A 57,671-nucleotide genomic window follows, 5' to 3' on the forward strand; every position below is an offset into this window, starting at 1 on the left:
TTGTTTGATCAATTTTTGGTTTTTATTTTGCATTACTTGTTGCAGCAGTTATTTTATTACTTAAATTAAATTTAATTAATGTTCAAACATATCACTTTTATCGTCAACGTATTGAAGCAGCAATTGATTTTGAACCAGAATTAAAACAACCATTACCAAGTTCTAATGAATTTGATCCAAATGATACACAGACTATTACAATTTTTCTTGATGAAGAAGTAAATGAAAAATTACAATCTAAAACTAATCGTAAAAAAATAATGAAATCCTCTAAAAATAATAATAAAAAATTAAATTCTAAAAAAAGACTAATAAAGTAGAAAAAAAGTTAATAAGATTAAAAAATCTTAAATTAAATAAAGATGGTGAAAATATGAAAATTCGTGTACGATATGCACCTAGTCCTACTGGGTATTTACATATTGGTGGTGCTAGAACAGCATTATTTAATTATTTATTTGCAAAAAATAACAAAGGAGATTTTATAGTTAGAATTGAAGATACTGATTTAGAACGTAATATTGAAGATGGAATTAGTTCACAATTAGATAATTTACGTTGAATGGGAATAATTCCTGATGAAACTATTGATTTACCAGGTAAATATGGTCCTTATAAACAAACTGAACGTTTAAATATATATATTCAACATGCATTAATACTAATAAAAGAAAAAAAAGCATATTATTGTTTTTGTACACCTCAATATCTAGAAGAAATGCGTAAGAAACAAGCAGATAAAAATATTTTAGCTTTCCAGTATGATGGAACATGTTCAAAATTAGAGCAGTCTGTAATTGAAGAAAATTTACAAAATAAAATTTCATATGCTATTAGAGTTAAAATTCCCACTAATAAAAGTTATAAAATTAAAGATTTAGTTCGTGGTAATGTTGAATTTAATTCAGTAGACTTAGGAGATTATATTATTATTAAATCAAATGGAGTGGCTACTTATAATTTTGCTGTTGTTATTGATGATCATTTAATGGAAATAAGTCATGTTTTTCGTGGTGAAGAACATTTGTCAAATACACCAAAACAATTAGTTATTTATGAATATTTTAATTGGAAAATGCCAATTTTTGCCCACTTAACATTAATTGTTAATAATAAACGTAAAAAATTATCAAAACGTGATGGTAACATTATCCAATTTATTCATCAATATCGTAAAGAAGGATATTTGCCAGAAGCAATTTTTAATTTTATTGCTTTATTAGGATGAAGTTCGCATGAAGAAAAAGAAATTTATACTAAAGAACAATTAATTAAATTATTTACCCCAAAATATTTAAGTAAAGCACCAAGTATGTTTGATCCAGAAAAATTAGTGTGAATGAATAATTATTATATTAAAAGATTAAATGTTGAACAATACTTAGCTTTAGTTACACCTTTTATTAAAGAAAAATATAATTGAAATAGCAAAACTATTGAATGATGAAAAGAAGTATTATTAATTTATCAATCACAGTTAGAATATGGTAGTCAAATTAATGAATTGGCAAGTTTATTTTTTAAAAATAATTTTAAGGTAGATATAGAAGCAAAGACTTTTTTGAATGATAATGAATGTAACTTAGTTTGTACAGCATTTATTAAAAAGATTATTGATTGTAAAAATTGAACTAGTGATAATATTAAAAACATTATTAATGAAGTTAAAAAAGAAACTAATGTTAACGGTAAATTATTATTTATGCCAATTAGAATTATTACAACAGGACAAATGCATGGACCTGATTTAGTTAGCACCATTAAACTATTAGGTTATGATACCATTATTAATAATGTTAAATTAAATTTTAAATATTAAAGAAAAATAAATATTATTACTTATATAGAAAATATAATATTTGCTTTTGTTATAAATAAAAATTATAAAATTGTTCTTTTTACTCAAAATAATTACTAAAATAGAAGAAAAATTTTATATTATGTTACTATTAAAATAAAAAATTAATAATACCTAAAATTTATAAGATATTAATGAGAGGTTAAAATTTATGTCAAGCAATAATTATAAAGTAACTTTTATTCGTGACGCTATACACAAAAATATTAATATCAGCGAACCCGTTATTCAGGCGTTAATATCTTGTAAATTCAACGGGCGTATTTCAAGTCTAGTTATAATTTAATTTTCTTTAAATAAAAGATAAAATAAATTATTAATTGTTATAAATATTATAACCCTATTTAGGGTTAATGTCAAGTCTTAATATAGATTTTATTAACTTTTATAAAATAAAAATTCCTAACTATTTAGGTTTAGATTTATTAAATTTTATAAATTTAAACAAATACTTTTAATTTATTAATTCTTGCTTGTTTTAATTTTAATAAATTAAAAAATGCTTCTTTTGAATAAATTTTTGCATTATTATTAGAAATAGATTTTATTAAATGATAAACATCACTTTCTGCACTACAACCAATATTTCAAATAGCATTTTGATTTTCAATACCTTTTTTATTATTTTTAAAATATTCATATATTTTTTCATCAGCATTATTTTCTTTTAAATAATCTAATAATTTATAATAACAACCATTTAAAAATAATTCATAATAAGCATAATTTAATTTTTTATTATTTTCTTTTGTTCTTTTACCTTTTCCTACAATAAATACTTGTTTTATTTTTTGTAATGGATGTCATTTATCTACAGCATAATCAATTTTTAAATAATTAGCAGTAGATTTAAGATAAGTTGCACCATCACCCGTTAATTTTAAATTTTCATTAGTATAACCAATAAAAATATTATCTACATTAGTTATTATAGATTTACCAAATTCTTTTTTATTAATTCTTTGACCTTTTCTAGTTGATATAACAAAAATATATTTATTTTCTAAAACATGTCTATTATCAGTAGATTTATTTAAATCAAAACCAGTACTTATACTTACTGTTCTATGTCTAAATTTTCTTTTCTTTTTATTATCAATTAAATTATTATATGATTCATCTGATTGAATATAAATAAAATCAGTTGGTAATATTTGTCTTTTTTCTTGTGGTAAATCTTGTACAAATATATTTGTTGTTTTTACTCTTCTACAAATTGTTGATAAAGATATATCTATTTTTAAATTATGTTTAATTATAGGATATGTAATATTATTAAAATCAGCTTCATAAATTATTGATTTTGTTACTTGATTAGTAAATTTTTTATTTTTATCAATATTAATATATGTATCTAAGAACCTGTTTAGAATCTTTTTAATAAAACTGAAATAAATGAAAGAACAACCATTTGTAAACTAGTATTTAGTTTTCTTTCACAATTTTTTCATAATCTTCTGTATTTTTCTAATCAAGCAAAGCTTCGTTCTACAATTCATCTTTTTGGTAATACTACAAAAGTATGTAATTCATTGCGTTTTATCACTTCAACATTTGCATTTATGATTGTTTTGATTTCAGAAGCAAATTTTTCACCAGTATAACCAGCATCTACTATTATTTTTTGAACTGCAGAAAGATTTTCTTTTTCATTTTCAATCATTATTATAGCGCTATTACGATCTGTTTTTTCTGCCGTGGTTATGTAAATTGCATGTGGTAAACCTTGAGAATCAACAACAATATGACGTTTTATGCCTGAAATCTTTTTACCAGCATCATAACCTTTATTTTCAGTAGTATCTGTATTTTTAACACTTTGCGAATCAATTATACAAAAACTAGTTTGTTCTTTGCGATTATTGTTGATACGAACTTTTTTAACTAATTTTTTTTAAAATTAATTGCAATACACTAGGTTCTTTACCATTATTTTTACTTCAAATTTGAAAATAATAATATACAGTTTGTCATTTTGGAAAATTTTTTGGTAACATTCTTCATTGACAACCACTTTTTAATACATATAAAATTGCACAAAATATTTCATATAAATCTAAACTTCTTGGTTTTGTTTTCTTTTTACTATTTTCTAAAATTGATTTTATGTTTTCAAATTGTTCTTTGCTAACATTACTAGGATAATTTTTATGCATATATACCTCTTATTTTAAAATATATAATCATTTTACATTATTTTCGAAAAGATTTTAAACAGGTTCTAATGGATATAAATATTCACCAGTAATTTTATGTTGATATACTTTTCTATAAAAATCTTTTACTATTCCATACATTGATGTAAAAGTTCTTTTAGCAGTTTTAACATATTTATATTTATTTTTATCATAGTAATTTTCATACCAATATTTATCATATTTAATTAAATCATTTTTATAATCTAATAACATTTGTTTTTCATGACTAATTTTAAAATGATTATGAGGAAATTGTTCAGGAAGTAAAATCATAATATTATTCCTTTCTAAATACATGACTTTGAGTATAACAATAATTAACTGGTGAGTGTTGTAATATACTTTAGTTAAAATGTTATAATTAGTATATAAATATTGAATATAGGTGATAAATATGCCAGCAAAAAGAAAAGAATTAGGAAATTATAAAGAAAAAATAAATGAATATTTTAGAGATAATAAAAATGTACCAACTAGAATGACAAAAACTGGTTTAAATTTAGCATTAGGAATTGATAGAAAATATATATTTGATTGCCGACGCTACCAGACAAAATGACAACAAAATTTTTTAAAGGAATATGATAAAGCATGTCAAAAAATTGCTAATTATTTATTACGTAATACTATGAAAGACCCAAAATATCAATGAGAATATTTAAGAAAATGTCATCCAGAAGAATTTGATGATTTACAAAATAATTTTGAAGAAAATAACTCAAAAAGTAATATAATTATTAATCTTTGTGAACCAAGAAAAATAGAAAATAATGATTAGAAGTCTATATTATATATAGATTTTTTCTTTATTTTAAAGGGAAAAAATGATATAATTAAATAAAGTGAATATGTTAAATAACATATATAAAAGTGACCTATTAACCAAGTGAATTATTAAAATTTAATAAAAGGGAGATTAAAAGTATGAGTGATTTTACTTTTGATGAAAAAGAGAATTATAGTTTAGATGATGTTAAAAATTTACTAAAACAACATAGAAATGTAGTATATGCTGAAAGTAAAAAAAATATTGAACCTAAATTAAGTGAATATGAAACAAAAATAAAAGAATATGAAAATAAAGTTAATGAATATCAAGAAAAAGAATTATTTAATGGTTTTAATGATAAACAATTAAAAATAGTTAAATCATTAATTAATACTGAATATAAAGAACTTGATAAACATTCTGCTTTAAATAAAATAAAAGAAGATTATGCAGAAATATTTAATAATAATTTACATAATAAAGAAATAAAAAAACAAGAAATTATTAAAAATGAAGAATCTAAACAAGAGTTTTTTAATCCAAAAACACTTTTTGAATTAGATAATAATATTACATCTAAAAATGAAGAATTATTAAAAAATACAGAAGTTGTAGGAGCAAAAACTAAACAAGAAATGATTAAATTTTTAGAATTTTTATTTAGTAAATAATTAAATATTTCTCAAAAGGAGAGATATTATGGCTATTCCACAAGTTCCAACTGGTTTAATTACTGGTGGTAATAATGGAAATAAAGCAATGTTAACTGCTATGGAAGCTCAAGTAAAAGGTATACTTTATAATGATGAAAGTATGATGTTTTTAAAAGCAAGTGCAGTTGCAGAACAAATAAGTGAAATACCTGGAGCAGTAGAAGCATATTATCGTATTGCTGAACGTTTACGTTGAGGTTCAAAATATGATGTTATGACTGGTACAAATAAACAATGAACAACATTAAGAACAACTAGTGTTATTTTAGACCAAATATTAGTTATTGATTGAAGAACTGAAGATTTTGATATGAATAGATTTATGTCAAGTCCAATTCCATTAAAAGCAAATATGTTATCAATATGAGCAGAAAGTGCATTAAGAAATTATTTATTTATACAAGAAAGTATTTTTTTACAAGGTTATTAAAGATTATTGTATTGCTAAATCACAAGTAATTCCTATTAATATGTTAGAAATGACAGAAGATACAGCAAAATCAGCATTTTATCAAATTGGTGATAAAATGGATGGGTTACACTTTATTGGACACTAATTACGTAGACAAGTGAACAAATTAGTTAAAAGAAAGGAAATATAATTATGGCCAATATTAACTCATATAATGATGAATTTAAAAAACAAATAGTATCTTTATATCAAAATGGCAAATCAGTATCTTGCCTTGCTAAAGAATACAACGTTACAAGAGCAGCTACTTATAAATGAATTAAGCAATTTACAAATTCAAGCAGTTTTAAAACTAAAGATAATCTTTCGGATTTAGAAAAACAATTAATTCAAGCAAATAAAGAATTAAAACAATTAAGAATGGAGAATGATATTTTAAAGCAAGCAGCACTAATAATAGGCAGAAAGTAGAGATTATTACAAATAATAAATCTAAATATAAAATTCGTCCAATTTGTCGTTTTTTAAAACTTTCTAAATCAACATATTATTTTAATTTAAAGAAAAAAGAAGATAAAATCAAAAATAATATGTATGATGAAGCTGTTATTAGTGCTTTTAAACAAAATAAAGAAGTTTATGGAACAAGAAGATTAAAAGTCAGTCTAGAAAATAAAGAAATTTATTTATCACGCAAAAAAATTAAAGAAATTATGAATCAGCATAATTTAATATCAAAATACACTAAATTATCATTTAAAAATCATCATAACAAAGTCAATGATAGCCAAATAAGCAATCTTGTGAATAGAAACTTTAATAATAGGCTTAAAAATGAAGTTATTGTTAGTGATTTAACTTATGTTCAAGTTAATGGTAAGTGAAACTATATTTGCTTATTAATCGACCTATTTAACCGCGAAATTATTGGACATAGTGTGTAGGTACTAAAAAAGATGCATCATTAGTATATCAAGCATTTATGCAATCAAATCGCTGTTTAAAAGATATTCAAATATTTCATAGTGATCGCGGTAATGAATTCAATAATAAAACTATTGATAAACTTTTATTAGCATTCAATATTACCCGTTCTTTAAGCAAAAAAGGTTGTCCTTATGATAATGCTGTTGCTGAAGCAACTTTCAAAACTTTCAAAACTGAATTTATTAATGATAAAAATTTTACATCATTAATCCAATTAAAATTAGAATTATTTGATTATATCAATTGATACAACAACATACGAATCCACAGCACTTTAAACTACCTAACTCCAGTTAAATATCATGAAAAAATGTCTACCAAAAAATAGTCCTAAAAAGGGTTGCCATTCCATTTTAATTCTTTACATAATAATTTAAATTTATTAAAAATATCACTTAATAATCAATATTTATAATTTCCAAATTTATTAAAACCATTTTTAGGTGTACTACCAATTTCTAATTGTAATTTAAGTATTTTTTTATATAAATTATTCATTATTTATCACTCTTTCTATTTATTGCATTTTTAATTAAATCTCTTAGAACCTGTTTAAAATCTTTTAGAGAAATAGGGTAAAATGATTATATATTTTAAGATAAGAGGTATATATGCGTAAAAATTATCCTAGTAATGTTAGCAAAGAGCAATTTGAAAATATAAAATCAATTTTAGAAAATACTAAAAAGAGAACTAAACCAAGAAGCTTAGATTTATATGAAGTATTTTGTGCAGTTTTATATGTATTAAAAAGTGGTTGTCAATGAAGAATGTTACCAAAAGATTTTCCAAAATGACAAATTGTATATTATTATTTTCAAGTTTGAAGTAAAAATAATGGTAAAGAACCTAGTGTATTACAATTAGTTTTAAAAAAAATTAGTCATGGCATTTCGTATCAATAATGGTAGAAAAGAACAAACTAGTTTTTGTATAATTGATTCACAAAGTGTTAAAAATACAGATACTACTAAAAACAAAGGTTATGATGCTGGTAAAAAGATTTCAGGAATAAAGCGTCATATTGCTGTTGATTCTCAAGGTTTACCACATGCAATTTACATAACCACAGCAGAAAAAACAGATCGTAACAGTGCTATAATAATGATTGAAAATGAAAAAGAGAATCTTTCTGCAGTTCAAAAAATACTAGTAGATGCTGGTTATACTGGTGAAAAATTTGCTTCTAAAATTAAAACAATTATAAATGCAAATGTTGAAGTTATAAAACGTAATGAATTACATTCTTTTGTAGTATTACCAAAAAGATGAGTTGTAGAACGAAGTTTTGCATGATTAGAAAAATGCAGAAGATTATGAAAAAATTGTGAAAAAAAATTAAATACTAGCTTACAAATGGTTGTTCTTGCCTTTATTTCAATTTTATTGAAAAGATTTTAAACAGGTTCTTACAAAATCATTCATAGTTATATTTCTTTCATAACAATATGTTTTTAATTCATAATGGTCATTTTTAGTAAGACGAATTTTTAAATTTTTAATTAATAATTTATTTTCATGTTTTTTAAGTGCTGCTGCTACCATTTCTATTCATCTCCTTTAACCTTTAATAATTCTTTTATAATCAATAATTGCTTGTTCTAATTTATTTACATGTTCAAAGTTAAAATAATCATTACTAATATTTAACTCTCCGTCATCATCAATTCTAACGTCTAAACTACTTTCATATTTATCATTAAATTCTTCTTGTAATTCTTCAAATTTTTCTATTAATTTTCTTGCATTTTCTAATTCTAATCTATTCATTATTTACACTCCTTTAAAATTTTCTAATTGTAATTCATTAATATAATATTCATATAAGTAATCTCAATTATTTGATGTTAAATACATATCTTCTTCAATCATTTCATTTATACATTTATTACAATAATATGTATTATCTATTTCACTAATTCAAATATATTTTTCATTATGTATATTACATTTCATCATTATCACTCATTAATTTATAAAAGCATTTATTACAAGTTCTATTTGCAAATGATGAATTTTTATGACAAATATCACAAGAACCATTCATTCTATATTCTCTACATTCCATATTTATTAATCCCTTTCTATAATTTTTAATATTTCTTGTATTTCAATATATTTTTGATTTTTAAGTAATTTTTCATTACATAAATTTTTAATTAATTCTATTTTTTCAACATTTAATAACATATTAATTTCCTTTAATACTTTAAATAAAATATTTTTTCATTATGAGTATTTATATCTTTCATTGGTGTAACAATATAATTTATTGCTAAATCATTATCATTATATGGGTTATTTATTTTAAAACTTTTCATATCTTGTTCTCATATAATGTTATATTTAAAACATTCTTGATTTTTATCATTTGTAAAAATATAATAACCATTATATTGTTCATAAAATTCACAAGATATTAATTCATTTTCATTTGTAGTAATATCTGAAATATTTTTAATATATTTTAAAATTTCACTACCTTTAATACTTTCAATATCTTTTGTAATTGATTTTTTACCTAATTTATAATTAAAATCTTCAATTATTTTTAATGTTATTTTTTTATTATTTTGATTAATAATAGTATCTTTAATTGGAAATCATGTTTCATATTCACCAATTTCTAATAACATACCTTTAGTTGTTTCTCTAACTTTATTTTTAATATCTAAATTAACATTAATCATTACGAATCCTTTCTACGTATAAGCCTTATCACCTACAGTGATAAAAGGCTTATATACTACTAACTAAATACTTCTACTTACTATACGTATAGGCTTATTGCTACTATAGGTAGCAATAAGCCTTGGGGGTAGGAGGTCTGGAGGGAGGGGGAAAAAAAACTTAAATTTTTAAAGACCAGCAGAAAAATTACTATTTGCAAATTCCTATACAATAGCTTTTATAATTTTTATTAAATTTGGAATAATTAATTACTTTAATAAAGTATAGGTTTAATAAAATAATTAATTATAATTGTTCAACAATTAAAAATGAGAGTTTTATCTCTCATTTAATTTCTTATTAAATCTAACTAAGGCTGCAATACGTCCAATTAAAGAGGAAAAAACAAACATTAAAATTGCTGGTTTATTACATGATTTAGGACACGGTCCTTTTTCACACACTTTTGAAAAAATCATAAACCTTAATGTTAATAAAAAAGAAAATTTTACTCATGAAGATTATACTTGTGCTATTATTAATGATAATAGTACTGAAATTAACATGATTTTAAAACAATTTAATATTAATATTAATGCTATTATTGGTATCCTTAAGAAGGATTATAAAAATTATCCTAAATATCAAATTCAATTGGTATCATCGCAATTAGATTGTGATCGTATTGATTATTTAATGCGTGATGGATATTTTACAGGAGTTGGTTATGGAAGTATTGATATTGATTGAATTATTACGAATATGATAATTGATATTAAAGAGGGTTTAGTTTTTTCATACAAGGCAATTTCTGCTATTGAAAATTATTTAATCACAAGGTTCCATATGTATTCTCAAGTTTATTATCATAAAAGCGGAATTCTTTTTGATCTTAATTTACAAAAATTATTTTCAAGAATAACTGAATTATATTTTGATAAAACTTATTCATTTAAAGTCAATATTCATGATTTTATTGCTATTTTTGAGGGAAAAAGTGTTGAAATACAAACATATTTAAATTGAACAGATGCTACTTTAATTAAGTTAATGCAAGATATTATTAATTTTGAAAAAGATAATGAGTTAGTAAAAATATCAAAAGTAATTTTATTTTGTTTTAACTGAGAAAATGAATTGTTGTTATTAACAAGTCAAAATAACACTAATGTTATTGGCGTTAAACAAGATTTAAAAAATGTACTTTATTATTTTAAAAAAGATCCAATTATTATTAAAACAAAAAACGAAGAATATATTACTTTAGAAAAAATCTCACAAATTTTGCAAGATCCAATTAAAGCACCAAATACAATTTATTTTTTAAAAAAGAAATAGAAATTTAAAAGTATTATAAAATGAGGTAATTATGAAAATTTTAAAATCAATTAATAAAATTTTTGAGTATCCAAATATTTTAGATTTAACGCCAGGAGATTTTTACTTAAATTCACATGAGTATCATTTAGCAACGCAAGAAGTAATAGTGATATTGGGTGTATTAATTAATAAAGAAAAAATTGAAAATGCTATTAAAACTTTAAATTTTACTTGAATAAATTTTAAAGAAAAAGTAATTGTTTATTTTTCTATTTTTGCCTACCTTATAATAGGTAATGAATATAATGATTTAAAATCAGTTAAAATAAATCAAATTAAATTTAAAGATAATACGTTAAAAATTAAATTTAAAGAAACATTACTTACAATGATTAATAAGTTTCCAAGAACTTTGCATTTAACTAATGTTTTGGGTAATGATAATGATCGCGCTAATATGTATGCAGTTAACGCTATTTTAAATATTAAAAAAGGGATTGGATATGATAATTTTCATATTACTCTTTTTTCAGTATATCAATCGTTAGAATTAAAATTAAAGCATTGTTTAAGAAAATATATTCAAGTTGAACCTTCAGCTAGTAAGAAAAAATTTAATTTTCATAATTTAATACGATTGATTAAATTAATTAGTACTACAAGAGTTGAAAGTGAGGAAATGAGTAAAATATTATTAAACTTAAGAGAACGTTTGCGTTATTTTTGAACAAATTAATCCTGGCGGTCAAGCAGCAAGATATGAAGCTGAGATAAATCATAATTATTTTCATAATTTAAATTCGTATATAATTAATGAACAAGAATTACTAAGTAATTTTGTCAAGGCTTTAAGTTTATTACAAGAATTATATTTAAAATTAATAGAATTATATAAAGATGATAATACTAAAGTTAAAATGCAAAAAAAAATTGATTTAGAATTAGTTAAAGTTTCAGGAATTAAAATCGAAGATGATCCAAAAAAAAATAATGATAAATTAAGAAATGTGCTTGATAATCAAATTTTTGGTAACTATCAAGAATTAATTGATTTAAATTACAATGATGTTGCTATTTTGGAATTTTTAATCAGAATTGGATTTATACAGTATGTTAATGATACAATTGAACAACTTTTATAAAAAAGTATTTATTTTTACTTTTTTATATGATATAAATTAAATTTATGAGTATAATATTTTAGATATTGAAAGGGGTCTGAACTGTGGACAGTTATGTTATTAATGAACTCACTACTATTATTCTTGATGCAGTAGCATTTGCAAATTATGAAATAGAATTGAATCAGGTTGTTATTGAAATTAATAAAAATAATGACTTAGGTGATTATTCTACATCAATAGCAATGATATTAGCAAAAAAATATAAACAAAAACCATTAGGCATTGCTGAAATTATAGTTAAAAATATTCATCAGAAACACCCATTAATTAAAAAAATTGATTATATTACTCCTGGTTTTATTAATATTAATATTAATGTTGAAGTATTTAGTTTGTTATTAATGAAAATTATTAATGAGAAATCATTATATGGTCAATCTAATAAAAAAAATATTACTTATAATATTGAATTTATTAGTGCTAATCCAACCGGACTTTTACATTTAGGACATGCAAGAAATGCGGCTATTGGTGATAGTTTAGCTAATATATTAGAACATAGAGGATATAATATAGTTAGAGAATACTATATTAATGATGCTGGTAATCAAATTAATGTTTTGGCCAATTCAATTTTCATAAATTATCAAAATCTTTGTGACAATGCTGTTGAATTACCAAAAGAAAGTTATCGTGGTTCTGAAATTTTAGCTGCTGCACAATCATTTTTGAAATTAAATGGTAATAAATTTGCAAATAAACCTTTTGATGAAACTTCTTCTTTAATTTTTAAAGAATTTGGTATTAATTATATGCTTTCAGAAATTAAAAAAGATTTAAAAAAATTTAAAGTTAAAATTAATATTTGATTTTCTGAATCATTTTTATATAAAGAAAATATTATTTCTAATTTAATCAAACAATTTGAAATGCAAGGCAATACTTATCAACTTGATGGTGCTATTTTTTTAAAAACTACTTTATTTGAAGATGATAAAGATCGTGTAATTGTTAAGAAAGACAAAACTTATACATATATGCTTCCTGACTTAGCTTATCATCATATTAAATTTCAACGTAGTGATATGTTAATTAATATTTGAGGAGCAGATCATTATGGCTATATTCCACGAATTAAAGCGGGATTATATATGCTTAATAATGATGCCACTAAACTTGATATTTTATGTATGCAAATGGTAAAGGTTATTGATAATGGTAAAGAACAAAAAATGTCAAAAAGAGCAGGAACATCAATAACTTTAAGACATATGATAGATTTAATTGGAAAGGATGCTTTACGTTATTTTTTAGTATCAAGATCAGTTGAATCACATCTTGATATTGATTTAGCACTTGCTAAACAACAATCTAACGAAAATCCTGTTTATTATGCTCAATATGTTCATGCGCGTATAAATCAAATTATAGAGAATTATCCAAAATTTGAAATTGCAAATAGTATTAATTTATTAACAGAACAAAAGGAAAAAGAATTATTGATTACATTAGATGAATATATAATTATTTTGCAAAAAATTGAAAAACAGCTTCAACCACATTTGCTTACAAATTATATTCAAAAATTAGCTAAGTTATTTCATTCTTATTATAATAAACATAAAGTTATTAGTGAAGATCAACAATTAACAATTCAACGATTAACATTAGTTTTAGCAATAAAACAAATAATGGCAAATGCTTTAAATTTAATTGGTGTGGATGCGCCTAAAAAGATGTAAAAAATATATTTTTTATTATTTATAATATACAATTTAGAAGGTGATTAAGAAATGCAAAACAAACAAACATTTGTAGAAGTAGCATATAGTTTTTTATGCAAAAAGAAAAAAAGCAGTTTTAATGAAATTTGAACACATGTTAAAAAACAATGTAATATTTCTAAAGAAGATGAAGAAAAAATTGCTGGTGAACTTTATACTGGAATTATTTTAAATACCAATTTTTTCTTAAAAAATGATAAACTTTGATATCCACGTAATGAAGTCTCATTAGAGGAAATTAAAGAACATATGACAAGAGTAGAAATTCCAAGTAATACAAAAGAAGAAATTGATAGTACTGAAACAGTTACAGATAATGATGAAACTATAGATTTAAGTGAAGACGTAGAAGATGAAGATGATGATTTAAATACCATTAGTATTCAACCATTAGAAGATAGTTATGATGATGAATAATAATGATATTATTAATTAATATTTAGGAGAAAACTAATGAATTCAAAGTATATATTTATTACTGGTGGTGTTGTATCATCTTTAGGTAAAGGAATTACAGCAGCATCGCTTGGGCGTATATTAAAGCAAAAAAATATTAAGATTTTTATGCAAAAATTTGACCCTTATATTAATGTTGACCCAGGTACTATGAGTCCTTATCAACATGGTGAAGTATATGTAACTAGTGATGGTGCTGAAACTGATTTAGATTTAGGTCATTATGAACGTTTTATTGATGAAAATCTGACTAGAGACTCCAATATTACTGCCGGAAAAGTATACCAAACTGTTTTAAAAAAGGAACGCGATGGTTTTTATGAAGGGAAAACTGTACAAGTTGTACCACATGTTACTGATGAAATTAAAAAACATATTTTTAATTCCGCAATTAATAGTAAGGCTGATGTTATTATTACCGAAATTGGTGGAACAGTTGGTGATATTGAATCATTAGCTTTTATTGAAGCCATTAGACAAGTTAAAAACGAAAAAGGTCATGAAAATGTTATTGTTATTCATACTACATTAATTCCTTATTTACATTCGGTTGGTGAATTTAAAACGAAACCTAGTCAACATTCAGTAAAAGAAATATTATCATTAGGTATTCAACCTGATATTTTGGTTTGTCGTAGTGAAACTATGCCACCCGATCATATTTTTGATAAATTATCTTTATTTTGTAATATTAAACGCAGGCATGTTTTAGCAATTCCTGATTGTGATAATATTTATAAAGTGCCATTATCTTTAGAACAACAAAAAATTGATGAAGTAGTTTCAGAATTATTAAAATTAAATAAAACTAAACCAGATATGTCAGAATGACATACAATTGTTAAAAAGTTAGATAATATTAATCAAGAAGTTACTGTTGGTATTGTGGCAAAATATTCGAATTTAAGTGATGCTTACTTATCAGTAATTGAATCATTGAAAATTGCAGGTTATAGTCTTAATACTAAAGTTAATTATAAAATTATTAACGCTGAAAGTTTAGATAGTAAAAACATTAATTCTATGCTTTCTCCTTTCCAAGCAATAATTGTTCCTGGTGGCTTTGGTAATCGTGGTGTTGAAGGCAAAATCAATGCAATTAATTATACTCGAGTTAATAAAGTTCCTTTCTTGGGATTATGTTTAGGTATGCAGTTAGCTTGTATTGAATATGCTCGTAATGTATGTAATTTACAAGATGCTAATTCTACTGAATTTAATGAAAAAACTAAAAATCCTATTTTTGATTTATTACGTGGCAAAAATAAAAATGATCAAATCGGGGGAACTTTAAGATTGGGTAATTATCCAACCACTTTAATTAATGATTCATTAGCAAAATCTCTTTATAAACAAACTATTATTATTGAACGTCATCGTCATCGTTATGAATTTAATAATAGTTATAAAACATTACTTGCAAAAAATGGATTAATTTTTAGTGGTATATATAATAAAGAAGATTTGGTAGAAGTGATTGAGTTGCCAAAAGAAGTACATCCATTCTTTATTGCAAGTCAGTTTCATCCTGAGTTCACATCAAGAATTAATAAACCAAATCCTTTATTTTTAGGATTAATTAAAAGTATTATTAAAAAATAATGATAAAGTAAGAAAATTTAATTTTAAAATTGTTATAATTTTTATGAATTGTATATTCTCAAAATATATATGCAACTAGATTTTTTATGAAAATATATAATATAAGGTTATAATATTTTAAGAAAGAAGGAAAAGAAATGAATAAATTTGTTAGTGCAAAAAATATGATTGATAAAGCAAAAGCAGGTAAATATGCCGTTGCTCACTTTAATATTAATAATTTAGAATGAACAAGATCTATTCTTGAAGTTGCACAAGAAACTAAATCATCTGTTATTTTAGGTGTTTCAGAAGGTGCTATTAAATACATGGGTGGATTTAACACAGTTGCTAGTATGACTTTAGCGCTATTGAATGATTTAAATATTACTATTCCAGTGGCATTACATTTAGATCATGGTCAATCAGTAGATTCTTGTAAGAAAGCATTAGATGCTGGTTTTAGTTCTGTTATGTTTGATGGTTCTCATTTAGATTTTAATGAAAATATAAAAGGTACCAAAGAAGTAGTTGCTTATGCTAAGAAAAAAAATGCATCTGTTGAAGCAGAAGCAGGTACTATTGGTGGTGAAGAAGATGGAGTTATTGGTAGTGGTGAGATTGCTAGTGAGGAAGATTGTAAATCATTAGCAGCTTTAGGAATTGACTTTTTAGCAGCCGGAATAAATAATATTCATGGAAAGTATCCTAAAAATTGAGATGGTTTAAATTTTGATGTGTTAAAAAATTTATCAGTAGCTTCAAATAAGCCAATGGTATTACATGGTGGTTCTGGAATTCCAAAAGATCAGGTTAAAAAAGCTATTAATTTAGGAATTAGTAAAATTAATGTTAATACTGAATTACAAGAAGTGTTCGCCGCAGTTATTGAAAAATATGTTACGGAAGGAAAACTTAATGAAGATAAAGGGTTTGATCCTAGAAAAATTTTTAAGCCAGGAATGGAAGCAATTAAACTTAAAGCTAAAGAATTATTAACAGAATTTGGTTCATTAGGAAAATCTTAAAAAAATGGTCATATTATTATTAATATGACCATTTTTAAATAATTTTCCTTAAATTAAGATAAATTTCAAATATGAAAATTACTTTTATTATCAATAACTTGTGATATTTTTTCATTACTTAAAATATCAATTATTACTTCAGCCTTAATAGCAACTTTCGCGTCTAACATATGACCACCAATTACGTTAAAATTATCATCACCAAAAGTAGTATAGTATGGCAATGAATAATTGGTTTATTTCTATCTTTTTCATCTCAAATGATTGTTCCAATTGTTGATAACAATTCATATTGTTCAAGAAAAGTTTTTTTACATAATCAGTACTTTTTTTAGGAATATAGCCTAAAGTGACATTAGTAATAGCACCAATCATTTGGAATTGTGCCATTCCTATATTTTCTTTAATAGCAAATTGCTCTAAAGTTTTAATAATCATTTCATCTTTTTCAATAATTAATGCATACTTATTTCCGATCATTTTTTTAATTTTCATAATAAGAATCTCACCTTTCTTTTAGCAGTATTTTAACATATTTATTAATAGCAATAATGATTAAATTTGATTATTATAGGAAAAAATATTTTTCTTTTTGTAATAAAAATTATTTTAAAAAGAAAATATATTAATTTTAAAATTAATAGGTATAATAAAACTAATATTTAAACTAAGGAAGTGATAAAGTTGAAAACTAATGGTTTAGTAATTGCTATTGGTAATGATCATACCGCTTATGAATTTAAACAACCAATTATTAAATTTTTACATACAGAAGGCTATCAAATTTTAGATTTAGGAACAAATAGCAGTGAGCCTGTTGATTATCCTAATTTTGGTTTTAATGTTGCTAATGCTATTGTTAGTAAAAAAGCAGATTTTGGTATTGTAATTTGTGGTACTGGTATTGGTATTAGCATTGCTACCAATCGTATTAATGGTGTTCGTTGTGCCCTTTGCTATGAAGAAGAAACAGTAAGATTGGCAAGGCTTCATAATGACGCTAATGTTTTAGCACTAGGTGCTAGAATTATTTCTGATTATAAAGCAGTAGAACTTGTGAAATTATTTTTAAATACTAAAACAAGTGATGAAAAAAGACATCAATTAAGAGTTGCAAAACTAAAATAATTTTACTATTAAATTATTAAAGAGAGGATGTTTAAAAATGGATAAATCTTTTAATAAGGGTCTTGACCCAGAATTAAAAAAAATTGTGAAAGATGAATGACAACGTCAACAAAATCATATTGAATTAATAGCTTCAGAAAACTATGTATCACCAGCTGTACTTACACTTGCTGGAACAATATTAACTAATAAGTATGCAGAAGGTTATCCGGGCAGAAGATATTATAATGGTTGCGAAAATGTTGATAAAATTGAAAATTTGGCAATAGAGCGTTTTAAACAATTATTTAATTGTAATCATAAACCAGGTCAATGTAAAAAAGGTAATTTTCATGCTAATGTACAACCTCATTCTGGTAGTCAAGCTAATGCTGAAGCATATGCTGCTATATTACGTCCAGGTGATACTATTCTTGGTATGGAACTTGATGCCGGTGGTCATTTAACTCATGGTTATAAAATTAATTTTTCTGGTAAAATTTATCACGGTGTTAATTATGGTGTAAGTAAAAAGGATGAATATTTAGATTATGATGAAATTTTAAAAATTGCTAAAGAATGTAAACCAAAAATTATTGTAGCAGGAGCTAGTGCTTATTCAAGACTTATTGATTGATCAAAGTTTCGTAAAATTGCCGATACTGTTGGAGCATATTTAATGGTTGATATGGCGCATATTGCTGGATTAATTGCTGCTGGATTACATCAAAATCCTATTTGTTATGCTGATATTACAACAACAACAACTCATAAAACATTAAGAGGACCACGTGGTGGTGCTATTCTTTGCACCGAAGAATTAAAAAAGAAAATTGATAGTGCGGTATTTCCCGGTAATCAAGGTGGGCCATTGGAACATATTATTGCAGCAAAAGCACAAGCTTTTTATGAAGCATTAACGCCAGAATTTAAAACTTATCAAATGCAAGTAATTAAAAATGCTCAAGCATTAGCGAAAACTTTTCTTGATGCAAAATTTCATGTAGTGGCGGGTGGAACTGATAATCATTTATTAACTGTTAATGTTACTAATATTAACGGTTTAAATGGTAAAGAAGCTGTTGATATTTTAGAAAAGATTAATATTGTTGCTAATAAGAATGGTGTTCCCTTTGATCCTTTACCAGCTGTTATTACTAGTGGTGTTCGTTTTGGTAGTCCAGCAATGACAACGAGAGGTTTTAAAGAAGAGCAGTTTATTGAATTAGGAAAGATTATTATTAGTGCTTGAAAATTACCTAAGGGTATTAATGATGATGGTTTAAATGAATTAAGAAAAAAAGTTGATATGCTTTTAAATAAATTTCCCATTTATGAAAATATAAAATTACCTCAATAATAAAATAATTATTTTATGTTTGGAATATGAAAATAAGTTTTCTGTTAATTAACAGAAAACTTATTTTATTTTTTTGAATCTTTAATTTCTTTCATTTTTTCAATAAAATTATTATCATATTTAACCGAAGATTGTTCTTTAATAAACTTTATTAATTTTGAAACATCTTCATCACTAATTCATGGTGCTTGTAAACGATTGATATTATTTTGTCCTGGAGCTAAAAATAACATATCGCCTTTACCTAATAATTTTTCTGCTCCAGCAGTATCAAGGATTGTTTTTGAATCAATTCAAGATGCAACTTTAAAAGCAATCCTTGCTGGAATATTATTTTTAATTACGCCAGTAATTACATCTACTGATGGTCTTTGTGTTGCTATTACTAAATGAATTCCTGCTGCTCGACCCATTTGTGTAATTCGCATGATCCCTTCTTCAATTTGTTTGCTTGCTTGTACCATTAAATCTGCTAATTCATCAATAACAATAATATAATAAGGTAATTTATCAATTTCTTGACTTATTTTTTTATTATAACTTTCAATATCACGATTTCCATTTTTTGCAAATAGTTGGTATCGACGCATCATTTCTAAAATTACTACTTGTAATGCTGCTGGTGTTTTGTTTGCTTCATTAATTACTGGAAAATAATTAAATGTGGGATATCATTATAAATTGCTAATTCTACTCATTTAGGATCGATTAATATTAGTTTTATTTCATGAGGTTTGTATTGTAAGAGCAAAGAAATTAGTAAATCATTAATAAAAACTGATTTTCCTGAACCAGTACTACCAGCAATTAATAAGTGGGGCATTTCTTTTAATGAATGAAAGATGTAATCACCAGTAGTATTTCTACCAATACTAATTAATAATTTTTTATTTTTATATTTTTCGCTTATATTTTCAAATTGTTCTTGCATATTAGTTGGAACAATATTTTTATTACTAACTTCAATTCCAATCATTGATTTACCAGCTATTGGTGCTTCGATTCTAATATTATTATTTGCTAAAACTAGTTTTAGTTCTTCTTCAAAGTTAGTAATTTTGTTAATTTTCATTCCTGAAGTGATTGAAACCTCGTATTTTGTTACTGTTGTACCAATAGTAAAATCATTTACTTTTCCTTGAACAGAAAATTCTTTAAATAACTGATTAATTTTTTCTTTATTTTCTAAAGCATATTTTTCATTTTCTTCTTGCTTTTTTATTAGATTATCTGATTTTTTAGTTAATTTTAATGTTGGTAAAATATATTTTTGATTAATTATAGTTTGTTCAGGAAGAAAAGCTTTTGTTTTTTCTTGATTGTTATTTTGTTTTTCAATTTGATTAATAATTTTGTTTTGTTCTTTAACTTTTGTTTCATTATTTTCTAATTTTTGATTTGGAATGGCAACCCTTTTTAGGACTATTTTTTGGTAGACATTTTTTCATGATATTTAACTGGAGTTAGGTAGTTTAAAGTGCTGTGGATTCGTATGTTGTTGTATCAATTGATATAATCAAATAATTCTAATTTTAATTGGATTAATGATGTAAAATTTTTATCATTAATAAATTCAGTTTTGAAAGTTTTGAAAGTTGCTTCAGCAACAGCATTATCATAAGGACAACCTTTTTTGCTTAAAGAACGGGTAATATTGAATGCTAATAAAAGTTTATCAATAGTTTTATTATTGAATTCATTACCGCGATCACTATGAAATATTTGAATATCTTTTAAACAGCGATTTGATTGCATAAATGCTTGATATACTAATGATGCATCTTTTTTAGTACCTACACACTATGTCCAATAATTTCGCGGTTAAATAGGTCGATTAATAAGCAAATATAGTTTCACTTACCATTAACTTGAACATAAGTTAAATCACTAACAATAACTTCATTTTTAAGCCTATTATTAAAGTTTCTATTCACAAGATTGCTTATTTGGCTATCATTGACTTTGTTATGATGATTTTTAAATGATAATTTAGTGTATTTTGATATTAAATTATGCTGATTCATAATTTCTTTAATTTTTTTGCGTGATAAATAAATTTCTTTATTTTCTAGACTGACTTTTAATCTTCTTGTTCCATAAACTTCTTTATTTTGTTTAAAAGCACTAATAACAGCTTCATCATACATATTATTTTTGATTTTATCTTCTTTTTTCTTTAAATTAAAATAATATGTTGATTTAGAAAGTTTTAAAAAACGACAAATTGGACGAATTTTATATTTAGATTTATTATTTGTAATAATCTCTACTTTCTGCCTATTATTAGTGCTGCTTGCTTTAAAATATCATTCTCCATTCTTAATTGTTTTAATTCTTTATTTGCTTGAATTAATTGTTTTTCTAAATCCGAAAGATTATCTTTAGTTTTAAAACTGCTTGAATTTGTAAATTGCTTAATTCATTTATAAGTAGCTGCTCTTGTAACGTTGTATTCTTTAGCAAGGCAAGATACTGATTTGCCATTTTGATATAAAGATACTATTTGTTTTTTAAATTCATCATTATATGAGTTAATATTGGCCATAATTATATTTCCTTTCTTTTAACTAATTTGTTCACTTGTCTACGTAATTAGTGTCCAATAAAGTGTAACCCATCCAATTATTAATTTTGTTAATATTGTTATTTTCTTGTAATAATTCTTTATTGGTTTCTATATCAAAGTTTATTTTTTCGTTTTTTACTTTATTGTTTGATAAATTTTCTTTTGTAAATTGTTTAGTTTCTAATTTAGATTGCTTATTATTGTTTTTTGCTTGTTGTTTGTTTATTTTTAGTTCTTTTTTTAGATTATTGATTTTGATAGTATTATTTTGTGCCAAAGTAAGTTTTTTTTGTTTTTCTTTTGCTTTTTCTAATTTATTAATTTTTTGATCTTTTCGCTTAACTTTAAAATCTAAAATTGTTTCTTTGATATGATTTGAAATAGTGATAAATAAAATTAAGGGACGGTTAAAAAATAATCAACTAAAACAAATAATAATCATTAATATATTTAATATAAAATTAACAAAAAAAGTTGTGTAACCTAAAAATTCTAATATAGTATTACCAATTAATCCGCCAACAAGATAAGAGGGAAAGAAACTATCAATAGTTCAATTATTAAAGGAAATAGGTGATTTGAAAAATCCATGATAATTATTAAAAATAGTTGAATTTCATCAAGATTGATAATAATCATTAATTAAATTAATATGAAATTTATTATTAAATCAAATATTATCATAATGACTAATAATAGTAATAGTTTCAATTGTTCAAGCGCAGCATATAATAGTAGTAATTATTGCTCAAACAAAGGAAGCTTTAAATTTAAAATAATAATTAAAACAAAGTGGAATTAAAGATATATATATATAATAATATATAAATTAAATATTTGCTTCATCCAAATAAAAAAGAAAATATAAAGTCGTCTAAAAATTTACCAATTGGTAGTAGTTTTAATAAACTAAAAGTTATTAATAACAATAAAATTAGAGTACCTAATAAGATACCAATTTTATTATTATTGCTATTTTTAATTTGTTTAATTTTAATATTTTTAAAATCTTTCATAATTTTAAACTCCTAACTTTTCTATTTTAAATTTATTGGTTGAGTGATTGTATAAAAATAATATCATATATAGGGGTGTTTGTTACTACTTACTAACCATTTTAATAAAAATTATTATGATGTGAACTATTAGTAATTTTTATTTATTTTTTTAAAAAATATACAATATATATAAATTAAAATATTATTAGTACTTTAATTGATTATATGGTTATATATAATAAACAATATCCAAAGGGTTGCCATTCCAATAGTTTAAATTTTGAAAAAGAATAAAAAATAAATTAAAAGAGAAAAGTAAAAATTAAAGATTGAAAGTGAATTAAAAAATGTATAATACTGAAATGAATAATAATGATTTAATGTTTATGATTATAGGTTTGCCTATAATAGTTATTGTTATAGGAGTTATTATAGTTTGTGTAGTTGCTTCAATTAATAGTAGTTCTAGACTAGATACAATTAATAATGCAATTGAAAAAGAAATAAAAGATTTTTTATTGAATAAAAATGATATAAATTATGTTTTTAAAAATGGTAATTTATATCAACAAATGAAAAATGAGGTAAAGACTGCAATAATAGATTTGAGATATAATAAATATACGTTTAATAAATCATATATTAATAGATCTGAAAATAAGATTAAACAAATACAACGTATTATTAATAAATATTATAAATTAGATAAAAAAAATATTATTGAAATTGATAATGAAGAAGTTACTAATAATATTATTTTAATAGAAAACAAAGAAATTGATAATGAATAAAATAAAGTTACCTAAATAACTTTATTAATAATATTATTGGATTGAATTCATTTTTATTTATTATTATGTTTGGATTTTATATAGCATATTTTATTATATAAGATATTTTAATATGACTGTTTAATGAATAATTATCTATTTAAATTAGCAGTTATATTAATTTTATTCAGTGTCGACTTTAATAATTTCAGTTTTTGTTTTTTGTTTAAATAGTTTATTATTAATTTTTATAAAATAGATTTTAATATTATTTCAAAAAGTAAAAATTAAAGTAAATAATAAAACAGTAATAGCTCCTAACGTCAAGCCAATAGTTAGAAATATAAAAGGATTACTAATTATATTATTAATTAATTGATATAAAGCAAAGACCAAGTTAATTAAAATAATTGTTGGAATAAGGATTAAACATAAATATTTGAAACCTTTATTTCATTTAACTCATGAATATTGATTATTAAATTCTTTTAAACTATCATAACATTTTCAAATAAGGATAACACCAATTAATTCACAAATACCAATAATCATTTGTCAAATACCAGTAACTCATATTGCAAGTCCATCAATTAAAGGACTACTATTATTAAAGCAGAATATTAAACCAAGCATAAAACTACTAATAATCATTATTAATAATGCTTGATAACGTTTAATGCCATAACAACTAATTAGAGGATTAACAACGGCTTCAGCTATTGCTATTAATGAAGATATACCAGCAAAAAATACTGATAAAAAGAAAAGGAAAGATAGGGTGTGACTTAAAAATGGAAGATGTGTTTGCTCAGTAATGATTGCAAAAACTTGTGGAAAAACTTGAAAAATTAAAGTTGGACCCGAAATAAATACTTCATCAATAGTTTTATGCTGATTATATGCAATTGCACCGATTCCTCCAAAAACAGTACATGTTGTTAATAAAGCAACAATAACAGTACCAACCATAATAATTAAACCTTTATTAGTAGTATTACTAGTACCAATATTGGCGCATGACTTGAAAAAATAATAATGACACCTGTACAAGTTGAAAGCATAAAGAAGGCTTGTCCAAAAGCATCAGTTCAAATGCTACTAGTTAATATTTTTTTACTATTAAAACTAAACATTGTTTTTAAACCATCTAGAGCACCAGGTAAAGTTAAAACATAAATCATCATCATTAAAATCATGATAAATAGGCTAGGAATAAAAATTTTATTTGCTAAATCAATCCCTTTAACAACGCCACCCAACAAAATAACACCAGTAATAATTCAAACCATAATTAAACTAATTAAAACTCAAATACTAATATTACCCAATTGACTAAAATTTTGTGGTACATCGTTGGAAGTTTGACCAATTAATTTATTTAAGAAAAATCCTTGTTGATTTAAACCAGGAAGAAAAGATATAACTATTGCCAATAATGATCAAGCGACAAGAACACTATAAAATACACCCATTATTCAAACAACTGCAGTTTGTAAAAATCCAAAGAAAGTCCCAGGAGTTTTTGCTAAATCTTTAAAAATTTCAACATGATTTTTACGATATTTATTACCTAAATTGATTTCAATTAATAAAATTGGTAAAGCACAGACAATTAGTGCAATAAAGAATGGAATTAAAAAGATACCACCATGTTTATTCATTTGATTTGGAAATCCCCAAATACTTCCTAATCCTACAGCAGCACCCAGTACTGACATAATAAATCCTCATGTAGTTATGTTTTTTTTCTTTTTGCCTTTCATATAATCAGTCCCTTTATTTTTAGATAGTATTATGAATTTTACACAATAGTGATCAAAGTTACAATATATATTAGTAATATATTTTTAATCTTTAGTTAAAAGTTATATTTTTTAAAACCATTAAAATTCAAATTTAAAAATATCAATGTATAATATTCTTAGTTATGTATATTTGATTTTTGTTTATTAGGAGGAAGATAGATGATAAAGATATTACTTACGTGTTCAGCTGGTATGAGCACTTTAAGACTAGAAGCAAATATGAAAGAGTATATTAAAGAGTTAAATTTAGATTATGAAGTGAAAGCATTAGGTGCTACTGAAGCAAAAGCATCTTTTGCTAAAGGTGAAAAATGGGATGTTGTTTTATTAGGACCACAAGTAAGTTATATGAAAAATGATTTTACTAATATTATTGGAAATGCTGCTCTTAATATTATTCCAGCAGCAGTTTATGCGATGGTTCAAGGTAAAGAAACGTTAGAATTAGCAATGAGTTTGTTAGAAATTAAAAAATAATACTATGAGCATTAAAGAAAAAGAGAAAAGTAATAATATTGATTTTGAAAAAATTTCACTTGAAATAATTTCTTTTGCTGGAAAAGCAAAATCTTTAGCAATAGAAGCAATTACTCTCGCTAAGGAAGGACAATTTGAAACAGCATTAAAAATGATTGATGAAGCAAACGATAATATTACTAAAGCTTTGCAATCACATATGAGCGTCATTGTTGAAGAAGGTAAAGGTTATCAATTACCTTTTTCAGTATTGTTTATGCATTCTGAAGATCATTTGTTAACAACACAAATGATGATTGAAATTAGTAAAGAATTTATTAATTTATATCAATTTATAAACAGAAAAAAATAAAAATAGGCAAATGCCTATTTTTATTTAAAGTATAAAATTAATCTTTTGGTTTTTTTTCAAAATCTTCTCCATCTTTTTCTAATCCTTTGATTGGACAAAGTAGAGGATAATTTTCTTTACAATAATCACAATGTCATTTTTTCTTTTTGAAAATTTCTTTAAATTTTTTAAACATTATATTTTTTCTCTCTTTCTTTTCATTATTTTTTTGTAAGTATATTTTATTCTTGTTCAAGTTCTGTTCATGAGCCAGTAGTGTTAGTTACTACTTTTCATCCTGTATTACTATTTTCGAATTTAGTTTTTAATTGATTAAAATTCTCAATAATTTTTTCAGATAAAGTATATAAATCTTCGTTTGAGATATAACCTTTTCAACCACTTGCATCTCATTCGGGAAATCTAGAAATAATATTAAAAATTTCAGTTTTATTTTTATTAGTATTTAAAATTTTTTGTCATTCATATCGACTTAATGCAATTTTTAAAGTATCATGTCATAAAAATTTATAATATTTTTCTATTATATTTTTATCGTGAGTATTTGGTGAAAATTGTGGCTTTTTACTAAACAAAGTTCCAAAATAGTAACATAGTTCAACTCCGTATGTATTGTATCCACGTATATTAGTTAAAGATTTAAGAATATTCATTAATACCTCTGATAATTTATATATGTTAGGTTTTACTCAATTATTTCCTTGATAAGGAAATTTTATGGTATCGTAGTATATTTTTTCTCTTAATTTTTCAAGGTCATTTAAAGAAAAAAGTTTAAATCAAGTATCTAAAGTACTACTTTTTATATAAATTAATGTTGCAGGACTTTTTGAATTTTCTTTTCAGACAGTACAAATTTCATCTTTTCCATCATATTTTATTGGTTCATTTTTTAAAATATTTGTAGTTTTAATTTCGGTGTTTAAAATAGAATTTAAGTTTCCAATTGATGATGAAACCGTTAAAAAACTTACTGCTGTTAATAGTGTTTTCATAATCATTCCCCCTTTTTAGTTTTTTTACTTTATATAAAAATTATTTTAATTATCTGTTTAAAATTTTACTATATTCTAAGTAAAATAAAATATAAACGATAATAAGTCAATTTTAAACATTGGATTTATTTGATAACTAAACTTTAAATTTTTTAAGAAATTTATTATAATTTTTTATACTTATAAAAATCAAAAAATAAGTATAGTATTTATATTGTTTAATTAAGTAACACAATTCACCCCGAGTTTTTATTTTTAATTATTTTTATTTTGTGATAATATATTAAGTAACACAATTCACCCCGAGTTTTTATTTTTAATTATTTTTATTTTGTGATAATATATTAAGTAATAATATATAAGAACCTGTTTAAAATCTTTTAGAGAAATAGGGTAAAATGATTATATATTTTAAGATAAGAGGTATATATGCGTAAAAATTATCCTAGTAATGTTAGCAAAGAGCAATTTGAAAATATAAAATCAATTTTAGAAAATACTAAAAAGAGAACTAAACCAAGAAGCTTAGATTTATATGAAGTATTTTGTGCAGTTTTATATGTATTAAAAAGTGGTTGTCAATGAAGAATGTTACCAAAAGATTTTCCAAAATGACAAATTGTATATTATTATTTTCAAGTTTGAAGTAAAAATAATGGTAAAGAACCTAGTGTATTACAATTAGTTTTAAAAAAAATTAGTCATGGCATTTCGTATCAATAATGGTAGAAAAGAACAAACTAGTTTTTGTATAATTGATTCACAAAGTGTTAAAAATACAGATACTACTAAAAACAAAGGTTATGATGCTGGTAAAAAGATTTCAGGAATAAAGCGTCATATTGCTGTTGATTCTCAAGGTTTACCACATGCAATTTACATAACCACAGCAGAAAAAACAGATCGTAACAGTGCTATAATAATGATTGAAAATGAAAAAGAGAATCTTTCTGCAGTTCAAAAAATACTAATAGATGCTGGTTATACTGGTGAAAAATTTGCTTCTAAAATTAAAACAATTATAAATGCAAATGTTGAAGTTATAAAACGTAATGAATTACATTCTTTTGTAGTATTACCAAAAAGATGAGTTGTAGAACGAAGTTTTGCATGATTAGAAAAATGCAGAAGATTATGAAAAAATTGTGAAAAAAAATTAAATACTAGCTTACAAATGGTTGTTCTTGCCTTTATTTCAATTTTATTGAAAAGATTTTAAACAGGTTCTTAGAATTTTATTAAAATTAATATTATTTATACTAGTTAATCTTAATAATCTTGTATTTTTAATAGTTTTTAATTTATCAAATATCATAGATTTCCTATCTTTTTTAATTTTAATATTTTAATCCAAGAAGTCTATTATATAGAGAAACATGAAGCAATATTAATAAAGGAAAATTATATAAAATAATAACCTAAAAATAAAATAATATTTATTTTTTTACAAATTAATTATTATTAATAAGTTTTATTAATCTTTTTTGTCTAACAAAATAACCAATTAAAATTAAAACTCCAGGAATAACAAATGTTGTTAAACTAAATAAACCTGTTAAAAATAATCATTTTTCTTCAATAAAATAATTATTTAAACAAAGTAAAAAGGGAATCACTTGAAATAGTCCATAAATAATTATTAAAATAATAACTAGTGAAAAATAATTAAAAAATGTAAATATTCCATAAATAATACAGCTAATAAGTAATATTATTGACATAATCATTCCAATTATTAAACCTATTTTAATAAAATTATTATTATTTATCATTTTTTCATTACTCCTTTTTTTACTTTATATAAAATTTTAATATAAAATGTTATAATATTATTATACTACTTATGGGAGAAAGATAATCTATTGCAAAAAATAAATATTTTGTTTAAAAATCAGATTCAAAAGAAAATTAAAGTAAATAATTTATTAAAACATAAAAATCAAATTGTATATTTTTATAATGTAATTGTCTTTAAAACATATATATTAGTTTATTATTATTACTATAAATAAAAAATACAAACTTAAAATACTACCAATTGACTTTCCAATTGATAATAATACTTCTACTTTTTCATCTAAATTAATAATTTAACAAGTTAATATTATTAATTTTTTAAAAAATTCTTTAAAAGAATACTATAAAAATAGTAGACACTGCTTATAAAAAAATAAATAATATAAAAACTTTTTTCTAACTAAAAGCAGACTGTATGGATGGGTTACACTTCAAATTACAATCTGCTTTAATAATTTTATATTATAACTTTATTTTAAATATTTAACTAATAATCTATTGCAAATTTCAATCCATACCCTAAACTTCTAATTAAATAGACATTAGAAAATGACATATCGAATGTTAATTTTGCAGGAAATAAAAATTGAATGTGTCAATCAAGATTATCAAAAAATAATGCAATAGTTATACCTCTAACAACTTCAGCAGTTGCTAAAAAATCTTGATACGATTCTTTAAATGAAAAATTCATTCTATTATATGCTACTTCTTCATCTGTAATTTTTTCCTCATTAATTTTATTGATTTCTTTTCCCATTATTTTTAAAGGAACAGAAAATACATCATAATGATCTGAACTTCAGTCTATTTTATCTGAACCATTATTTAAAAATCATTCTAATATTCTAATAGATTTTGGTTTTTGAAAAGATTTTAAACCTGTAGAAACTACAAAATCTCAACTTTCATAAGCTGGATTTGATACTGATGAAGTTTTATAACTATGAACAATATCTTTTTTATTTTCACTAAATTCATAAGTTATTTCTTTAACTTCTTTTGGACTATTATTTATATTTAAAAAATTATTTGCATTTGTAAACGCTAAACCAATCGTTCCTAATAATGTTATTAAAGTTTTCATATATATTTTCCTTTCATAAATTAAAATATTACATTTTTATTTTTATAAATATTCCATAATTTATTTTATTAAACTTCTGGAACTCAATTAACTTTTAAATCGTTATTTTCACCAATAAAATGGTTCTTTCCTTCATCTGTTAATGTTAATTTAACATGTGTATCATGTTCTTTTAAATCTTCTGTAGTTAAAGGATCACCATCTACTTTTACAATATTAATCATATTAATATCTAATTTTGAAAAACCATTTTGTTTTTTTTAATTCTTTTACTAAAATAGTTTTAAATTCATCAATATCTGCTTTACAATTTACAGTTGGAGTTGTTAAAAATTTTAAGTTTTGTTTAACAAATAAATTTAATGAAACATCATATTCAACTGTTTGATCTACTAGTTCAACTTTATTTGTTTCTTGTTTTACTCCTTTATATAAATTTAATTTAATTTTAATTGTAATAAAATTTTCTGAACCAATAATTAAACCTTGTTGATCTTCTGCAGAATATATTGCTACTAATTCATTTTCTTTAACTTCAATATTTTTATCTTTGAAAATTTTTGAACTGGAACTGTATTATTAATTGGTACTATAATAGTTGCTAAATCTACTGTTAATTTTGATCAAACAAAATCATATGTATTATTTTCTTCGTTATATTTAATACCAAAACCTTCTAAATTACTAAAGTCATCAACATTATAACTAGAAGCAAATGATTTACTTAAAATACTTTCTGATGTTTTACAAGCAACTATTGCTGTTGTACTTACTGTTGTAAATCCAATCGTTCCTAAAATATTTAATCATTTTTTCATTTTTATAAAAACCCCCTTTTTTATACACTTATTATATTATTATTTTAAAAAAAATAAAAAAATACATTTTTAAATGTCAACAATATTTTTTATCGATTAAAATGTATTTTTTATATTTAAAATTATTATTTTAACTGTATAAAAAGTATAAGCCATTAACTATTTTAAAAGTAATAACTTTAACTTTATATAAAAAAATACAAATTAAAAAACAATTAGTTTTTTAATTTGTTCACTAATTTCTTTACTTTCTAAAACTTCAATTAACTTTAAACCAAATTCAAATACAGCACCAATTGATTTTCCAGTTATAATATTATTATCTACTACTACTTTTTCATCTAAAATAATACTTTTATTTAAACCAATATTAGCGTCTGGAAAATGCGTAATTTTTTTGTTATCTATTAAATTTAATTGCCCTAAAATTTGCGGTGCTGCACAAATAGCAGCAATAAACTTATTACTATCTTTAGCAAAAATAACTAACATTGATTTTAATAATTCATTTTTGCTTAAGTTTTCTACTCCAATTTTACCACCCGGTAAAATTAGCATCTTATAACTTAACAAATCAATATCACTGATTTTCTTTTCACATAAAATAAAAACATTATGACTTGATTTGATTTTTAAGTCATTTTCAATACTTACTAAATCAATAATAATATTAGCCCTTCTTAATAGATCAATAGTAATTATTACTTCACCCATTTCATAGCCTGTTGCTAAAAAAATGGCTACTTTAAACTTCTCATTATTACTCATTATTTCTTTTCAATTCATTATTTAATTTAAAAACATTAATAGCATTTTCCCTAGTTGCATTAATAATACTTTGTTTTGGGATCTTCTTTAATTCAGCTATTTTATTAACTGTAAATATTATATTTTCTGGATGATTAATTGTTAATCCATTTTTGGGATTTTTGCCTCTTTTTGGTTCAGGAGTTAAATATGGCGCATCTGTTTCAACTAATATTTTATTAATTGGTATATTTTTTGCTACCTCTTGTAACTTCAAAGCATTTTTATATGTCACATTACCTGCAAAAGAAATATAAAAACCTTGTTTTATAAATTTTTCAGCTATTACTTTTGTTCCCGTAAAACAATGAAGAACACCATTAGTAATATTTTCTTTTTTAATAATTTCAAAAGCATCTTCAAAAGCATTACGAATATGTAATAATACGGGTAATTTATGTTCTTTAGCTAATTTTAGTTGTTCAATAAATCATTTTTTTTGCAATTGTGGTTCTGTAAATTTATGATAATAATCTAATCCAATTTCACCAATAGCAACTACTTTACCAGTTGCTATTAATTTTTTCAATTCTGAAATAGTATTACTATCGCAAGTATTTACTTCTGTTGGATGAATACCTACAGCTGCATAAAGATTAGAAATTTTTTCTTCACTCTCAAATTCATAAATTTGACTAACAGCTTGCTTACTAGTATTTAAGTCAAAACCAACATTACAAATACTACCAATACTATCACCTGCTGAATAAGCATCAGTTAATAATTTTAATATTTCTGTTTCATCATAATGTTTTGACATTAAATGACAATGAGTATCAAAAATTCCATTATTAGCCATATATTTTACCTTCCCTTTTATTTTCCTAAACAAAATCTTTTAAAAATTTCATCTAATAAATCAGTTTCAAATTTTTTACCTTGCATTTCTAAAATCTTATTTCATGCAGTTTGTAAGTGTACAATAATTAAGTCTATCGAAATATTCTTTTTTAAATCTTTTAATGCTTCTGAAATACTAAGTTCAATTTCATCCAAATATGCTAATTGTCTTGTATTCGCAAAAAGTAATTCTTTATCAAAATTAATTTCAGTAGTTATAATTTTATTTTTTATTCCTAAAATTAGATTTTCAATTTCGCCCATTATTGCACTAACTTTTACCACATTAAAATTATTTTTAATGTCTAATTTTAATTTTAACCTTAAATCCGTTTTATTAATAGCAATAAGGTAATTTTTATGTTTTATTTTTTCTAATAATTGTTTATCCTCAATACTTAAATCTTTTGAACCATCTAGTACTAATATTATTAAATCTGCTTCGTTTAAAGCCTTATGTGATTTATCAATACCTGCTTTTTCGATATCATTTAAAGTATGACGTATACCTGCTGTATCAATTAAATTTAAACTAATATCACCCAAATTAATTTTGCCTTCTACCAGATCTCTTGTTGTTCCTTCTTCATTAGAAACAATAGCTTTATCTTCATTTAAAAGCACATTAAATAGGGAAGATTTTCCAACATTAGGTTTTCCAATAATAACTGTATTAATTCCCTCTTTTATAGTTTTAGTAATTTTACTATGTTCTTTAATAACTTTTATTTTATTTAAAAATTTTTCAACTAAAGGAATAACATTATTAATTGTTTTTTCCTCAACCCCATCGTATTCAGGATAATCAATATTAACTGTTATATTAGCAATTAAAGTTAGTAATTCTGAAGATAATTCATCAATTAGTATTCTTGTTTTACCACTTAAACTATTAATAGCGGTTTTTAAAATAGTATTATTTTCAGCCATAATTAAATCATTAATATCTTCTGCTTCAATTAAATCAATTTTATCATTTAAATAAGCTCTTCTCGTAAATTCTCCTCTTGTTGCCATTCTCATACCTGTAGATAGTAATAATTGCAAAATTTTTTGTGTTATTAGCACTCCACCATGACAATTAATTTCAATTGTATCTTCACCTGTAAAAGATTTGGGAGCGCGATAACATGCCAAAACAACTTGATCAATTTTATTCTTATTATGATCAATAATATATCCTGTTATTAAAGTGTGACCTTTTTGATTTAAAATATCTTTATCAAAAACCTTATTTAATAGCTCATAAGTATCTTTTCCTGAAATTCTAATAATACTAATTGCTTGATTTAAAGGTGCGGTTGCAATTGCAGTAATAGTATCATTTAACATTTTTTCCTCTTTTCATTTAAACAATCTAAGATTTTAAATCTTAGATTACTCTAATTTTCCAATCTAATTACTACATGACGGTTATAACCTATACCTTCAGAAAAACTTGATATTCCTTCAATATTTTTAACTATTTCATGTATAATTTTTCTTTGGTTATTAGGCATTGATTCAAAATGAAACATTTCTTTACTTATTCTTATTTTTTTTATAATTTCATATATTCTAATTTTTAAATTTTGTTTTTGAATATTTAAATAATTATTAACATTTATTACTATTTGATAGTTTCTTTTAAATTTTGTTTCTAAATAAGTAATAAGTAAATTTTGTAAAGCACTAATTGTATAACCTTTTTTGCCAATTAAAATTGAATTTTCATTTTTACAATTAATATTAATATAAAATTTATTGCCATTTAATATTATTTCTTCTTGATAATTTTTTATATTAAAAAGTTCCAATAAATCATGTCATTTATCATTCAAATAATTTTTAACATCATTTTCGTTAAAAATAAAAATTTTAGTAATGGTTTTAAATAAACGTTTTTCTATACCTAATTTTATATAAAATGTCTTGGGGGGTAAATTTTTGATAGTTTTTTCTAAATCAATATTTTTTTTAAATGATTTAATTTTCATCTTTTTTTCTCCACATTATAATAAATTACTTATTTTTTTAGGTTGAACAACTATTTCAGATTTTGTAAATATCTTTTTAATCTTACTTGAAAATGGTGTACTAATTGTACCATTTTTTTTATAACGGCTACGTTTATGTTTATTATAGTAATGAAAACCAAGAGTTTGAAATATTTGTAATATTCCAGAAATAATTCAATAAATGCCTAATCCTGAAGGAGCAACACATACATAAAATAAAAACATAAAAATCATAACGCTTTGAATAATAACTTGTTTTTTTAATGCAGCTTTTGCTTCTTTAGTTTTAATCTTCTGTCGTGAACGATTTAAAAACATCGGTAATAACATAGAAACTAATTGTGTTGGTATATATATAACAATAATTATTAAATACATAAATTGGCCATGGGTAACCATAGTTCATGGTTGTTCAACTAAACTAATAGCACCAACAACAGTATTTTTTAATAAATTAGTTGATTTCATAACAGTAAACATAGCTGTTAAGAAAGGAAGTGATAAAAACATTGGAATAAAAGCAGCCATTGGATTTATTCCTTCTTTTTTATAAATAGCCATTAATTCCATTTGTTGTTTTTGTTTTGCACTTGGATCACGTGAATGTTTATATTTGGCTTGAATTTTGGAAGTTTTCATTTGCACTGATTGCATTTTTTCCTGATTTTGTTGGGCTTTAAAAGTAAATACTAATGTAATAAGTTTAATAATTAAGGTTGTAAAAATAATAGCAAAAATAACACTTACTGATCAATATTTTGAATTTACATCAACTCCACCACTTAATCCAGCAGAAATACTAACTAAGATTCAAGCAATTGGATAAACAAACATTCCAAAGAACGGTGATTTAGTTTGCGTTCAAGCTTCACTTCATGTTCTAATCCCTGTAAATCCATACTCATAAATATTATTACCATTAAAATGAAAAATGTGATTTTTTGCTACATCACTGTTACCAATAAGTAATTCAAAAAAAACAGCCGCTACATTATATTTTTGAAAATCATAAGCTGAAATAACATCACTAGTTGCAACATTAGGATCACTCATAGTCTGACCGCAACCTCAAAGTGTTGACATCAATAAAAAAGTCCCTAAAATAATTTTAGTTCATTTTCATGTTATTTTTAATCAAACGTTTTTTTTCTGTTGTTTAGGAAATAAAAACTTTTTATATTGCATTAATTTTACTCTCCTATAATGGGATTTTCATTAAAAGATGTAATAAAGAACTAAGATTTTCTTCATATGTATTAGATAAATAATTTTTTCTAATCATAATTACTATATCTACTGGTCAATCTTTTTTAATATCTACTAACATTCCTCGTACTTGACGTTTAATCTTATTACGTGCAAAAGCAAAACGAACTAGTTTTTTTCCTACTGATACACCTACTCGTATAGTCTCAAAATCTACTCTATTCATATAATAGATAAAAAATTGACCATTTGAAATACTTTTTCCTTCATTAATTAAATATTTAAAATGATGATTTTTCAAAAGGCGGTATTTTTTTTCCATATTTTGTTCACCTTATTTTATTTTTTAAACTATGCTGTTAATTTTTTACGTCCTCTTTGACGTCTTCTTTTAATAACATTAATCCCTGTTGCAGATTTCATTCTTGCAAAAAAACCATGAGTTTTTTGATGTTTTCTCTTACTTGGTTGATATGTCGGTTTCATTTTTTTCTCCTTTTTTTAAAATTCTAATAAAAAATCATTAAGAGTATTCTAACATAATATTTATATCTTAACAAATTATTCTGTTTATTTTTAATAAAAAAATAAATCATTTATAATATTAAATAATAAATATTATTTTTTTTATTTTTTTTAAAAGTATAATACAGATTATAATTATAAAAAAGTTATCAACATTAATCCACAATTTATCCACAATAATTATATTAATTAAAGAGGTTTTTAAAATGAATGACACTGATAATAAACGAGAAAACTTTCAAAATATTTGAAATAAAGTTAGAAATTTTCTTCAATATGATGAAATGATTGATCCAAGTATTTTTAATAACTATATTAAAAACACTTATATTTATGATATTTTTGAAAATAAATGTTTAATTATTGTTGATTCACTATTTGCAAAAGAAATTTTAACTAAAAATATAACATTTAAAGTTAAAGAAATTTTGGAAAGAATTATTCAACAAAATCTTCAAATTGAATTTTTAGAACTTAATGAAGCAAAGAAACAAAAAATATATGTAGAAAAAGATTTTGTTGAATTTAATAAATTGCAACAAATTAAAAAACAATTTCAATTTAATAACTTTGTTAAAGGTGAATCAAATAACGATGCTTATCAAGCAGCATTTTCAATTACCATAGAACTTGGTAGGTATTGAAATCCCTTATTTATCTATGGTAATTCTGGATTAGGAAAAACACATTTACTTCATGCTATTGAAAATGAAATACTAACAAAATATAATAATCAAAAAAAAGTACTTTACTTATCTTCTGAAGAATTTGGTCGTATGGTACCAGAAATTATTAAACAAAATGTTAATGATATTGAAAAATTTAAAGATTCATTTAATCAATACGATGTTCTTCTAGTTGATGATATTCAATTTTTAGCTAATCGTAGTAAAACAAATGAAATATTTTTTCATATATTTAATAGTTTTGTTAACAAACAAAAACAAATTGTTATTACATCAGATAAACATCCTGATGATTTATATGGTTTTGAAGAAAGAAATGTTTCAAGATTTCAAAGTGGTTTAAGTGTTGGTATTGATTCACCAGATTTTGAAACTTCATTAATTATTTTAAAAGAAAAAATTAAGTCTTTAAATTATGATCCAAGCATTTTTACTGAAGAATCTTTAAGTTTTATTGCTTTAAATTTTAATAGTGATGTTAGAAAATTAGAAGGAGCATTAAATAGATTAATTTTTTACAGCATTTTATATATAAAGCCTAATCATTTAATAGTGCTTGAAGACGTTATGAAAGCTTTTAAAACATCAAATACTTCATTAAAAGAAAAACTAACTATTAAAAAAATTAAAACAATTGTATCTGAATATTATAATATTCCAATCAAATTATTGATTAGTACTTCTAGAGTTAAAACGATAACAATAGCACGCCATGTAGCAATGTATTTAATAAAAACACTTTTAAATGAATCATATACAAAAATTGGTTCTGAATTTGGAGGTAAAGATCATACAACAGTAATGAATGCTTATAACAAAATTAAAAAAAATATTGAAACTAATTATGAATTTAAAAAAAATATTGAAAGATTATCACGTGAATGTTTAAAACACAATTAATCCACTATTTTAATCATAAATTATTAACATATAAAATCCTGATTTTTTACTGATTTTATAAGTTAAAATTAGTTATTCACATTAATCCACATTGTAATATTACTAATAATTAATTAAATAATAATAATTAATATATATAATATATAATTAATTATTAATGTTTAAAAAATGGGAGATATTTATGAAAATCGAAATCAAAAGTTCTATATTATTCAAAATAATAAAAAAAATAATAAAAATAACAATTTCTAATAACAATTATGAAGAATTATCTTGTTTTTTATTAGAAGTTGAAAAAGAAAAAATAATTTTAACCGCATCTAATGGTAATTTATCATTAAAATATGAACTAAATAATAATGAAAAATATTTAAAAATATTAAATATTGGTTCAGTATTAATTAATACTAAAATTATTTATGATATTTTTAGTAAATTAGAAGATGAATGAATTTTATTTGAACTTAAAATTAATAACTTAATCATTAGTAATTTTAAAAATGATAATAATGATTTTATCTTCAAACTAAGTACGTTGACAATTGAAAAATTTCCAAAAATTAACTTTAATAAAAATAATAAAAATAAAGTATCTTTTAATAAAAGTTTGTTGCAAAATATAAATGAACAAATTGCTTTTGCAACAAATACAAACAATAATAAACCAGCATTAAGTGGAATTAATTTTAAATTTAATGATCAAAAGTTATTTGTTACAGCAACTGATGGATATTGTTTAGCAAAAAAGTGATTTTCTTTTGAAGAAAAATTAGAATTTAGTAATAAAGAGTTTAATATTCCAGTTCATTTATTAAATGAAATTGATAAAATTACTAGTGATTTAAATTCAAATATAAATTTTTATTTTGAAAATGATTATAATTTAATTATTGAAATTGAAAATTTTTTATTTCAAACACGAATGATTGAAGGTACTTATCCAAATACGGATGATATTATTAAAAATATTATAGAAAAAGAAAAAAATATTATTGAAATTAATAACGTTAGAGAATTTTTAAAAATTATTGAATTATCAATAATTTTAGCAAAAAAAGATACTTCACCTATGATTCAATTTTGAATCAATGTGGAAAAAAATGATTTTAAAATTAATTGTTTATCTAATAATGATAGTATAGGTGAAGTAATTGAACAATTTAAAAAATTTCATATTGTGAAATCTAAAAGTTTAAAAGAAGAAATAAAAGTAGTTTTTAATTCAAAATTAATTATTAATGCTTTAAAATCTTTTAATAAATGTAAAAAAGTAAATTTGAAAATTTCTTGACCAAAAAATTATACAATTATTGATAGTGAAGAAGAAACTGGGTTATTACAACTAGTTTTACCAATTGGAGAAAAATAATATGATATAACTAAAATAGTTATTTTTAATTAATAAGCTAAGAAAAGGTAAAAAATAATGAAGAAGAAATTACAATTGTTAAGTATGTTTACTATTTTAATTTTTACTAATTTAAATATAATTGCTTGTAAAAATAAGCAAGATAGTATTAGTCAATTTTATGTTTTAGGGGATAGTTTATCAGATACTGGTGCAGGAACATTTGCACAAAATCAATATTTAGAAAATAGTAATAGTAAATTTAAACATTTTCAATTAGATAAACCTTATTATAATAATTGTTGAAGTAATAATAAAGTAGCTTCACAATTAATTGCTGAAAAATTAAATATTAATTTTAAACCTGGGTGATTATTTAACATCAATGGTAAAACATTTCAAAGTTTGGGTAATAATTATGCTTATGGAGGAGAAGTTGCTGATAGCAGTGATAATAATTTAGATATTATTAAAACTTTTGATTTGTCTCATCAAACACAAATGTTGTTATTACAACATTCTTTACAAAAAAAAGATGTTATTTGAATAGAAATGGGAGCTAATGATATTGGTAATTTAATGAATAAAACAGATCCTATTATTATTAACAGTAAGATTAATAATGTAATAAATGAAGAAAAAAAAGCAATAAAATTATTAATTAAAAATGGTGCAAATAAAATTATTATTAGTGATGTTCCTGACTTAACATTAACACCAAAAATTAAAAAGATATTACATAATAATCAACAAAAAATACAAATAGCACGTAAAACATGTATTGAATATCAAAAACAATGAAAAAAAATGATATTAGAAATGAAAATAATTTATAAAAATATTATTACACCTTTTTTTCTTTCAAGAGAATTAGCAACTGATATGAATAATTTTAAAAATAAAATTCCAGATGGAATTGTTGAAACTAGTGCTACAATTTGTAAAATGATGTCTAAAGAAACAAAATATTCTTATAAACCAGTTTTTAATTCTGGAGTTAATGAAAGTAATTTAAATAAATATTTTTATTTTGATGAGTTTCATCCAGGTATGTGATTTCATCAACAAATGGCAAATAGTATTATTAATTTAATAGAAAATTTTAAATAGATTTTTTGTTAAATATTTTTAAAAAAGTAATTTATTATTTTTGAATAAAGATTTTTTAATTTTTCTTTTAAAAAAATTATGTTGTTTTAAATCAAAAAAAATGTATAATTTATACATAAAATGTAAAATAATATGCTTATTTTAAAGAATAAAAAGTCTTTTTTTAAATTTATTTTTGAAATTTTAAATATTTTCATTATTAAATTAATGAAAATATTTAATGATGAAAGAGAGTGAAAATAGTGAGCACAAGGACTCCAAATGATTATAATGTTAACTCAATTCAAGTTTTAAAAGGACTAGAAGCAGTTAGAAAACGACCTGGAATGTATATTGGTTCCACTGCAGAAAGAGGATTACATCACTTAGTTTGAGAAATAGTTGATAATGCTGTTGATGAAGTTATTGCCGGTTTTTGTACAAAAATTTCTGTAACTATTACTAAAAATAATGAAATATTAGTAAAAGATAATGGTCGAGGTATTCCTACTGATATACATCCAAAGACTAATATTTCAACAGTAGAAACGGTTTTTACTACATTACATGCTGGTGGAAAATTTGATAATGGTTCTTATAAAGTATCAGGTGGTTTGCATGGTGTTGGTGCTTCAGTAGTAAATGCTTTAAGTAAGTATTTGGAAGTTACTATTTACCGTGATGGTAATATTTTTTTTCAAAAATATATTGAAGGTGGTAAACCAGAATTACCATTGGCAGTTATTGGACAAAGTGATAAAAAAGGAACAACTGTTTTATTTAAACCTGATGAAAGTATTTTTACTGAAACTGTAAATTTTAGTTTTATAATAATTAAAACAAGGTTAAGACAACTTGCTTTTTTAAATAAAGGTTTAACTATTCAAGTTATTGATGAACGTGAAAATAAAGAAGAAACTTTTTGTTATGAAGGGGGCATTAAAGAATATGTTGCCTTTTTAAATAATAAATTTGAACCTTTAAAACATGAAATTATTTATGGAGAGTTTGAAATAAATGGTATAAACTCAGAAATAGCTTTTCAATATAATGAAAGTGAAGAATCTCAAATATTTTCATTTTGTAATAATATTAATACACCTGAAGGTGGAACACATGAAGATGGTTTTCGTTTAGCATTAACAAGAGAATTGAATTCTTATGCGAAAAAAAATAATCTTTTAAAAAATAATGATGAAACATTTACTGGTGATGATGTTAAAGAAGGAATTTTAGCAATTATTTCAGTTCAACATCCTAATCCACAATATGAAGGGCAAACTAAAACAAAACTTGGTAATTCTGAAGTTAGAAAAATTGTTTCTAATGTAACTGGAAAAATAATTAATAAATTTTTATTGGAAAACCCTGCTGAAGCAAAAATTATTATTAACAAAGTTATTTTATCAGTAAGTGCACGTTTAGCATCTAAAAAAGCACGTGAGAATATTATGACTTCGAGAAAAAATCCTTTACAATTTTCTAATTTACCTGGTAAATTAGCAGATTGTTCTTCTAAAGATCCAACTAAAACAGAAGTTTTTCTTGTCGAAGGTGAGTCAGCTGGTGGAACTGCAAAGTTGGGAAGAAGTAGAGAAATTCAAGCAATTTTACCATTAAGAGGGAAAATAATTAATGTTGAAAAAGCACGACTTTTAAAAGTTTTTTCTGATGAAGAAATAAATAATCTTATTATTTCCTTTGGCTGTGGTGTTGGTAAAGAATTTAATATTACTAAATTACGTTATCATAAAATTATTATTATGACTGATGCTGATGTTGACGGTTCACATATTAAAACATTATTATTAACATTTTTTTATCGTTACATGCGTCCCTTAATTGATGCTGGTTATATATATATAGCTCAGCCTCCTTTATATAAATTTTATAGTGGTAAATTTGTTAAATATGCATATAATGATCAAGAATTGCAAGAAATTAAAGATAATTTTAATGGAACTAATTTTAACATTCAACGTTATAAAGGTTTAGGAGAAATGAATGCCACACAACTATGAGAAACAACTATGGATCCACAACATAGAATTTTATTACAAGTAAGTATTGATGATGCTTCAGAAGCAGATGAAACTTTTTCAATATTGATGGGGAAAGATGTATTTCCACGAAAAGAATTTATTCAAGAAAATGCTAAATATGTAAAAAACATTGATGCTTAAAAGTTAATAAAATAAAATTAGGAGTTTATATATGAGCGAAATAACTAAAAAAAATGAAACATTTATTTCTAATAAATATGTTCGTAATATATCTGATGAAATGAGAACTAGTTTTTTAGAATATTCAATGTCAGTTATTGTTTCAAGAGCTTTACCAGATGCAAGAGATGGATTGAAACCAGTACATCGTCGAATTTTATATTCTTTAGCAATTTTAGGTATGACATATGATAAACCTTATAAAAAAGCAGCACGTATTGTTGGAGAATGTATTGGAAAATTTCATCCTCATGGTGATATTGCAGTTTATGAAACAATGGTAAGAATGGCACAAGAATTTAATTATCGTTATCCTTTAGCTGATGGCCAAGGTAATTTTGGTTCAATTGATGGTGATAGTGCTGCTGCTATGAGATATACTGAAGTTAGAATGAGTAAAATGGCAGGAGAGTTGGTTAAAGATTTAAATAAAAATACAGTTACTTTTGTTGAAAATTATGATGGTGCTGAAAAAGAGCCTAGTGTTTTACCAGCTTATTTTCCTAATTTATTAGTTAATGGAACAACAGGTATTGCTGTTGGAATGGCAACAAGTATTCCACCACATAACTTAAGAGAAATAGTTGATGCAATTATTTTTGTAGCTCACAATCCTGATTGTGATATTATGGAAATATTAGATATTGTTAAAGGACCTGATTTTCCTACAGGTGCAATGATTTTAGGCGTAAATTCATTTAAAAATGCTTATTTAAACGGAAGATCAACAATAACAGTTCGTAGTAAAACTAAAGTTGAAAAATTATCAAATGGTAAACCTGCAATTATTGTTGAAGAAATACCTTATCAAACTAATAAAACTAATTTAATAAATAATATAGTTAAAGCAGTTCAAGAAAAAAAAGTAAATTATATAACTGATTTGCGAGATGAATCTAATCGTGAAGGAATAAGATTAGTATTAGAAATTAAAAATATTGATTATGCTGAACTTATTTTAAATCAACTATATAAATTTACTTCATTACAAACAACATTCACAATAAATTTATTAGCATTACATAATAAACAACCTAAAGTAATGAATTTAAAAGAAATGATTGAAATTTATATTGAACATCAAATTGAAATTATTCTTAATAAGTCTAATTTTGAATTAAAAAAATATGAACATCAATATCATATTATTTTTGGTCTTGTTAAAGCATTACAAAATATTGATGAAATTATTAAAATAATTAAGGAATCAAAGAAAACAGAAGAAGCATTAACTAATTTACAGAATAAATTTGAATTTTCTGAAAAACAAGCTAAAGCTATTTTAGAAATGAAACTGCAACGTTTAACAGATTTAGAACAAGAAAAATTAAATAATGAATTATCATTTATTAATGAAGAAATTATTCGATTAAGAACTTTAATTAATGAACCTTCTAAGCAAATAGAATTAATGATTTCTCAGTTAACAACAATTAAAGAAAATTATGGTGATGATAGAAGAACTGAAATTATTGAAAATTATGAAGGTGAAATTATTGATGAAGCTTTAATTAAAGAAGAACAGGTGGTTATAACGCTTTCAAAAAGTGGTTATATTAAACGTTTACCTTTAGATACATATAGAACTCAACATCGTGGTGGTGTTGGTGTTAAAGGTGCTGGTGGCACTGATATTAATACTGATGATATTGATAAAGTTTTAATTACTTCAACCCATTCTGATTTGTTAATATTTAGTAATAAAGGAAAAGTTTATCGAATTCGTGCTCATAAGGTACCAAATTACTCAAGAACAGCTAAAGGAACACCAATTGTTAATTTAATAGCAACAGAAAAAAATGAGACTATTAAAACAATAATTGTTATATCAGAAGATTATGATATAAATGCTAATTTATTTTTTGTTACTAAAAAAGGAATTATTAAACGTTCAACTTTAGATCAATTTAAATCTATTTACCAAAATGGTAAGATAGCTATTAAATTGCGTTCAAATGATCAATTAGTAGATGTTCTGAAAACTACAGGTAATAATGAAATAATTATTGCTGTGGCTAATGGACGAGCAGTTAGAATCAATGAAAATCAAGTTAGAGTAATGTCAAGAATAGCCAGCGGAGTAAAAGGAATAGATACAAAAGGTACTCATGTAATTGGAATGTGCTCTAATCAAGATGGTGATTTAGTTGTCTCTATTAGTGACAAAGGTTATGGAAAAATATCACGATTTGAAGAATATCGTTTAGCAAATCGTGGTGGTAAGGGTGTAATTTCAATGAAATTAGCTCAAAAAACAGGAAAATTAATTGGTATAAATTCAATAAATAACACTAATAATAGTAATGATTTATTAATTATGACTTTAAAAGGTACAGTTATTAGATTTTCTTTAGAAGATATAAGAACTACAAGCAGAAATACTATAGGTGTTAAATTAATTAGATTTAAAACAGAAGATGATGCAATTTCTTCAATTGTAACAATCCCAATCACTAAAGAAAAAACTATTTTTATTGATTAATTTAAGAGGTGCTAAAATGATTGATATAGAAAAAATACGTAATAATTTGGAAAAAACTATTAATAAAATAGAAACAAGGGGCCAAAGTTATAAAAACGAAATAAATAAAATTTTTAATTTAGATTTAGAAATAAGAACTTTAAAAACAAAAAATCAAAAATTAGAAGAAACAAGAAATAAGCAATCTAAACAAATTGGTGAATTATTAAAAAATAAAAAAAATGATCAAATAAAAAAAATTAAAGATGATATGATTATTTTAAAAGAAAAAATTATAAAAAAAAATTTAAAAATTGTAGATTTAGAAGATAAAATATATGAATTACAGTTAGTAATTCCTAATATACCACATTTTTCAGTTCCACAAGGAAACGATGAAACTAATAATCAAGAAGTTAGAAAATGAGGGAAAATTATTAAAAAAAATAGTAAACCACACTGAGAAATTGCTGAAAAGTTAAATATAATTGATTTTTCAAAAGCAACTAAATTAAGTGGTACTAGATTTATTATGTATAAAAATAAAGGTGCTTTATTAGTTAGAGCATTAATGAATTTTATGATTGATTCTCATTTAAAAAATGGTTATTCTGAATTTTTACCACCATTAATTATTAATAAAGAAAACTTATTTGGTACAGGGCAACTTCCTAAATTTAAAGATGATTTATTTCAATTAAATAATGAACAGTATTTAATTCCAACAGCAGAAGTTCCTTTAACAAATATTTATCGTAATGAAATTATTAATTTTTCTGAATTACCAATAAAAATGTGTGCTTATACACCATGTTTTCGTTCAGAAGTGGGTTCTGCTGGTAGAGATACAAGAGGAATAATTAGATTACATCAATTTAATAAAGTAGAATTAGTTCAAATTGTTGATCCTGAAAAATCTTATGATGCCCTTGAAGAGTTAACTAAAAATGCTGAATTAATTTTACAAAAATTAGATATTCCTTATAGAGTTATTAATTTATGTAGTGGTGATATTGGTTTTAGTGCTGCTAAAACTTATGATTTAGAATTATGATTACCTTCTCAAATGTGTTATCGTGAGGTTTCTTCATGTAGTAATTGTGAAGATTTTCAAGCAAGAAGAATGGAAACTAGAGTTAGTCAAGATAATAAGAAAGTAGTTCCACATACACTAAATGGATCGGGATTAGCTATTGATCGAGTTGTTGCAGCAATTTTAGAAAATTTTTATGTTGAAGAAGATAATGTTGTAAATATACCTATTGTTTTACAACCTTATATGAATAATTTAAAAACTATTTAATTTATAATGTTTCACGTGAAACATTATAAATTAAAAAAAATGTATTTTTTTTATAAAAAAATTGTTATAATTAATAATGCCACTGCAACAATTACATTCGAACCGGGTCAGGACCGAAAGGTAGCAGCCATAAGGATTAGGATTGTGTGTGGTGGTTTTATTTTGAAAAATAAAAAAGAGGTTTCTTTAAATGAAAAAAACAAAATTATATGGAAATTGCCTTAAAGCTTGCTAAAAAAGCTGCTATTAATGGTGATGTTCCAATTGGTGCAATTATTGTTGATGAAAATGATAATATTATTGGTAGAGGATTTAACAAAAAGGAAAAAGACAAAGATCCAACTCAACATGTGGAAATTATTGCAATAAAAAAAAGCATGTAAAAAAAATAATAATTGACGTTTATTAAATTGTACTATTTATACAACATTAGAACCATGTTTAATGTGTGTAGGGGCTTTGTTACAAACAAGAATAAAACATATTGTTTTTGCTTTAAAAGATAGTAAGTTTGGATGCGTTGAATCACTCTATAATTTAACATTAGATAAAAGATTTAATCATCGTAGTGAATATACTTATTCTTTAAACTTAGATAGTAAAGAAATGTTACAAAGTTTTTTTGGAGAAATTCGTAATTTATAATAATTGTTTTTATAACAAATTTTATAAAAAATTGTTAGGATAAATATAGGTGATTTAAATGAAACATAAATCTTTTTATAGAAAGTATCGACCAAATTCTTTTTCAGAAATAATTAGTCAGGATAATATTGTAAGAATATTAAAAAATTCTATTTTAAATAATAGTTTTAATCATGCTTATTTATTTTCAGGCTCAAAAGGTACAGGAAAAACATCAACGGCTAAAATATTTGCTAAAGCAATTAACTGTCAAAATAACATTGATGGAGATGCATGTAATACTTGTGAAAATTGTATAAACATTAGTTCAAATAATTGTATTGATATTTTAGAAATTGATGGTGCTTCCAATAATGGTGTTGATGAAATAAGAAGTATTAGAGATAATATTAACTTATTACCGATGAATTTTAAATATAAAGTTTATATTATTGATGAAGTTCATATGTTAACAACTTCTGCTTTTAACGCATTATTAAAAACCTTAGAAGAACCACCACAACATATTATTTTTATTTTAGCAACAACAGAACCATATAAAGTAATTCCAACTATAATTTCTCGTTGTTTATGATTTGAATTTAAAAAAATTAATGTAAATGAAACTAAAAAACATTTTATTGATGTTTTAACAAAAGAAAAAATTAATTTTGAGGTTGAAGCAGTAGAGGAATTAGCAATATTGAGCGAAGGTTCTTTACGTGATGGTTTAAATTATTTAGAAAAAACATTTAATTATGGTAATAATATAACACTTAAAAATGTTGAAAAAATATTTTCTGTTTTATCAACAAAAAATAAAATATTATTTTTAATTAATATATTTAATTGTAATATTGAGCAAGTAATAAAACAATTAACATTATTTGATGAATATACTATTCAATATAAAAAAAATATTATTGATTTTATTTACATTCTTGAAGAAATATTAATTTATGCTATTACTAAAAAAACAGAATTACTTAAAATGATAAATATTCAACAAGTAAATATTTTTTCTGAAGTAGTAAAATCTGATTTACTTTTAATTTTGAATTCATTTAATGACATTTTAATTCAAGAAGATGTTGATGATTTAAAACCAACATTAATACTAAAAATATTAAATTTAATTAAAAATTTTGAGAATAAATATTCATTAAATTATTTAGAAAAAACAAAAATATCTATTATGAATATAGAAAATAAAAGTATAAATTTAAATAGTAAAGATGAAATAACAAAAATTTTTAAAAAAAGCGAAATAGATAAAAATAATGAAGAATTAACTTCAATTTTAGTAAAAGAAGAAAATACTAGTATTAAAGAAAAAGAAATTTTTGATGTACCAACTGTGAAAAATTTAAAAAATGATGAGATAATTGATAAAGCCATTAATTTAATTTTACAAGCTGATAAAAATATTAGAAAAGAAGTTAGTGAAAAGTGAAAAAATATTTCTAAATTTATTAATGATAATAAATTTAGAAACATAACTAAAGTTTATATAAATACTATTATTGCGGCAGCATCTACTAATGGCATTATTATTATTACCAAAAATATTATTCAATCTGATTTAATAAATCAAAGTTTTTTAAGTAAAGAACATAGAGAATTTTTAAATATTTTATTAGAAAATGAATACATGATTTATGCCCTTGATAAAAATCAATGACAGGAAACAAGAAAAAAATATCAAGAGTTACTAACAAAAAAAATATTACCAAAACCAGTAGATATTGTAATATCAAAACCTGTAATTGAGTCATTTACCAATGTAGATAGAGATCCGACTTTAAATTTTATAAAAAAAATATTTACTGAAATTGAAGAAATATAAAAATATGAGGTGAAAAATATGGATATGAAAAGAATGTTAGCACAAGCACAAGCAATTCAAGGAAAGTTAACAAAATTTAAAAAAGAAGAATTTACTTTTTCTGATATTGATGGTTTAGTTAAAATTATTATAACAGGTGGACGTAAACTAGTTTCAATTAATATTGAAGGATTATTAAAAGAAGCAGAAAATGATTATTCAAGTATTAATGATATGCTACAAACAGAACTAAATAAAGCATTAAAACAAATAGATGAAAAAGAAAAAAATATTGCTGGCAAGTTTTAGAAAAGTTTAGTAATTTTAGCATAGAAAGAGGTAGAAAAATGTTATTTATTACCTTTGAAGGGTCAGAAGGTGCAGGTAAAACTACAGTTTTAAAAATGATTAAAGAACAATTAAAACAAGATGGTTTTGATGTTATTATTACGAGAGAACCAGGTGGTAGCAAAATTTCTGAACAAATAAGACAAGTTATTTTAAATAAAGAAAATACATTAATGGATCCATGAACAGAAGTTTTGCTTTATATTGCAGCTAGAAGACAACATTTAATTGAAAAAATTCTGCCAAATAAAAACAGTAATAAAATCATTATTTCTGATCGTTTTTCTGACTCAACTTTAGCATATCAGGGTTATGCTAGAAATTTAGATATTGATAAAATAAATCTTATTCAAAAACTTATTTTTGAAGATTATCAACCTGATTTGACAGTTTTATTTGATATTAAACCAGAAACAGGTTTACAACGAATTTTATTAAGAAAAGGTGAAAAATTAAATAGATTAGATGAAGAAACATTAGAATTTCATCAAAAAGTATATAATGGTTATAAAAAAATTGCTATTAGTAATCCAAATCGCGTTCATACAATAAATGCTAATTTATCGGAAAAAAAAGTTTTTAATAGTGTTTATGAACTAATCATAAATTTAGTTGAAGAAAAAGGTTTTAAAGAAAAAAAAATTAAAATTAGAGGATCTAATAATGAAGGAAAATAATGTAATTTTATTTGAAAATGAAGAATCAGAAAATTTTTCTATTTTTGCAATGGAAAATATTCCACAGGTAATTTTATTGTATTCGAAAAATAAAATATTAAATATAAATGTTAGTAATAAGTTAATAAAAAAAAATGTTTGTAAAAATAATAATCAATTAAAAAAATGTACTGAAGAAAATATGTGTCAAAATTGTTTTAAAATTAAAACTAATAGTTATTTTGATTTTAAAAAATTTGATTTTAGTAAAAATAATATTATGAATAAAAATATTGTTTTAGAAATTATTAATGATTTTTCTAAAACTAATTTAGAAAAAGATGCTAATAAAATTTATTTAATAAATCAAATTGAATTTTCTTCAACTTCAGCCTCAAATGTTATGCTTAAAACTTTAGAAGAATTATCTAAAAATATTTATGTAATTTTTACTACCACTAATATTAATCAAATACTCCCTACTATTAAATCTCGTTGTCAATTGATAAATTGTTCAAAAGAAAATGATATATTTGTTAGTAACGATTATGATGATGAACAATTATTAATTTTAAAAATATTTTCAAATACTACTTTTTTGACAGATGAAAGCAGTAAACTTAAATTAAAAAAATATATTGAAATTATTAAACAATTTATTATTAATGATAATGATAAAAAAGTTAACAATCAACTTTTGAATAAAAAAATAATTAGTTTAAAAGAAGAAATTATTTACTTTTTTAGATTTTTTAATTTAGTAGTTTTTAATAAATTAACTTTTCTTTTATTTAAAAAGTATGATTTTAATAATTTTTTTATTGAAAGTTTAGTTAATTTATGAAAAAATAGTAATTTAAAAAACATAGCCTATATTTTAGAACAAATTTCATTTACAATTACTAAATTAAAATTTAATGTTAACTTAAATTTATTAATAAATTCTTTTCTTATTAAGGTAAGTGATAATTAAACTATGGAAAGTACAAAAAAATTTTAATTTTAAATCAAGATGATAAAAAAAATTAAACTTATTCAAAGAAAAGATATGTTTTGTGTTTCTTTGGATACTATTTTATTAAGTAATTTTATTAAAATAAAACCCAGTACTAAAACAATAATTGATTTTGGAACTAATAATGCTGTTATTCCAATAATTTTAGCGGCAAAATTTCAAGGAAAAGTAATTGGTATTGAAATTCAAGAGCCAGCTGTTGAACTTGCTTTAGAAAATATAAAACTTAATAATTTAGAAAAAAAAGAATTGTCATTGTTCATGAAGACATAAAAATTTATGCTCAAAGAGAAAAAGAAAAAGTTGATTTAATTGTATGTAATCCACCTTTTTTTCCTTTATGAGATAAAAGCAAAGTAAAAGCACAACCTTTAAAAATTCCAGCAAGACATGAAGTATATATTAATTTAGAGGAGATTATTGCTAGCGCAAGTAAATTATTAAAAGACAAAGGGCGATTGGTTATGATAAATAGTGTAGAAAGAATAAACGAAACACTGCTTTTATTAAAAAAATATCAAATTACACCTAAAAAATTACAAATAGTTTATCCTAAAATTAATCAGGCTGCCAATGTTTTTTTAATTGAAGCAGGATTTTTAGCGAAAGAAGGAATGATTGTTTTGCCACCATTGATTTGTCATAATGAAAATAATACTTATATTGATGAAATAGCAAAGTGATATAAATAATCTTAATATAAGTGTAAGGTTAGGTGTTTAAAATGAATATTAATTGATTAAATAAACTTAATAAAAAAATAACTTACTTATTAGCTGTATCAGGTGGTCCAGATAGTATGTTTTTATTAGATAATTTAGTACGTAATGAGTTTAAAATTATTGTTTGTCATGTTAATTATCATAAACGTTGAAGTAGTAATGTTGATGAGCAAATTGTTCGAGAATATTGTACAAATAATAAAATAACTTTAGAAGTAAAAAATATTAAAGAAGAGGAATACAATAAAAAACAAAATTTTCAAAGTCAAGCACGTGTACTTAGATATGATTTTTTTAATGAAATTGCTCAAAAATATCAAGTTTATAATCTTGTTGTAGCACATCATATTTACGATTTACTTGAAACATATATTATTCAAAAACAACGCAAGGCAATAGTTTCTTATTATGGATTAAAATTTAAAACAACATATAAATCTTTATCGGTTTATCGTCCAATGTTAGAATTAAAAAAAGAAGATATTATTGACTATTTAACTTTGTATCATATTAAATATGGATTTGATGAAACAAATGAATTAATTATTTATGAAAGAAATCGAATTAGACAACAACAAATTAATAAACTTACTGATTTTGATATTAATTTAATGTTAAGTGAAATTAAAGAATTAAATAGTGAACAAGAGTTACTGAAAGATGAACTTGAAGTAATTTATAATACCATTATTAATGATGATGTGCTTGCTATTAATGAATTTAAAAAATATGAATTTAAATTACAACAAATGATTATCTATGAATTTTTAAGCCAATATGATGAAGAATTAGTTTTATCTTTAAAAAAGGCTAAAATTAAAGAAATAGTTAGAGTTTTAACTAAATCTAGTAAACCAAATATTACTATTTGTATTTCTGAAAATACTTGAGTTATTAAAGAATATAATTTTGCATATATTAGTGAAAAAAATGAACCAAAACAATTTAGTTATAAAATTTCTAAAATAAATAACTATAATTTTAAGGAAATTACTATTTCTAAAACTGAACCAACAGGTGGTGAATTTCAAGCTTTATATATTAATAAATCAGATTTTCCATTAACAATTAGAACTAATAATGGTGAAGAAGAAATTGAAACACCATTTGGTACAAAAAAAATTAATCGTTTATTTATTGATAATAAAATTCCATATCGTGAACGTCTTATATGACCAGTAATCATAAATTCAAGCGGAAAAGTAGTGGCAATTCCAAAATTATCGGTAAATAAAAACAATATTAGTGAGAAACCTAATTTGTATGTGCTAAAATATTATGGTATTATTTAAGAAAATAAATTAGAAATTAAACGTAGGTGAAAAAATAATGCAAACGCGAATTAAAATTAATTGAATGATTGTTGCACTATTCGTTGCTTTTTTAGTATTTGTTGGAATTTTATTGTGATATTTTTTAAGAGGTAATGCTTTAACTTTAGATCAATTTCAATTAGAAACATTACTTAGAGATGGTAAACTCCCTGGCAATAGTAGTAGTGACACTGTTAGTAAAATTGATGGAGTACAAGTTCAATTTTTTGATCATACTACTTATATTACAGGTTTTTTAGGAATTAATGGTAAGGTAAAACGATTTGAAGCGACAGTTTCTGGAACTGCTACAGGTGGTTTTTATCATGATGTTATTGAAAAATTATTCAGAAAAGATAAAGAGGGTAAAGGCTTTGATATTAACCCCACAATTATTAGTGAATTAGTTCCGTTTTGAAAAACATTTTTAATTAGTATGTTTCCGATATTAGTATTAGTTGGTGGTTCATTTTGATTATTTTCTAAAATGAATAAAATGGGTGCCGGTGGTGGCATGAGTCCTTTTTCAATGGGAAAAAGTCGTGCTAAGATTAGAACATCAGATACTAGATTTACTGATGTTGCTGGTATTAAAGAAGAAAAATTGGAATTAGAAGAAGTTGTTCATTTTTTAAAGTTTCCACAAAAATATGCACAAATGGGTGCAAGAGTGCCAAAAGGAGTTCTTCTTGTAGGACCGCCTGGTACTGGTAAGACTTTATTAGCAAAAGCAGTTGCTGGTGAAGCAGGTGTTCCTTTCTTTTCAATTTCTGGTTCTGAATTTGAAGAAGTTTTTGTTGGAGTTGGAGCTTCAAGAATTAGAGAAATGTTTACTACTGCTAAAAAAAGTGCTCCTTGTATTATTTTTATTGATGAAATTGATGCAGTAGGAAGAAAACGTGCCTCAGCTTCAACTGCAACTAATGAACAAACTTTAAACCAATTATTAGTTGAAATGGATGGATTTGAAACTAACTTGGGAGTTATTATTATGGCTGCCACTAACCGTGCTGATGTACTTGATGAAGCGTTATTGCGTCCAGGTAGATTTGATCGTCAAATTTCTTTAAGTTGACCTGATATTAAAGAACGTGAAGCAATTTTACGATTACATGCTCGTAATAAAAATATTTCGCCAAAAGTTAATTTTCAAAGAATAGCAGAGAGAACGCCAGGATTTAGTGGTGCACAATTAGAAAATGTATTAAATGAAGCAACGTTGTTAGCTGTTCGTCATAATAAAACAGTTATTGGTTTAGTAGAAATTGATGAAGCTATTGATAGAGTTGTTGGTGGACCTGCTAAAACTTCAAGAGTAATTACTGATATGGATAAAAAAATAGTATCATATCACGAAGCTGGACATGCTCTTATTGGTTTAAAACTAGAATATGCTTCTAAAGTCCAAAAAGTTACAATAATACCACGTGGACAAGCAGGTGGATATACCATTATGACTCCTAAAGAAGATACTATGTTTTATTCAAAAGTACATTTAAGAGCAACTATTACTGGTTATTTAGGTGGTCGCGCTTCAGAAGAAATTATGTTTGGTAATGCAAATATTACTACTGGTGCTCATGATGATTTAGAAAAAGCAACAAATATTGCCAGAAAAATGATAACTGAATATGGAATGTCATCTGAATTAGGATTAGTTCAATTTGAAAGTCCACGTAATGAGTATTCACCTTTTGCAGCAAATAAGTTTTCTGATGATATTGCATCTAAAATTGATGGAGAAATTAAAAAATTATTAGATGTTTGTTATATTGAAGCAGTAGCAACAATTAAAAAACATAAAGATACATTAGAATTAATTGCTAAATCATTAATGACTTTAGAAACAATTACTGCTGAACAAATAGAATATATTGATAAATATAATAAATTACCAATTGAAGTAATAGAAATGCAAAAAGAAATGCAAAAAAATAGTAAAAATCCTTCCAAAGAGGATAATGAATCAAATGATAAAAAGGAAGATAATAATTCAGGGACTGATGATGATACAATATCAGTTGTTCCTAAGAAAAAATAATTAAATTATTATAATAAAAAACAAAACTTACTATTTTAATATTTTCAATAATGTGTAAGTTTTGTTTTATTTTCTTTTTTATTTGGTAAATATAATATAAAAAGTAATAAGGAGAAAAACAATGTTGGAAAAACATGAATTAGTAGAAAAAATATTATTAAGTACTGATGTAATTAATAATAAAATTATTAAACTTGCAAAATCAGTTAATAGTTATTATAAAGATAATAAAGAGCCCATTATTTTAGTAGGGATATTAAGAGGATGTTTACCTTTTTTATCACAATTTATGTTAAATCTTAAGATTGATTGTTTGGTTGATTTTATGTATGTAGAGTCATATTTAGGACAAACAAAGGCGGTAAATAAACCAAAAATAAGAATGGATGTTATTAATAATGTTAAGGGTCGTGATTTATTAATTGTTGAAGATATTATTGATTCAGGTAATTCGTTATTTAAAATTCGTGATCATTTGCAAGAACTTGGAGCAAAATCGGTAAAAATAATTACTCTATTAGATAAGAAATCTAAAAGAATTGCTAAAATTGAAGCTGATTGATATGGTTTTGAAGTTCCTGATCATTTTTTAGTGGGATATGGTCTTGATTACGATGAAAAATTGAGAAACTTACCTTATGTTGGTATTGCTGACCTTAATAAAATTGCAATTTTAGAAAAATGTAAAAAAAGTAGTTAAGTAAATAAGTTTAGAAGTTAATAATAATATTAAAATTTTTATTTTTTAATATAGTTCAAATATAATTAGCATTATTTTATTATGATAAAATTATGCTATTAGCAGTTTTTAAGTTGTATAAGAATATTGGAGTTATAATGAGCAATCTTTTTGTTAATGTTTTAAGAGGAATCAAGAAAAGATTATTACAATATTTAGGTATTATAATACTATTAGTTATTGTAATTTCTACTCTTTCTGCGCTTTATAGTACAGCATCAAGAGCTGAATCAGGTTTTTATACAGTATTAAACAATAGTGGTAAATATGACTATCGTATTAATTTACAATTATTAAATAATTATAAAGATACTGCTACTGCAACATCAAGAATCCAAACAATTATCAAAAAACAATTTAAAGATCATCCACAAGAACGAGAAATTGATGAACAGATAGATGAAATTAAAGAAAATAATCTTAGAAATAATAGTTTTCCTACCCTTCCTTCGGGAATAGATATTAATAAAGATTTTGAAAATTATTTGTTAAACTGGGGATTAAGTTATCAAGGAATATTATTTAATGATATTTTAGAAAACGAAGTTAAAGATGATGAAATTTATAATTTGCAACATTATGAATTTGCTAAATCATTTTTTAAAACTTTTGATTATGAAAACGTTATTTCTCTTAAAAAAATTTATTATTCATTAGAAAATGGATTTTATACTTCAGAAAAAAGTGAATCTTTTGATTTTGCTCCAAAAAGAAATAATATTAATGAAGTTTATATTTCCGAAGGTATTAAACCTATTAATCCATTAGAAATAGTGATCAATCCTGAATTTGCACGTATTAATAATATTAAATTAAATGATTATATAACAGTTATTGATAAAGTTGAAAAGTTAAAGGTTGTTGGTTTTGGCTATGCTTATTGGGGAATTACTGGTAGTCGTACTGCAACAAATCCTAATCCGACATCTGAAAATACAAGTCCTGTTTATATGTCAAATCAATGGTTTAATAATTTAATAAAAGATTCTACATTTAGAACTAATTTAAATAATATATTTTTATTAAAAGTTAACAATAACGATAGTTATTTTGTTAGTAAGTTAGAAGAACTTTTAATTAAAACTTTTAGTTTTAGTTTTGGTTCAATTATTAGCAGTGATAGTGAAGATATTCGTTCAGGACAAATTTTAGAGAGTTTTAAAATGGAAAATATAATGTTTACGGCAATTACTCTTGTAGTATTATTAGTTATTATTTTTATCATTATGTCATATGTTAGAAAAGAAATTGATTTACAAAAACCACAGATAGGATTATTAAAAGCTCTTGGTTATAGTAATTTTCAAATTGCTATTAGTTTTGTAATTTTAATATTTTTGATAACATTCATTTCTAGTATTATTGGTTTAGGTATTGGTCTAGGATTACAAATATGATTTAATTCGTTAAATAACATTGGGTTTTTTATGCCATTACCAATACTATTTTTTAGTTGGATAGTATTTATTGTAAGTTTAATAATTATTCCTATTATTTTTATAGTAATTAGTTATATGCAATCGGAAACAAAATTACGCGTTAGTCCATTATTATTAATTTATGATAGACCAAGTAATTCAAGTTCTAAACTAATTTCGGTTTTAAAATACCCCTTTCGTTATTGACCATTTAAACAACGTTTAGCAATTGCTTTCACTCTAAAATCGGTTGGAAAACTATTTTTAGTATTTTTTACTTTTATTTTTGTTAGTTTTTTATTACTATTTCAAAGTTCAGCTACTGATTTATTTGATAATAAAATAAACAATTTATATGGATATTACAATAAAGATGTTAAATGAAATACATCAACTTCATCAATGTATACATATACTAATGATTCTAATTTAAGTATTGATAAGCAGGTTTTTGATTGAGTTTCAGAAAAAGATATTGTGAAAGATAAAGAAACCGGTACTAATAAATATCATCAATGAGTAGCTGATGATTTTCATATTGATAATGATAGTAA

65 protein-coding genes, 1 other RNA gene and 3 pseudogenes (2 of these 69 only partly in view) are annotated in these 57,671 nt (G+C 23.2%); 40 read left to right on the forward strand and 29 right to left on the reverse strand.

Annotation, left to right across the window (positions count from 1 at the left end):
* Both ACI2WJ_RS01805 and gltX read left to right on the forward strand, forming a co-directional pair.
* Positions 1 to 320: the 3' end of a hypothetical protein gene (locus tag ACI2WJ_RS01805; RefSeq protein WP_338958803.1), read on the forward strand. Its footprint begins 451 nt before the window's first position; the window shows 320 of its 771 coding nt (coding positions 452-771); the start codon falls outside the window, past its left edge; the stop codon is at positions 318 to 320.
* A 53-nt stretch (positions 321 to 373) separates the two neighbouring features.
* Positions 374 to 1,819: a glutamate--tRNA ligase gene (gltX, locus tag ACI2WJ_RS01810; protein WP_400254656.1), complete on the forward strand. Its 1,446-nt coding sequence runs from the start codon at positions 374 to 376 to the stop codon at positions 1,817 to 1,819.
* A 1,405-nt stretch (positions 1,820 to 3,224) separates the two neighbouring features.
* Here the strand turns inward: gltX and ACI2WJ_RS01815 are convergent.
* A protein-coding gene (locus tag ACI2WJ_RS01815) for an IS5 family transposase (protein ID WP_400254657.1) occupies positions 3,225 to 4,014 on the reverse strand; the annotation gives its coding sequence in 2 pieces (ribosomal slippage) (positions 3,225 to 3,752 and positions 3,754 to 4,014; 789 coding nt in all).
* A 54-nt stretch (positions 4,015 to 4,068) separates the two neighbouring features.
* On the reverse strand, positions 4,069 to 4,353 hold the full coding sequence (locus ACI2WJ_RS01820) for a hypothetical protein (protein WP_400254658.1): 285 nt from the start codon (positions 4,351 to 4,353) through the stop codon (positions 4,069 to 4,071).
* 97 nt (positions 4,354 to 4,450) lie between these two features.
* Here ACI2WJ_RS01820 and ACI2WJ_RS01825 point away from each other — a divergent pair, with 97 nt between their 5' ends.
* From ACI2WJ_RS01825 to ACI2WJ_RS01840, 4 genes and pseudogenes are all read left to right on the forward strand, one after another.
* Positions 4,451 to 4,834, forward strand: a complete 384-nt coding sequence (locus tag ACI2WJ_RS01825; RefSeq protein ID WP_400254598.1) for a hypothetical protein — start codon at positions 4,451 to 4,453, stop codon at positions 4,832 to 4,834.
* A 146-nt stretch (positions 4,835 to 4,980) separates the two neighbouring features.
* Positions 4,981 to 5,496 carry a hypothetical protein gene (locus tag ACI2WJ_RS01830; protein WP_281748665.1) on the forward strand — a complete coding sequence of 172 codons (516 nt, stop codon included), beginning with the start codon at positions 4,981 to 4,983 and terminating at the stop codon, positions 5,494 to 5,496.
* A gap of 28 nt (positions 5,497 to 5,524) precedes the next feature.
* Positions 5,525 to 5,968: a hypothetical protein gene (locus ACI2WJ_RS01835; protein ID WP_400254659.1), complete on the forward strand. Its 444-nt coding sequence runs from the start codon at positions 5,525 to 5,527 to the stop codon at positions 5,966 to 5,968.
* A 174-nt stretch (positions 5,969 to 6,142) separates the two neighbouring features.
* Positions 6,143 to 7,265 (forward strand): annotated as a pseudogene (locus ACI2WJ_RS01840) (IS3 family transposase).
* 2 nt (positions 7,266 to 7,267) lie between these two features.
* Here ACI2WJ_RS01840 and ACI2WJ_RS01845 read toward each other — a convergent pair.
* Positions 7,268 to 7,435 carry an ERF family protein gene (locus ACI2WJ_RS01845; protein WP_400254660.1) on the reverse strand — a complete coding sequence of 56 codons (168 nt, stop codon included), beginning with the start codon at positions 7,433 to 7,435 and terminating at the stop codon, positions 7,268 to 7,270.
* Positions 7,436 to 7,548: 113 nt separating this feature from the next.
* On the opposite strand from ACI2WJ_RS01845, the gene ACI2WJ_RS01850 reads away from it, so the two are divergent.
* Positions 7,549 to 8,338, forward strand: a protein-coding gene (locus ACI2WJ_RS01850; RefSeq protein WP_400254556.1) for an IS5 family transposase whose coding sequence is annotated in 2 segments (ribosomal slippage) — positions 7,549 to 7,809 and positions 7,811 to 8,338 — 789 coding nt in all. Because the reading frame shifts where the segments join, the coding sequence is not laid out codon by codon here.
* Here ACI2WJ_RS01850 and ACI2WJ_RS01855 read toward each other — a convergent pair.
* The 5 genes from ACI2WJ_RS01855 to ACI2WJ_RS01875 form a co-directional block, all read right to left on the reverse strand.
* On the reverse strand, positions 8,321 to 8,482 hold the full coding sequence (locus ACI2WJ_RS01855; protein WP_400254661.1) for a hypothetical protein: 162 nt from the start codon (positions 8,480 to 8,482) through the stop codon (positions 8,321 to 8,323). The genes ACI2WJ_RS01850 and ACI2WJ_RS01855 overlap by 18 nt on opposite strands.
* A 15-nt stretch (positions 8,483 to 8,497) precedes the next feature.
* Positions 8,498 to 8,707 carry a hypothetical protein gene (locus tag ACI2WJ_RS01860; RefSeq protein WP_400254662.1) on the reverse strand — a complete coding sequence of 70 codons (210 nt, stop codon included), beginning with the start codon at positions 8,705 to 8,707 and terminating at the stop codon, positions 8,498 to 8,500.
* 3 nt (positions 8,708 to 8,710) lie between these two features.
* On the reverse strand, positions 8,711 to 8,896 hold the full coding sequence (locus tag ACI2WJ_RS01865) for a hypothetical protein (protein ID WP_400254466.1): 186 nt from the start codon (positions 8,894 to 8,896) through the stop codon (positions 8,711 to 8,713).
* The gene (locus tag ACI2WJ_RS01870) at positions 8,883 to 9,005 is read right to left on the reverse strand and encodes a hypothetical protein (RefSeq protein ID WP_400254663.1); all 123 of its coding nucleotides are present in this window, start codon (positions 9,003 to 9,005) and stop codon (positions 8,883 to 8,885) included. Before ACI2WJ_RS01870 ends, ACI2WJ_RS01865 begins: the two co-directional genes overlap by 14 nt.
* A gap of 133 nt (positions 9,006 to 9,138) precedes the next feature.
* Positions 9,139 to 9,627, reverse strand: a complete 489-nt coding sequence (locus ACI2WJ_RS01875) for a hypothetical protein (RefSeq protein ID WP_400254664.1) — start codon at positions 9,625 to 9,627, stop codon at positions 9,139 to 9,141.
* A 370-nt stretch (positions 9,628 to 9,997) separates the two neighbouring features.
* Between ACI2WJ_RS01875 and ACI2WJ_RS01880 the strand changes: the two are divergent.
* The 8 genes and pseudogenes from ACI2WJ_RS01880 to fba all read left to right on the forward strand — a co-directional run.
* Positions 9,998 to 10,156: pseudogene (locus ACI2WJ_RS01880) on the forward strand (HD domain-containing protein); the annotation flags it as partial.
* A 15-nt stretch (positions 10,157 to 10,171) separates the two neighbouring features.
* A complete protein-coding gene (locus tag ACI2WJ_RS01885; RefSeq protein ID WP_400254665.1) occupies positions 10,172 to 10,945 on the forward strand; it encodes a hypothetical protein in 774 nt (257 codons plus the stop codon).
* 31 nt (positions 10,946 to 10,976) lie between these two features.
* Positions 10,977 to 11,663, forward strand: a complete 687-nt coding sequence (locus ACI2WJ_RS01890; RefSeq protein WP_400254666.1) for a hypothetical protein — start codon at positions 10,977 to 10,979, stop codon at positions 11,661 to 11,663.
* 181 nt (positions 11,664 to 11,844) lie between these two features.
* The gene (locus ACI2WJ_RS01895) at positions 11,845 to 12,069 is read left to right on the forward strand and encodes a hypothetical protein (RefSeq protein WP_400254667.1); all 225 of its coding nucleotides are present in this window, start codon (positions 11,845 to 11,847) and stop codon (positions 12,067 to 12,069) included.
* Positions 12,070 to 12,152: 83 nt separating this feature from the next.
* A complete protein-coding gene (argS, locus tag ACI2WJ_RS01900) occupies positions 12,153 to 13,793 on the forward strand; it encodes an arginine--tRNA ligase (RefSeq protein WP_400254668.1) in 1,641 nt (546 codons plus the stop codon).
* 51 nt (positions 13,794 to 13,844) lie between these two features.
* Positions 13,845 to 14,252 carry a DNA-directed RNA polymerase subunit delta gene (gene rpoE, locus ACI2WJ_RS01905; RefSeq protein WP_400254669.1) on the forward strand — a complete coding sequence of 136 codons (408 nt, stop codon included), beginning with the start codon at positions 13,845 to 13,847 and terminating at the stop codon, positions 14,250 to 14,252.
* Between the two features lie 36 nt (positions 14,253 to 14,288).
* Positions 14,289 to 15,893 carry a CTP synthase gene (locus ACI2WJ_RS01910; RefSeq protein ID WP_339039439.1) on the forward strand — a complete coding sequence of 535 codons (1,605 nt, stop codon included), beginning with the start codon at positions 14,289 to 14,291 and terminating at the stop codon, positions 15,891 to 15,893.
* A gap of 137 nt (positions 15,894 to 16,030) precedes the next feature.
* Positions 16,031 to 16,900, forward strand: coding sequence for a class II fructose-1,6-bisphosphate aldolase (gene fba, locus ACI2WJ_RS01915; protein WP_338958782.1), 870 nt, complete (start codon positions 16,031 to 16,033; stop codon positions 16,898 to 16,900).
* Between the two features lie 53 nt (positions 16,901 to 16,953).
* Here the strand turns inward: fba and ACI2WJ_RS01920 are convergent, their stop codons facing one another.
* Together ACI2WJ_RS01920 and ACI2WJ_RS01925 are read right to left on the reverse strand one after the other, a co-directional pair.
* Positions 16,954 to 17,124, reverse strand: a complete 171-nt coding sequence (locus ACI2WJ_RS01920) for a hypothetical protein (RefSeq protein ID WP_400254670.1) — start codon at positions 17,122 to 17,124, stop codon at positions 16,954 to 16,956.
* Positions 17,093 to 17,395 (reverse strand): PCC domain-containing protein, encoded by a 303-nt coding sequence (locus ACI2WJ_RS01925; protein ID WP_400254671.1) that lies wholly within the window; start codon positions 17,393 to 17,395, stop codon positions 17,093 to 17,095. The genes ACI2WJ_RS01920 and ACI2WJ_RS01925 overlap by 32 nt, the downstream gene beginning before the upstream one ends.
* A 204-nt stretch (positions 17,396 to 17,599) precedes the next feature.
* On the opposite strand from ACI2WJ_RS01925, the gene rpiB reads away from it, so the two are divergent.
* Complete coding sequence (gene rpiB, locus ACI2WJ_RS01930) at positions 17,600 to 18,028, forward strand: ribose 5-phosphate isomerase B (protein WP_174480264.1); 429 nt, start codon at positions 17,600 to 17,602, stop codon at positions 18,026 to 18,028.
* Positions 18,029 to 18,065: 37 nt separating this feature from the next.
* Positions 18,066 to 19,367: a serine hydroxymethyltransferase gene (glyA, locus tag ACI2WJ_RS01935; protein WP_339039436.1), complete on the forward strand. Its 1,302-nt coding sequence runs from the start codon at positions 18,066 to 18,068 to the stop codon at positions 19,365 to 19,367.
* A 65-nt stretch (positions 19,368 to 19,432) separates the two neighbouring features.
* Here glyA and ACI2WJ_RS01940 read toward each other — a convergent pair whose 3' ends face one another.
* The 4 genes and pseudogenes from ACI2WJ_RS01940 to ACI2WJ_RS01955 all read right to left on the reverse strand — a co-directional run bounded on the left by ACI2WJ_RS01940 (position 19,433) and on the right by ACI2WJ_RS01955 (position 22,375).
* Positions 19,433 to 19,960, reverse strand: coding sequence for an FtsK/SpoIIIE domain-containing protein (locus tag ACI2WJ_RS01940; protein ID WP_400254672.1), 528 nt, complete (start codon positions 19,958 to 19,960; stop codon positions 19,433 to 19,435).
* A 50-nt stretch (positions 19,961 to 20,010) separates the two neighbouring features.
* Complete coding sequence (locus tag ACI2WJ_RS01945) at positions 20,011 to 20,820, reverse strand: DNA translocase FtsK (RefSeq protein ID WP_400255228.1); 810 nt, start codon at positions 20,818 to 20,820, stop codon at positions 20,011 to 20,013.
* A pseudogene (locus ACI2WJ_RS01950) lies at positions 20,790 to 21,912 on the reverse strand (IS3 family transposase). The gene ACI2WJ_RS01945 and the pseudogene ACI2WJ_RS01950 overlap by 31 nt, the downstream one beginning before the upstream one ends.
* Positions 21,913 to 21,934: 22 nt before the next feature.
* Positions 21,935 to 22,375 (reverse strand): hypothetical protein, encoded by a 441-nt coding sequence (locus tag ACI2WJ_RS01955; protein ID WP_400254673.1) that lies wholly within the window; start codon positions 22,373 to 22,375, stop codon positions 21,935 to 21,937.
* Between the two features lie 903 nt (positions 22,376 to 23,278).
* Here ACI2WJ_RS01955 and ACI2WJ_RS01960 point away from each other — a divergent pair.
* Positions 23,279 to 23,722, forward strand: a complete 444-nt coding sequence (locus ACI2WJ_RS01960) for a hypothetical protein (protein ID WP_338958772.1) — start codon at positions 23,279 to 23,281, stop codon at positions 23,720 to 23,722.
* A gap of 162 nt (positions 23,723 to 23,884) precedes the next feature.
* Here ACI2WJ_RS01960 and ACI2WJ_RS01965 read toward each other — a convergent pair whose 3' ends face one another.
* Entirely contained in the window at positions 23,885 to 24,670 is a 786-nt protein-coding gene (locus tag ACI2WJ_RS01965; RefSeq protein WP_400254674.1) for a hypothetical protein, read from the reverse strand.
* 5 nt (positions 24,671 to 24,675) lie between these two features.
* A complete protein-coding gene (locus ACI2WJ_RS01970) occupies positions 24,676 to 25,464 on the reverse strand; it encodes a sodium-dependent transporter (protein WP_400254675.1) in 789 nt (262 codons plus the stop codon).
* A gap of 201 nt (positions 25,465 to 25,665) precedes the next feature.
* On the opposite strand from ACI2WJ_RS01970, the gene ACI2WJ_RS01975 reads away from it, so the two are divergent.
* Together ACI2WJ_RS01975 and ACI2WJ_RS01980 are read left to right on the forward strand one after the other, a co-directional pair.
* Positions 25,666 to 25,983, forward strand: coding sequence for a PTS sugar transporter subunit IIB (locus tag ACI2WJ_RS01975; protein WP_338958767.1), 318 nt, complete (start codon positions 25,666 to 25,668; stop codon positions 25,981 to 25,983).
* A 4-nt stretch (positions 25,984 to 25,987) separates the two neighbouring features.
* Entirely contained in the window at positions 25,988 to 26,335 is a 348-nt protein-coding gene (locus ACI2WJ_RS01980; protein ID WP_338958764.1) for a PTS lactose/cellobiose transporter subunit IIA, read from the forward strand.
* A 37-nt stretch (positions 26,336 to 26,372) separates the two neighbouring features.
* Here ACI2WJ_RS01980 and ACI2WJ_RS01985 read toward each other — a convergent pair whose 3' ends face one another.
* Together ACI2WJ_RS01985 and ACI2WJ_RS01990 are read right to left on the reverse strand one after the other, a co-directional pair.
* Complete coding sequence (locus tag ACI2WJ_RS01985) at positions 26,373 to 26,510, reverse strand: hypothetical protein (protein WP_252320481.1); 138 nt, start codon at positions 26,508 to 26,510, stop codon at positions 26,373 to 26,375.
* A gap of 46 nt (positions 26,511 to 26,556) precedes the next feature.
* Positions 26,557 to 27,330 carry a hypothetical protein gene (locus tag ACI2WJ_RS01990; RefSeq protein WP_400254676.1) on the reverse strand — a complete coding sequence of 258 codons (774 nt, stop codon included), beginning with the start codon at positions 27,328 to 27,330 and terminating at the stop codon, positions 26,557 to 26,559.
* A gap of 429 nt (positions 27,331 to 27,759) precedes the next feature.
* On the opposite strand from ACI2WJ_RS01990, the gene ACI2WJ_RS01995 reads away from it, so the two are divergent.
* A protein-coding gene (locus ACI2WJ_RS01995) for an IS5 family transposase (RefSeq protein ID WP_400254677.1) occupies positions 27,760 to 28,549 on the forward strand; the annotation gives its coding sequence in 2 pieces (ribosomal slippage) (positions 27,760 to 28,020 and positions 28,022 to 28,549; 789 coding nt in all).
* Positions 28,550 to 28,781: 232 nt separating this feature from the next.
* Here the strand turns inward: ACI2WJ_RS01995 and ACI2WJ_RS02000 are convergent.
* The 11 genes from ACI2WJ_RS02000 to rpmH all read right to left on the reverse strand — a co-directional run bounded on the left by ACI2WJ_RS02000 (position 28,782) and on the right by rpmH (position 36,368).
* The gene (locus ACI2WJ_RS02000; RefSeq protein ID WP_338958434.1) at positions 28,782 to 29,102 is read right to left on the reverse strand and encodes a hypothetical protein; all 321 of its coding nucleotides are present in this window, start codon (positions 29,100 to 29,102) and stop codon (positions 28,782 to 28,784) included.
* A 512-nt stretch (positions 29,103 to 29,614) separates the two neighbouring features.
* Positions 29,615 to 30,214 (reverse strand): hypothetical protein, encoded by a 600-nt coding sequence (locus ACI2WJ_RS02005; protein ID WP_400254678.1) that lies wholly within the window; start codon positions 30,212 to 30,214, stop codon positions 29,615 to 29,617.
* A 68-nt stretch (positions 30,215 to 30,282) separates the two neighbouring features.
* Entirely contained in the window at positions 30,283 to 30,438 is a 156-nt protein-coding gene (locus ACI2WJ_RS02010) for a hypothetical protein (protein ID WP_338987926.1), read from the reverse strand.
* A 291-nt stretch (positions 30,439 to 30,729) separates the two neighbouring features.
* A complete protein-coding gene (locus ACI2WJ_RS02015; protein ID WP_400254679.1) occupies positions 30,730 to 31,032 on the reverse strand; it encodes a lipoprotein in 303 nt (100 codons plus the stop codon).
* Between the two features lie 204 nt (positions 31,033 to 31,236).
* The gene (locus ACI2WJ_RS02020) at positions 31,237 to 31,818 is read right to left on the reverse strand and encodes a DJ-1 family glyoxalase III (RefSeq protein WP_400254680.1); all 582 of its coding nucleotides are present in this window, start codon (positions 31,816 to 31,818) and stop codon (positions 31,237 to 31,239) included.
* Complete coding sequence (locus tag ACI2WJ_RS02025) at positions 31,793 to 32,638, reverse strand: TatD family hydrolase (protein WP_400254681.1); 846 nt, start codon at positions 32,636 to 32,638, stop codon at positions 31,793 to 31,795. Before ACI2WJ_RS02025 ends, ACI2WJ_RS02020 begins: the two co-directional genes overlap by 26 nt.
* 17 nt (positions 32,639 to 32,655) lie before the next feature.
* Positions 32,656 to 34,011 carry a tRNA uridine-5-carboxymethylaminomethyl(34) synthesis GTPase MnmE gene (gene mnmE / locus ACI2WJ_RS02030; protein ID WP_400254682.1) on the reverse strand — a complete coding sequence of 452 codons (1,356 nt, stop codon included), beginning with the start codon at positions 34,009 to 34,011 and terminating at the stop codon, positions 32,656 to 32,658.
* A 50-nt stretch (positions 34,012 to 34,061) separates the two neighbouring features.
* Positions 34,062 to 34,655: a protein jag gene (locus ACI2WJ_RS02035; protein ID WP_400254683.1), complete on the reverse strand. Its 594-nt coding sequence runs from the start codon at positions 34,653 to 34,655 to the stop codon at positions 34,062 to 34,064.
* A gap of 15 nt (positions 34,656 to 34,670) precedes the next feature.
* Positions 34,671 to 35,861 carry a membrane protein insertase YidC gene (gene yidC, locus ACI2WJ_RS02040; RefSeq protein WP_400254684.1) on the reverse strand — a complete coding sequence of 397 codons (1,191 nt, stop codon included), beginning with the start codon at positions 35,859 to 35,861 and terminating at the stop codon, positions 34,671 to 34,673.
* Between the two features lie 13 nt (positions 35,862 to 35,874).
* On the reverse strand, positions 35,875 to 36,204 hold the full coding sequence (rnpA, locus tag ACI2WJ_RS02045) for a ribonuclease P protein component (protein ID WP_174481422.1): 330 nt from the start codon (positions 36,202 to 36,204) through the stop codon (positions 35,875 to 35,877).
* A gap of 29 nt (positions 36,205 to 36,233) precedes the next feature.
* Positions 36,234 to 36,368, reverse strand: a complete 135-nt coding sequence (gene rpmH, locus ACI2WJ_RS02050; RefSeq protein ID WP_174481423.1) for a 50S ribosomal protein L34 — start codon at positions 36,366 to 36,368, stop codon at positions 36,234 to 36,236.
* A gap of 245 nt (positions 36,369 to 36,613) precedes the next feature.
* Here rpmH and dnaA point away from each other — a divergent pair, with 245 nt between their 5' ends.
* The 19 genes from dnaA to ACI2WJ_RS02145 all read left to right on the forward strand — a co-directional run.
* Positions 36,614 to 37,993, forward strand: a complete 1,380-nt coding sequence (dnaA, locus tag ACI2WJ_RS02055) for a chromosomal replication initiator protein DnaA (RefSeq protein WP_252319048.1) — start codon at positions 36,614 to 36,616, stop codon at positions 37,991 to 37,993.
* 181 nt (positions 37,994 to 38,174) lie between these two features.
* The gene (gene dnaN, locus ACI2WJ_RS02060) at positions 38,175 to 39,362 is read left to right on the forward strand and encodes a DNA polymerase III subunit beta (RefSeq protein ID WP_400254685.1); all 1,188 of its coding nucleotides are present in this window, start codon (positions 38,175 to 38,177) and stop codon (positions 39,360 to 39,362) included.
* 57 nt (positions 39,363 to 39,419) lie between these two features.
* Positions 39,420 to 40,451, forward strand: a complete 1,032-nt coding sequence (locus ACI2WJ_RS02065) for an SGNH/GDSL hydrolase family protein (RefSeq protein WP_338958460.1) — start codon at positions 39,420 to 39,422, stop codon at positions 40,449 to 40,451.
* Between the two features lie 239 nt (positions 40,452 to 40,690).
* The gene (gene gyrB / locus ACI2WJ_RS02070) at positions 40,691 to 42,613 is read left to right on the forward strand and encodes a DNA topoisomerase (ATP-hydrolyzing) subunit B (protein ID WP_400255229.1); all 1,923 of its coding nucleotides are present in this window, start codon (positions 40,691 to 40,693) and stop codon (positions 42,611 to 42,613) included.
* Between the two features lie 31 nt (positions 42,614 to 42,644).
* Complete coding sequence (gene gyrA, locus ACI2WJ_RS02075; RefSeq protein ID WP_400254686.1) at positions 42,645 to 45,134, forward strand: DNA gyrase subunit A; 2,490 nt, start codon at positions 42,645 to 42,647, stop codon at positions 45,132 to 45,134.
* Positions 45,135 to 45,150: 16 nt separating this feature from the next.
* Positions 45,151 to 46,416, forward strand: coding sequence for a serine--tRNA ligase (serS, locus tag ACI2WJ_RS02080; protein WP_400254687.1), 1,266 nt, complete (start codon positions 45,151 to 45,153; stop codon positions 46,414 to 46,416).
* Between the two features lie 71 nt (positions 46,417 to 46,487).
* Positions 46,488 to 46,582, forward strand: an RNA gene (gene ffs, locus ACI2WJ_RS02085) — signal recognition particle sRNA small type.
* A gap of 43 nt (positions 46,583 to 46,625) precedes the next feature.
* Positions 46,626 to 46,799 carry a deaminase gene (locus ACI2WJ_RS02090; RefSeq protein WP_400254688.1) on the forward strand — a complete coding sequence of 58 codons (174 nt, stop codon included), beginning with the start codon at positions 46,626 to 46,628 and terminating at the stop codon, positions 46,797 to 46,799.
* 61 nt (positions 46,800 to 46,860) lie between these two features.
* The gene (locus ACI2WJ_RS02095; RefSeq protein WP_400254689.1) at positions 46,861 to 47,061 is read left to right on the forward strand and encodes a deaminase; all 201 of its coding nucleotides are present in this window, start codon (positions 46,861 to 46,863) and stop codon (positions 47,059 to 47,061) included.
* Positions 47,062 to 47,119: 58 nt separating this feature from the next.
* A complete protein-coding gene (gene dnaX, locus ACI2WJ_RS02100; protein WP_400254690.1) occupies positions 47,120 to 48,886 on the forward strand; it encodes a DNA polymerase III subunit gamma/tau in 1,767 nt (588 codons plus the stop codon).
* Between the two features lie 18 nt (positions 48,887 to 48,904).
* Positions 48,905 to 49,174, forward strand: coding sequence for a YbaB/EbfC family nucleoid-associated protein (locus ACI2WJ_RS02105; RefSeq protein WP_210368440.1), 270 nt, complete (start codon positions 48,905 to 48,907; stop codon positions 49,172 to 49,174).
* Positions 49,175 to 49,212: 38 nt separating this feature from the next.
* Complete coding sequence (gene tmk, locus ACI2WJ_RS02110; protein WP_400254691.1) at positions 49,213 to 49,890, forward strand: dTMP kinase; 678 nt, start codon at positions 49,213 to 49,215, stop codon at positions 49,888 to 49,890.
* The gene (locus tag ACI2WJ_RS02115; protein ID WP_400254692.1) at positions 49,877 to 50,842 is read left to right on the forward strand and encodes a hypothetical protein; all 966 of its coding nucleotides are present in this window, start codon (positions 49,877 to 49,879) and stop codon (positions 50,840 to 50,842) included. The genes tmk and ACI2WJ_RS02115 overlap by 14 nt, the downstream gene beginning before the upstream one ends.
* 39 nt (positions 50,843 to 50,881) lie before the next feature.
* A complete protein-coding gene (locus ACI2WJ_RS02120; RefSeq protein WP_400254693.1) occupies positions 50,882 to 51,157 on the forward strand; it encodes a 50S ribosomal protein L11 methyltransferase in 276 nt (91 codons plus the stop codon).
* A gap of 191 nt (positions 51,158 to 51,348) precedes the next feature.
* On the forward strand, positions 51,349 to 51,576 hold the full coding sequence (locus ACI2WJ_RS02125) for a hypothetical protein (protein ID WP_400254694.1): 228 nt from the start codon (positions 51,349 to 51,351) through the stop codon (positions 51,574 to 51,576).
* A 32-nt stretch (positions 51,577 to 51,608) separates the two neighbouring features.
* Positions 51,609 to 52,898 (forward strand): tRNA lysidine(34) synthetase TilS, encoded by a 1,290-nt coding sequence (gene tilS / locus ACI2WJ_RS02130; protein ID WP_252319076.1) that lies wholly within the window; start codon positions 51,609 to 51,611, stop codon positions 52,896 to 52,898.
* A gap of 37 nt (positions 52,899 to 52,935) precedes the next feature.
* Positions 52,936 to 54,960 (forward strand): ATP-dependent zinc metalloprotease FtsH, encoded by a 2,025-nt coding sequence (ftsH, locus tag ACI2WJ_RS02135; protein ID WP_338958483.1) that lies wholly within the window; start codon positions 52,936 to 52,938, stop codon positions 54,958 to 54,960.
* Between the two features lie 121 nt (positions 54,961 to 55,081).
* Positions 55,082 to 55,660, forward strand: coding sequence for a hypoxanthine phosphoribosyltransferase (hpt, locus tag ACI2WJ_RS02140; protein WP_400254695.1), 579 nt, complete (start codon positions 55,082 to 55,084; stop codon positions 55,658 to 55,660).
* 137 nt (positions 55,661 to 55,797) lie between these two features.
* Positions 55,798 to 57,671, forward strand: partial view of an ABC transporter permease gene (locus tag ACI2WJ_RS02145; RefSeq protein ID WP_400254696.1) — the 5' portion only. It continues 1,354 nt past the right edge of the window; 1,874 of the gene's 3,228 nt are visible here — the first part of the coding sequence; it begins with the start codon at positions 55,798 to 55,800; its stop codon lies off the right edge, out of view.

This window comes from Spiroplasma endosymbiont of Cleonymus obscurus (assembly GCF_964273375.1).
Lineage (GTDB): Bacteria > Bacillota_I > Bacilli_A > Mycoplasmatales > VBWQ01 > Spiroplasma_E.